Here is a 56,979-nt window from a genome sequence, read left to right as displayed (position 1 = left end):
GAAGGACAGCACCATTGGGGCAAGGCAGATGGCAGGGCCCATCAGGGTGATGAAAAAGTCCTCGCCCTGACTGTCGGGGGCGCGATCCGAAATCGCAACGCCACCCATCAGCGGGATCAGGCGGAACCGTGCATCGTGATGCCCGCAAATGCGAAACGCAGCGACGTGCCCGAATTCGTGAAGCATGATGGATAGAACCAAGGCCAGCCCGTACATCGGGCCCCAGAAAAAGGCTGCGGCAGCGAAGGCAAGGCCGCCAAGGGCGAAGCCCTGAAAATCAAATCCGGCAACAGCCATTTGCCCCGATGGGGTCAGGCCGCCGCGCAGCGAATAAAGGGTCAGTGCACAAAGGGCGATTGAAAATAATAAAACCATGGATAATCGGCTAAGCGACCAATGTGTCGCGAAAGTGGCTTGTGGGCCAAACGCTCAGATGGGTCTCTTTTGTTGCGAGGGCGTCACAGGGTTAGTCGTCTGGCGCTGCGGGGGCCGCGTCAAAATCCATCCACATCGGTTCAAACACGTTGCCATCAGGGTCGGTGAACGTGCGGCTATACATGAACCCCATGTCCTTGGGCTCTTTGGGCTCTGCCCCTCCGGCGTCCAGTGCGGCTTGTGTAATTGCGTCCACCGCGGCGCGGCTGTCACGCGACAGTGCGATCAGTACGCCGGTTTCCTTCTTCGGATTGCACACGGGCAAGGTCGCAAAACCGGCGAATTTTTCGCGGGTCATGATCATCAAGAAAATCGTTTCCGAGATAACGACGCAGGCGGTTTTTTCGTCGCAAAAGTGTTCGTCAAAGGCGAAGCCAATCGCGCTGTAGAACGCACGGGCCTTTTTCATGTCAGTGATAGGTAAATTGATGAAAACCGTCTGGTCCATCGGAAAACCCCTTTTACACACTTACAAAAGGGAGAATGGCCCGAACCGGACAAAAAGAACAAGAAATTTTGGCCGGAACGCGGATTTCAAGAATGGGGCCACCAAGGCGGCCCCGTTCGTATTACAGGTTTTCGGGCTGCGGCATGCCCAGAACGTGTACGCCACCGTCGACCATGATGATCTCTCCGGTGGTGCAAGCGCCTTGCTTAGAGGCCAGATAAACCGCAGTGCCGCCGATCGCCTCCAGCGTCGCATTCTCACGCAGGGGGGCGTTCGCTTCGGTATAGCGGAAAGTCTTGCGCGCGCCACCGATGGCTGCGCCAGCCAGCGTTTTCATTGGACCCGGTGAAATCGCGTTCACCCGGATGCCATCGCGGCCAAGGTCGTTGGCCAGATAGCGTACGGCGCTTTCCAATGCCGCCTTTGCCACGCCCATCACGTTATAGAACGGCGTTACCCGGTTCGAACCCGCATAGGTCAGCGTGATGATCGACCCGCCTTCGGGCATCAATTCGGACGCGCGCCGCGCCACATCGATTAGCGAAAAGCACGAGATGCTGAGAGAGTTTTTAAAGTTCTCGCGCGAGGTGTTGATGAAACGCCCCGTCAGTTCGTTCTTGTCGGAAAATGCGATGGCGTGGACGACGAAATCAATCGTCCCCCACTTTTCCTTTAGCGCGGCAAATGCCGCATCCATCGACGCGTCGTCCGTTACATCGACATCAACCAAGAAGTCGCTGCCAACGCTGGCGGCCAGCGGTTCAACCCGCTTACCGAACGCATCGCCCTGATAGGAAAACGCCAGCTCGGCGCCTTCTTCGGCCAGCGCCTTGGCAATGCCCCAAGCGATTGAGCGTTCGTTCGCGACGCCCATCACAAGGCCGCGCTTTCCCTTCATCAATTCAGGCATGAAAGATCATCCGTTATATTTGCTCATCAAAAGCGTGGCGTTGGTGCCGCCAAAGCCGAAGCTGTTGGAAAGAACGCTGTCCAGTTCCACGCCTTCGCGCAGTTCGGTCACGATTTCCTCGGGCTTCAGTTCGGGGTCAAGTTCGGTGACGTTGGCCGAAGCCGCGATGAAATTGCCGTTCATCATCAGCAGCGAATAGATGGCTTCGTGCACACCTGTCGCGCCCAAAGAGTGGCCTGTCAGCGATTTGGTCGAAGCAACGGGTGGTGTGCTGCCTTCGCCAAAGACGCGGCGCACGGCCTTCATTTCGGTCACGTCACCCGCAGGTGTCGATGTGCCGTGGGCGTTGATGTAATCAACCTTGCGGCCTTCGGGCAGGGTGGACATGGCCAGTTTCATCGACCGTTCGCCGCCTTCACCGGATGGGGCAACCATATCGTGCCCGTCGGACGTTGCGCCGTAACCGGTGACTTCGCCGTAAATCTTGGCACCACGTGCCAGCGCGTGGCTTAGTTCTTCCAACACGACAACACCGCCGCCGCCAGCAATCACAAACCCGTCGCGCGTGGCGTCAAACGGGCGCGAGGCAAGCTCGGGCGTGTCGTTGTATTTGGAAGACATCGCGTTCATCGCATCAAACAGGCAGGACAGGGTCCAATCCACCTCTTCGCCACCACCGGCAAAGACGATGTCTTGTTTGCCCATCTGGATCTGCTCTACACCGTTGCCGATGCAATGCGCAGAGGTCGAACAGGCCGACGTGATGGAATAGTTAACGCCCTTGATCTTGAACGGAGTCGCCAGACAGGCAGACGTGGTGGACGACATGCAGCGCGTCACCATGAACGGGCCCATGCGTTTTGGGCTGCCTTTTTGGATGACCGTGTCGAACGCCGTAAAGAAGTTCGATGTGGACGGCCCACCGGACCCCATGATCAGGCCAGTGCGTTCGTTTGAAACATCGCTGTCTTCCAGGCCGGAGTCGTTGATCGCCTGTTCCATCGCGATGTAGTTATACGCCGCACCGGGGCCCATGAACCGCAGCTGCCGCTTGTCGATGTTTTCGGCAAGGTCGATCTGGGGCACACCCGCGACCTGACTGCGGAAGCCGTGTTCTTTGTACTGCTCTTCGGCGGTGATGCCAGAGCGGCCAGCACGCAGGCTGGCTTCGACTTCTTCGGCGTTGTTTCCGATCGGCGATACGATCCCGATCCCGGTAATGACGACGCGGCGCATGGGGACGCTCCTTATATTGTATGTCCGAATGAAGCCTTAGCTTTCGGAAAGTGCGACTTTCATGTCTTTCACTTGATAGATCACTTCACCATCGGCTTCGACCCAGCCATTGGCGACGCCCATGGTCAGGCGGCGCGTTTGAATGGCTTTGGTGAAGTCCACGTGATATCTAAGCATCTTGCGATCTGGGCGCACCATGCCGGTCAGTTTGACTTCGCCAACACCCAGCGCGTATCCGCGCCCTTGCCAGCCGCGCCAGCCAAGGTTGAAGCCAGTCAACTGCCACAGGCCATCAAGGCCAAGGCAGCCGGGCATGATTGGGTTGCCGGGAAAGTGACATTCGAAGAACCATAGGTCCGGTGTGATATCGAATTCAGCGACGATATGGCCTTTTCCGAACTCACCGCCATCTGCGCTGACGTCGGTGATCCGATCCATCATAAGCATGGGGGGCGCAGGCAATTGCGGATTGCCGGGGCCGAAAAGCTCCCCGCGCGCGCATTTCAAAAGGTCGTCTTTGTCAAAGCTACTCGGAAAATCGGCCATTCAGCCTTGCCCCTTTTTCGTTCGTGATCGTTGTCCCAACCCCTCTACCATCGCCCATAACGGGCATGCAATAGCTGCGAAAGGGGGGCGGGTTATCTGCCTGCGACCGAAATTCAATTGAAACATAGGCACAACAGGGCTTATATACAGCCCATACAGATGATTGGATGCAGGCTGATGACGCCACAGGCGATTGAGCGCGGAACAGATTGGTTGGCAAGTGCCGGGCTGCGCCCGACACGGCAACGCGTTGCGCTGGCATCGCTTCTGGTGGGCGATGGGCGCCACCGCCATGTCACAGCCGAAAGCCTGTTTGCCGACACATCCGCATGTTCCGAGAAGGTGTCGCTTGCGACCGTCTATAACACCTTGCGCGCGTTCTGCGATGCGGGGTTGATGCAAGAAGTCATGGTGGATGGTTCGAAAAGCTATTTCGACACCAACACCCACGACCACCCGCATTTCTTCTGGGAAGATGACGGCGAACTGACCGACGCGCCAGCGGACAAGCTGCAAATCACCGGCCTGCCCGACGCGCCCGAAGGGGCTGAGATCGCCAAGGTTGACGTGGTGATCCGACTGCGCCGGACCTAAAGTCCGTTCCTTTAATCGAGATTGTCTAACAGCGTCGGCCCACAGCCGAGTCTGACGATGGGCCGCGCCAATTGGTGCAGGTTTATTCCTCGGCGAGCAATAGCCCTGTAATGCGCTGTCCCGGCGGGATTTGACAGAACACGTTGTAGGTAAAGAAGCCGCCCGAGCTTGTGGCCTTGGGCACGCTGAGATTTGTTCTGCCGCCACCGATGCCGGCGCGGGCGACAAGACTATTGCCGTTGTTTGCTTCGTCAATTCGTTTCAACGTAAAGCCGTGAGGAGAGCCAGAAACCGGATCACCGAACCTGTTGGAAATGCTGATGTTACATGTGATCGCTGGCGAGCATGTTTCGTTTTCTTGTGCTTCAGCACACTCCGGATCCATGCCCTGGACAAAGACCCTTGAGATATCGTCGTCGTGATGTTCGCGGATCAGCGGGCAAACGACCCTAAGGCTTCCCGAGGTTCCCTTGTTGCTGACCCAGCCAAACTGCGAGATGCCCATATTAGAGCGGCTCGTGTTTTCAGAGGCGCTCCAGTACTGACATATGGTTCCGGGGTAATATTTGCCGTCTTCAGCATGTGCTGTATGGGCTGTGGACAACAAAGTTAGTGCAGCTGTTAAAATAAAGTACCGCATATTTTTCACCAAAAATTACTACTACAATAAGTGAAACTATAGCTGAAAAACGCTTGGATTTGCAGGCCAGCGTGGCGGGACGTAGCGTCCAACTGTCTATCCTGCAGAAACATCAGCCTTTTTTGACCGATGGTTTTTGCGCCCTCGTCAGGATGTCGGGGGCAAAAGGTTAGTCCCAGATAGAAAAAGGGGCGCATAAAAGCGCCCCGGATTTCTGTCTTATAGCGCGCCGTGTAATGCGCGGGCTTGGCGGAACGAGAGCAGCCGACGCTCTTTTTCACACCATAGCTGCAACTTCACACAGGCGAAGCTTTCCATGATCGTAAGGCGCTGTGCCTCGGCCAGTGTGGCGTGGTCGCGCAGAACCTCTGTCAGGCGATAGAACGGGATGCGGCTGTAAAGGTGGTGTACGTGATGAACGCCGATATTCGCGGTAAGCCACTGCAGCACTTTAGGCATCACATAATGCGAACTGCCGTGGAGGGCGGCGTCATGCAGCTGCCAGTCTTGGTCTTGGTCCCAGTGGGTTTCTTCGAACTGGTGCTGTACGTAGAACAGCCAAACGCCAATGGATGCTGCGATAAGTGTGGTCGGCAGGAAGATCAGCAGAACCGGCATCAGGCCACCGAAATAGATGATACCGGCGATGATTGCGGCAAGGGCAATGTTGGTGCCCATTGCGCTGACCCAATATTGCCAACCGGCGCGCATGAAACCAAGCGGCAGGCGGTTTTGAATGACAAAGATATACGCAGGGCCGATCACAAAAAGCACGATCGGGTTGCGATACAGCCGGTAACCAACGCGCCCCCAGAACGAAAGGGCCCTGTATTCGTTTACGGTCAGGGTGTGGATGTCGCCCATGCCGCGCTTATCAAGGTTCCCAGCCGCCGAATGGTGAATCGAATGCGACCGCCGCCAAACGTCATAGGGGGTGAGGGTCAGCACACCAAGGGCGCGGCCAACCCAGTCGCTGACATGGCGATTGCGGAAAAACGCGCTGTGGCCACAGTCATGCTGGATCGCAAACAGGCGCACCAAGAACCAGGCGTTCATCGATGCGATGGCAAAGGCCAGCAGGTAACTGACCGACAATGCCCACCATGCAATCGCCCAAAGGGCAAAGAATGGAACCATCGTCACTGCGATTTCGAAAACACTGCGAAAGTGGTTGGGTTCGCGGTATTTGGCGAGGACTTGAACCCACGCGCGCGCAGAGGCTGCGGTTGGGTTGAAGGTTTTGGGGTCGTTGATAAGTGTCATACGGCCTTCGTTTTTCTTAGTTTTCAAGTCGGATAAACTAACACCGCTTGTTTGCAAGTATTTTGGCGTGGGAATGGCCGAATAGTGTTAAAAATCCTACTCGGTTGCCCTGCTGGCTTAGCTCGAAGATGGGTTTACACATTCACATTACAATATCAATTGGAACGATGGTGGCAGGGGAAATTACCAAAACGCTTGTCAAAACCATTGCCCCGGCTCCATCAGGCCAAGGTCAAGAAGTTGCTGCGACCCCCACTCAAACTCGACCGAGTTATGCCACTTGAAGGTCGAGATGTCGAACGAAGATCCCGCGTTGGTTTTCAGGGCCTTAGCCGTTCTGAACGAACAGATGGCCGCCGTCAGGTTGTGGTGCCACGGGCAGGCGTAGGTGTTGTATTCTTCATCGTTGAATGTGTGGTCGTCTTTCAGTTCCAGCCCCGGTTTTGCGACAAAAAGTGCGATCCGGTCGATTTTGCGCCGGGCGAAGGGAACATGTTCTTCAAACCGCCATCTGAGACCACCGTAGAAATCAAGCTGGCGTTCTTTTTGCTCATCGGTATCGGGGTCTTTGCGGCCCAAGGCGTAATATCCCGACCGATCGATCAGCGCTGTTTCCAACGAAACCGCGTTGGGGTGCTGCTCTAGGTCGGCGGCGTAAAGGTCGATGACATAGGTCACCATCGCCGCGCGCCGTTCTTCGGTATGAAAGGCAAGCATTTCGCCGATCGTGCGGGTTTCGCAAAACGGGAAGAACAGGAACTCTGTGTTGTAGCAGTAATAAAGCCACTTATCAGGTGCCGCCGGAATGATCTTGTTCATGGCATAGAGGAAACTGCCGTCACGATGCACATCCATGGTGACGCAATGTACCCGTTCTGCAAGATCCAGAGGCAGCTCCAGCTCTGACGGAGCGAGGAGAACGACCGAAGCAAAGCCAAGGTTAAGGTGATGCCGTATGGTTGCCTCGACCTCGACCAGATCTTCGATGCAGATAATCGCGATTGGGCCCTTGGCCAGCGCCGCCGCGCCGTTTGCCAGAAAATCGCTTATCCCGCTGTAGTTCATCCTAGGCCCTTGTTGTTCCCGCGCTAAATGGCGCCATCGGAAAATCCAGTATATCGGATGGTATTGCAAGCGTTGCGGGCAGGCGCGCGTTTGTGTAGGACGCGAGGCTTAAGAAAAGGGCGCGAGTATCATGTCTGATCCGAAGAAATTGTTCATCAAGACCTATGGCTGCCAGATGAATGTCTATGACAGCGAACGCATGGCCGAGGCGCTGGGCGGGTCGGGCTATGTGCAAACTGAAACCGCAGACGATGCGGACATGATCCTTTTGAACACCTGCCACATCCGCGAAAAGGCGGCTGAAAAGATTTATTCGGAACTTGGCCGGTTGAAGGGGCTAAAAACGTCGAACCCTGATCTTAAAATCGGCGTTGCAGGATGTGTTGCGCAAGCCGAAGGGCAAGAGATTATGCGCCGCCAGCCGGCGGTTGATTTGGTCGTTGGTCCGCAAAGCTATCACCGCTTGCCCGAGATGGAGGCGAAGACGCGTGAGGGGGCCAAAGCTCTCGACACTGACTTCCCCGAGGAAGACAAATTCGAACACCTTGCCAAGCGACCCAAAGCCAGCCGCGGCCCAACCGCGTTTCTGACGGTTCAGGAAGGGTGCGATAAATTCTGCGCCTTTTGCGTTGTGCCCTATACCCGCGGGGCCGAGGTAAGCCGCCCCGCCGAACGCGTGCTGACGGAAGCGCGCGATCTGGTTGAACGTGGTGTTCGTGAAATTACGCTGCTTGGTCAGAACGTTAACGCCTATCACGGGGCAGGGGCCGACGGCGATTGGACGCTGTCCAAACTGATCCGCGAGCTTGCTAAGATCGAAGAGTTGAAGCGCATTCGTTTCACCACTTCGCACCCGAACGACATGGATGACGACCTGATCGCGGCGCATGGCGATTGTGAAAAGCTGATGCCCTATCTGCATCTTCCGGTGCAATCTGGCAGCGATAAGGTGCTTAAGGCGATGAACCGCAAGCACACCGCCGAGGAATACATCCGCCTTATCGAACGCTTCCGCGAAGCGCGCCCAGACATCCTGTTGTCGGGCGATTTTATCGTGGGTTTCCCCGGTGAAACGGATCAGGATTTTGAGGATACATTGGCTTTGGTCGAAGAGGTTCGTTACGGCCAATGCTATTCCTTCAAATACTCCACCCGTCCGGGTACCCCCGCGGCAGAGCGTGAACAGGTGGACGAAGATGTTAAGGGCGAACGGCTGCAGCGTCTTCAGGCGCTGCTGACGCGCCAGCAGGTGGAAATTCAGAACAGCATGGTCGGCCGCGAGGTTGGCGTATTGTTTGAAAAGCAGGGCCGCCTTGATGGGCAGTTGATCGGCAAGTCGGACTATTTGCATGCGGTGCATGTTCAGGCGCCGACCGCGCTGTTGGGCACTGTCGCACGGGTGCGAATCAGCGCGTCGTCAACGAACTCTTTGGCTGGTGACCTGATCACCGATTAAGGCGGGATCGCTTCGCGCGGTGGTCAGACGTGGCTGATTTGGGAAACGGGGCAGGGCGTTCACTGATCTGTGCGCTGGTCTTATCTTGCGAAATTTACTGCTGAAAAACCCTGCAAATCGGCGTTCACGTCGCCTTTTTTGTTTCAATTGCGTGAAACCTTGCTGCTATCGCTTGCGTATTCGCGCATTGATTGCCACCATATCTATGTAGGCTTTAACAAACGGAGTCTTTTTTGGGCATCAACGCTCTGACCCCCCCGCCGAACAGCGAAGCAGTTCATGAAACTCTTTTGGAGTTCCCTGATAACCGCCTTCTTATTGATCTTTGCGGCGAATTTGACCGCAACCTCGCACAGGTCGAACATAAGCTTAGTGTGAACATCATTCGCAGGGGCAACCAGCTTGCCGTTGTGGGCGATGGCGATGCGCGCGGGCAGGCCGCGGCGGTTTTGCAGCAACTCTATGCGCGTCTGGAATCCGGTAAAACGGTCGATGCAGGCGATATCGACAGCGCCATTCGGTTGGGCGACTCTGGCGATGGGACCGGCACACGTGACGGTGACCAGCTAGAGATGTTTAAAGGCGGTCAGGTCGAGATTAAGACTCGCAAAAAGCTGATCGAACCCCGCACCGAAGCGCAGAAAGAATACGTTCGTTCATTGTTTACCAACGAATTGGCGTTTGGCATTGGGCCTGCGGGTACGGGTAAAACCTATCTGGCGGTTGCTGTTGCGGTGAACATGTTCATCGGCGGCCACGTGGATAAGATCATCCTGTCGCGCCCGGCTGTCGAAGCGGGCGAACGGTTGGGCTTCCTTCCCGGTGACATGAAGGAAAAGGTCGATCCCTACATGCAGCCGCTTTACGACGCGCTGGGGGATTTTCTGCCGGGCAAACAGGTTGCCAAGCTGATCGAAGAAAAGCGGATCGAGATTGCGCCGCTGGCCTTCATGCGCGGGCGGACCTTGGCGAATGCCTTCGTTGTGCTGGACGAGGCGCAGAACGCCACCACTATGCAGATGAAAATGTTCCTGACGCGCCTTGGCGAAGGGTCACGGATGGTCATCACCGGGGACCGCACACAGGTTGACCTGCCGCGCGGGGTGAATTCTGGCTTGGCCGATGCGGAAAACCTGTTGAAAGGGATCGACAAGATTTCATTCAATTACTTCACCGCGAAAGATGTGGTGCGTCATCCGCTTGTCGCCGCCATCATCGAGGCGTACGACAAGGCCGATGCCTGACCTCGTAGAAACGTTAATAGAAGATGATCGTTGGTCCGACGCGGGGTTGCCCGCGTTGGCCGAACAGGCGTGCCGCGCCACGCTTGCGCGGCTGGACCTGACGCCGGATCAGTTCGAAATCAGCCTTCTGGCCTGTGACGATGCGCGTATTTCCATTCTGAACGCGGATTTTCGCGGAAAGCCCTCTGCGACAAATGTGCTTTCTTGGCCCGCTGATGATTTGGCCGCCGAAGACGACGGCGGCACGCCCGAACACCCTGAAACAGGGTTCGAAGGAATGCCCGAAGAGCTGGGCGACATCGCGATTGCCTTTGAAACATGCACCCGCGAAGCACAGGAGCAGGGTAAAGCGTTTTCAGCGCATGTGACCCATCTTTTGGTCCACGGGTGCCTGCATCTGTTGGGTTATGACCACATTCGCGAGCAGGATGCCGCTTTGATGGAAGGTTTAGAGGTAGAAATACTTGCAACCTTGGGGCTTGCAGACCCATATGGATAGGTACGGGCGATCAAGCCCGGTTTTTTGGTAAGGAACGATGGGCGAAGAGACCGACGGCTCGTCTATGGCAGCGCAAAGCGCGCCAGTGGACGAAGAAATGAAACAGAGCGGCTTGTTCGGTCGCCTGATCAAGGCGTTTAACGCCACAGAAACTCAAGACGACAGCGAAGAGCAGGTCAGCGATCCGATCTCTGGTGTTGCAAGTGCGTCGGTGCCTTTGGGCATGGGCAACTTGCGCCGGATGCGGGTCGAAGATGTGGCGATCCCGAAGGTCGAGATCGTGGCAGTGCCTGCCGATATTTCAAAGGATGATCTTGTTAAGGTCTTCCGCGAAAGCGGTATGACGCGCCTGCCTGTGTTTGACGGTACGCTGGATACGCCGATTGGGCTTATCCACCTGAAAGACGTGGCGCTGAAGCACGGGTTTAACGGGGCCAGCGGCAAATTTGCGCTGAAACCGATGGTGCGCCCATTGCTGTTCGCGCCCCCGTCGATGCCGATTGGGGTTTTGTTGCAGAAGATGCAAAGCGAACGCATGCACATGGCGCTTGTGATCGACGAATACGGCGGCGTTGACGGGCTGCTGACCATCGAAGACCTGATTGAACAGGTCATCGGTGAAATCGAAGATGAACATGATGTCGCCGAAGGCAATCCTTGGTTTGAGGAAAAGCCGGGCTGCTATCTGGTGCAAGCCCGCGCGCCCTTGGACGAGTTTGAGGCCGCTGTCGGCCAGAAGCTTGTGGATGCCGAAGACGAGGAAGAGATCGACACCCTTGGCGGTTTGGTCTTCATGTTGACCGGTCGCGTTCCTACGCGTGGCGAAGTCGTGCCGCACGAAAGCGGTGCCGAGTTCGAAGTCGTCGATGCCGACCCACGGCGCGTTAAGCGCCTTCGCGTGCGTTTCCCCGAGGCGCAGGAAAGCTAACGTCATGCATCCGCGCCTGACTTCGCTGCTTGACGGGCAGGCGCGGGGGCCGACCTTGGCGGTCGCGTTTGCTGCCGGAGTATTGGCGGCATCAGGCCAAGCCCCCTTTAACATCTGGCCGCTGGCGTTATCCGCGCTGGCGGCCTTGATCGCACTGGTGCTACCTGCGCAATCACCGGGCAAGGCGGCGCGGATCGCTTGGCTGGGCGGGGCCGGATATTTCGCGGCCGCGCTGATTTGGATCGTACAGCCGTTTCTGGTGGATATACCCCGCCATGGTTGGATGGCCCCATTCGCACTTGCACTGATGGGGTTCGGAATGGCGCTGTTTTGGGCCGGTGCGTCTTATGCAGCGACTTGGCTGGCAACAGGGCGGATGGCCCGCGCGTTCGCTTTGGTCGTTACGCTGACCTTCGCGGAAATGCTTCGCAGCTATGTTTTTACGGGGTTTCCCTGGGCTTTGATCGGGCACCTTTGGATTAGCACGCCGGTGATGCAGCTTGCATCGTGGATTGGCCCGCATGGATTAAGTCTTGTGGCGCTGCTGACGGTTGCGTTGCCGCTGGTATTGGGCTGGCGCGGTGCCGTTGCCGCGCTGTGTGTTGTGGCCGGATCATGGGGATTAGGCGCTGCGCAATTGGCAAAAACGATGCCAGAGCGCCCTGATGCACCGATCGTGCGCCTGTTGCAGCCTAACGCGCCGCAGCATCTGAAATGGCGCGATGACATGATCCGCGTGTTCTTTGAACGGCAGTTGGAATTCACAGCCCAGCCCAGCGCGAAGAAACCCGATCTGATCGTGTGGCCTGAAACGGCCGTGCCATATCTGCTGAACAATGCGGAACCGGTATTAAAGATGATGTCAGAGGCAGCAGGCGGAACGCCGGTTGTTTCTGGTATTTTGCGGCGCGACCGCGGCGCGTTGCTGAATTCACTGGTGGTTATTGGCCCGGACGGAGGCATCGACGACCTTTATGACAAACACCACCTTGTGCCCTTCGGTGAGTTCATCCCGCTAGGGGATTTGTTCGCCCGAATGGGCATATACGGCCTTGCCGCTAATAGTTCCGGTTTTGGCGCGGGTACTGGGGCGGCGGTGTTGGACCTTGGCAAACTGGGTATCGTGCTGCCGCTTATTTGCTACGAGGCGATCTTTCCTCATGATGTGAACGCGCCACCAGAGCGTCCGGATTGGGTTTTGCAGATCACCAACGACGCGTGGTTCGGTACCTTTTCGGGCCCGTATCAGCATCTTGCTCAGGCGCGGCTGCGTGCGGTTGAACAGGGCCTGCCTGTTCTGCGTTCTGCCAATACGGGTGTCTCGGCGGTGATTAACGCGCGGGGTCGTGTGCTGAGTGAACTGCCGCTGAATACGGCGGGGCAGCTGACGGTGGCCGTGCCCGCAGCCCTTGCGCCAACGGTCTATTCGCGCACAGGCGACTGGCCGGCGCTGATCATCCTGATTGTTGCACTTGCAGCACTTGTGACGCAGCGGCGCAAGAATTCCCGTTGACCGCTGTGCATACGGCGCGTAAGCGGCGTGGACCCAACTGTCACAACGGCTTCCTGACGTGACAGTTTTGCACATAATGGAGCACTTCCCATGTCTCGGCAGAACTACATCTTCACCTCTGAGTCCGTATCAGAGGGGCACCCCGATAAAGTATGCGACCGTATTTCGGACGCGGTTCTTGATGCCTTTTTGGCAGAAGACCCAGTTTCGCGCGTTGCGTGTGAAACATTCGCTACCACCAACCGCGTTGTTATCGGTGGAGAGGTTCGTGGCCCCCAGTCGGTGATTGACCGGGTCGAAGATATTGCGCGCGAGTGTGTGCGGGACATCGGTTATGAACAAGACGGTTTCCACTGGCAGAACATGACCGTGGATAACTATCTACACGAACAATCCGCCCACATTGCGCAGGGCGTTGATGCCTCTTCCGACAAGGAAGAAGGCGCGGGCGATCAGGGGATCATGTTCGGTTATGCCGTGGATGAGACAGAGCATTTGATGCCAGCCCCCATCCATTACGCCCACGCAATGTTGCGCCGTCTGGCAGAGGTTCGCAAATCCGGTGCTGAACCAGAGCTGGAACCAGATGCAAAATCGCAGCTGACCGTCCGTTACGAAAACGGCAAACCGGTTGGTGTTTCGTCCATCGTTCTGTCCACGCAGCACCGTTCCGAAGATCTGACACAAGATCAGGTGCGCGAGATTGTTGCCCCCTACATCACCGAAGTTCTGCCAGAAGGCTGGATCACCAACGAAACCGAATGGTGGGTGAACCCAACCGGTACCTTCGTTATCGGTGGCCCTGATGGCGACGCGGGCCTGACCGGGCGCAAGATCATCGTTGATACATACGGCGGCGCGGCCCCACACGGCGGCGGCGCGTTCTCGGGCAAAGATCCGACCAAGGTTGACCGTTCTGCGGCTTACGCTGCCCGCTATCTGGCGAAGAACGTTGTTGCCGCTGGTTTGGCGAAACGCTGCACAATTCAGCTGTCTTATGCGATTGGCGTTGCCAAGCCGTTGTCGATCTATGCTGACACGCACGGCACCGGTGAAGTGCACGAAACCCAGATCGAAAAGGCCGTCGCGCAGGCGATGGACCTGACCCCGCGCGGCATTCGTGAGCATCTACAAATGAATAAGCCGATCTTCCAGCGCACAGCCGCATATGGCCACTTTGGCCGCGCGCCCGAAGCCGATGGTGGCTTTAGCTGGGAAAAGACCGATCTGGTCGAGGTGCTGAAGAAATCCGTGTAACCCTTGGGGTGCGTTTGCACCTTTCACAGTGAAACGTTAGGGATGGCGGGCAAATTGCTCGCCATTTCACGTCTAGATACAACCATGACCGATACCAAACACCCCTCTGGCGCCCCGTGGCGCAACTTTTATGGCCGCTTCAAGGGTAAGACCCTGCGCGACAGTCAGATGGATTATCTGACTGAAGACCTTGCCGGGTGGATGCCGAAAAATATCAGCTGGGAAGACAACCCCGACCGCAACCCGATCAACACGGCCGATATTTTCGGCGACGATCGCGAGACGTGGTTAGAGGTTGGTTTCGGCGGCGGTGAACATCTGGTGCATCAGGCGGCTGAAAACCCCAATGTCGGGATCATCGGGTGCGAGCCGTTTATCAACGGCGTTGCCATGTTGCTGGGCAAAGTCCGCAATGCAGATGTTAAGAACATCTCGATCCACCCAGGTGATGCGCGCGATATGCTGGATGTGCTGCCAGATGCGTCCATCGCGCGGGCGTTTCTGTTGTACCCTGACCCGTGGCCGAAGAAACGGCACCATCGCCGCCGCTTCGTAACGCCCGAACATCTGGAACCTTTGGCGCGTGTGATGAAACCCGGCGCGATTTTCCGCGTGGCGACAGACATCCCAGACTATGTGCGTCAAACGTTGGAGCAGGTCCCGCGCTGTGGGTTTGAATGGCTGGCCGAAGGGCCAACCGATTGGCGTGAGCCGTGGGGCGATTGGATTTCAACGCGCTATGAACAAAAGGCCCTGCGCGAAGGGCGGACGCCACATTACCTGACGTTCCGCCGGTTGGGCTGATTATTCCCAGTCGCCGCTGAACCCTTTCGGCACCAGCAATACATCGCGGTCCAGGTCGCGCACGTCCTTGCGGCCGCATAGGGCCATCGTGATATCCAGTTCGCGGTGCAGGATTTCCAACGATTTGGTCACGCCTTCTTCGCCCATCGCGCCAAGGCCATAGACAAACGCGCGCCCGATGTAGGTGCCCTTGGCCCCCAGCGCCAACGCCTTCAGCACGTCTTGTCCAGACCGGATGCCGCTGTCCAGATGCACCTCGATTTTGTCACCAACGGCGTCCATGATCGCGGGCAGGGCGCGGATGGCCGATAGAGCACCGTCAAGCTGCCGCCCGCCGTGGTTGGACACGATAATCGCATCGGCCCCAACCTGAAGGGCCATCTTGGCGTCCTCGGCATCCAAGATGCCTTTCAGGATCATCTTGCCGCCCCATTGGCGTTTGTATTCCTTGACCTTTTCCCAATCCAGTTGGGGGTCGAACTGTTTCGCGGTCCAGTCCATCAACGACGACATATCGGCCACGTCATTGGCGTGGCCCACGATATTGCCGAACTGGCGGCGCTTGGTGCCCAGCATGCCCATGCCCCAGCGCCATTTGGTCGAAAGGTTCAACAGGGTCTTTGGCGTCGGCTTTGGTGGGGTGCTAAGGCCGTTCTTCAAATCCTTATGCCGCTGTCCCAAGATCTGCAGATCAAGCGTCAGCACCATGGCCGAACATTTCGCGTCCTTGGCCCGCTGGATCAGCCGCGCGACGTAGTCTTCATCGCGCATCACGTACAGCTGAAACCAGAAGGGCGCGGTGGTGTGTTCGGCCACATCCTCGATCGAACAGATGGACATGGTGGACAGCGTGAAGGGCACGCCGAATTTTTCGGCCGCGCGGGCGGCTTTGATTTCCCCGTCGGCGCATTGCATTCCGGTCATGCCAACGGGGGCTAGCGCGACGGGCATGGCCACATCTTGGCCAACCATCTGGGACGCGGTCGAACGCCCCTCCATATCGACGGCCACGCGTTGGCGCAGGTACAGCTTTTCAAAATCCGAGGTATTTTCGCGAAAGGTTTGTTCCGTCCAGCTGCCGGATTCAGCGTAGTCATAGAACATCTTGGGCGCGCGGCGTTTATAGATGCGGCGCAGGTCTTCGATGTTGGTGATCACGGGCATGGCGCTTACCTTTCGCATTGGTAAGAAACCATTACCAATGCGCGGGCTAGGTGACAATGCCGCAGTCGCATAAAAGCACTTGGTCCACCGCCTTTGCTGGCGCAAGCTGCGCGTATGAGCATTGTGATGATGGGCCTTCTTGCAAGTCTTGCGGCCGGGTTGATGACCGGGGTCGGTGCCATACCTGTGCTGTTAGAACGCAAGGTGTCCCGCCGGGCGAACGATACGATGCTTGGGTTCGCGGCGGGGGTCATGCTTTCCGCGTCGTTCTTTTCGCTGATCCTGCCGGGTATTGATGCGGCTGTTTCGATCTATGGCAATATCAATATCGCCGCGCTGATCGCCGGGGCGGGCATCGCGTTGGGTGCGCTGGCGGTTGCCGGTTTGAACGAGGCTTTGCCGCACGAACATTTCATTGCGGGGCCTGAAGGGGCCGACCCCGGCGCATTGGCGAAAATCTGGCTGTTCGTGATCGCGATCACCATCCACAACTTTCCCGAAGGCATGGCCGTTGGCGTTGGGTTTGGCGGGGGCGATGTGACCAATGGGATGTCGCTGGCCACGGGCATCGGCCTGCAAAACGCACCCGAAGGGCTTGCCGTTGCGGTTGCGTTGCGCGGGCAGGGGTACGGCAAGCTGCGCGCGTTCGTGGTGGCGTTGGCGACCGGGCTGATCGAACCCGTCGGCGGGCTGCTGGGCGCGGCCATGGTCAGCGTCTCAGAGGTGATCCTGCCATGGGGGCTGTCGTTCGCCGCAGGGGCGATGATCTATATTATCAGCCACGAGATTATCCCAGAAACCCATCGCCATGGGCATCAGAATGCGGCAACCGCCGGGCTGACGATTGGCCTGATCCTGATGATGATCTTGGACGTAACGCTGGGCTGATCAGGCGCGGTGGGTGCCGTCCGCCAGAGATTTCACGTACGCCAAGATTTCGTCCACCGGACGCTTTTCTTCGATCAGCTTTACGATGGCAGACCCGACAACCGCGCCGTCGGCAACGCTTGCGATGCTTTCGGCTGCATCGGGTGTTTTGATGCCAAAACCCACGATGACGGGCAGATCGGTTTGGGATTTGATCCGTGCAACCTCGGGCGCGACATCGGCGGCCTGTGCTTCGGCCGCGCCGGTGATGCCGGTGATCGAGACATAGTAAACAAAGCCGCTGGTATTTTGCAGAACCTTCGGCAGGCGCTTGTCATCTGTGGTGGGCGTGGCAAGGCGGATGAAGTTCATGCCCGCTTCGTTCGCGGGGATGCACAGTTCGCTGTCTTCCTCGGGGGGAAGGTCCACCACGATCAGCCCGTCGATGCCTGCCGCTTTCGCGTCTTCCAGAAACTTTGGTACGCCGCGGCTGTAGATCGGGTTGTAATAGCCCATCATCACGATCGGGGTGGTATCGTCGGTCTTGCGAAACTCTGTCGCCATATCCAGCGTCTTTTGCAGGGTCTGGCCTGCGTCCAGCGCGCGCTGACCTGCCAACTGAATGGTTGGGCCATCGGCCATTGGATCTGTAAAAGGGATGCCCATTTCGATGATATCGACGCCCGCACCGGGCAGGCCCTTAATCACCTCTAACGAGGTGTCATAGTCTGGATCACCCGCCATCACGTAAGCCACGAAAGCCTTCTTGCCCTCTTCTTTTAGGGCGGCGAATTTGCGGTCGATGCGGGTCATCCGGGGTCCTTCCACTGCGGTCGCCCCGGAATGCCGCAAAATGGCAGGCGAAATCAATCCTTCCCGCGCAGAAAGCGAAGTTTTCATTCGTTACTGCGGCGTTTGGTCGACAATACGGGGAACAATTCGCCGGAATCCTGCATTCACTTGCGAAGCCGCAAAACACTGCTTAGAAGCGGCCCGTGTAACATTCGGAGGTCAGGAAAACATGGGCTTTAAGACCGGTATCGTGGGGCTACCCAACGTGGGGAAATCGACCCTTTTCAACGCCCTGACCAAAACGGCGGCGGCGCAGGCGGCAAACTTTCCATTCTGCACGATTGAGCCGAACGTCGGCGAAGTTGCCGTGCCAGACGCGCGGTTGGACAAATTGGCCGCCATTGCGGGTTCCAAACAGATCATTCCGGCGCGGATGACGTTTGTTGATATCGCAGGCCTTGTTAAGGGCGCGTCCAAGGGCGAAGGCCTGGGTAACCAGTTTCTGGCCAACATCCGTGAATGCGATGCGATAGCTCACGTGCTGCGCTGTTTCGAAGATGGCGATGTGACTCACGTCGAGGGCCGCGTTGATCCGGTTGAAGACGCGCAGGTTATCGAAACCGAACTGATGCTGGCCGACCTGGAAAGCATCGAAAAGCGCCTTCAGAACATCGTTCGCAAGGTGCGCGGTGGCGACAAAGAAGCCGTTCAGCAAGAACGCTTGTTGAAAGAGGCGTTGGCTGTGCTGGAAGACGGTAAGCCCGCCCGCACCGTCGAAATCGCCGACGACGACCAAAAAGCGTGGGACATGCTGCAACTGCTGACCACCAAGCCGATCCTCTATGTCTGCAACGTGGCCGAAGACGAAGCCGCCGAGGGCAACGCACATTCCGAAGCCGTTAGAAAAATGGCAGAAGAGCAGGGTGCCGCATCCGTCGTGATCTCTGCCAAGATCGAAGAGGAAATCAGCCAGCTGGAAGCCGACGAAGCTGATATGTTCCTAGAAGAGCTTGGCCTGAAAGAGGCCGGCTTGGACCGCATGATCCGTGCCGGTTACGAGCTGCTGGACCTGCAAACCTATTTCACCGTCGGCCCGAAAGAGGCCCGCGCCTGGACGATCGCAAAGGGGACGCTGGCCCCACAAGCCGCCGGCGTTATCCACGGCGACTTCGAGCGCGGCTTTATTCGCGCCGAAACGATTGGCTATGACGATTACATCGCGGCCAATGGCGAACAGGGTGCCAAGGAAACAGGCAAGATGCGCGCCGAAGGCAAGGGGTATGAGGTTAAGGACGGCGACGTTCTGCACTTCCTCTTCAATTCGTAACAGGCGGAAATCTTTGCGCGTCTGACGCAATTTTGAAAGGGCGGCCTAGGGGGCTGCCCTTTTTTGTATGGTTAGCGGTTTGGAGCGGGCGCAAGCCGCCCTTGGGGTGCGAAGCCATTTCCCATGCATTTGAATCGCCACGCGCCCGTTGGGCATTAGACTAGCCGATTACAGTTGAGATGAGTCTCCGCTTGAGGGCTTGGGCTGGGTCGGGTTGAAGCAAGAGTTGATGCTGGGATGCTGCAAACAAGCTCTTGTGTGAAAAGCCTGAACATTTGCGCTCAATTCCTCTTGAACCCACCCGGCCACACCGCTAAACGGGTCGACGGAGACGTGGCCGAGTGGTCGAAGGCGCTCCCCTGCTAAGGGAGTAGGCGGGAAACCGTCTCGAGGGTTCGAATCCCTTCGTCTCCGCCACCTACCATTTTGATTTAATTGTTCTAGCATTCATTCAACCCCTTATGGGGTTGTTTTTGTTGGTTTATATGCATTTCTTTTTTGCTTTTGAATTCTCTTCGATTAGACTCGCTTTTATTCGTTGCGTAGTAGAAATCGTGGTGTTTTTGAGGATCAAATGGCTGAAGATTTGAAGGCTGCAAACGGAAAGTCGACCAGAAACAGGGAAGAAGTTCTCGCTAGCAAGACGTGCGGCTGCTTCTACTGTCAGGCGGTGTTTACTCCTGACGAGATAGAAGATTGGTGCGATGATCAATGGCATCCGGAGGGCGCAACAGCTCTTTGCCCACACTGCGGCATAGACTCTGTGATCGGAGATGCAGCTGGATATGAGCTCACTCCGGATTTCTTGGCTGCTATGCTCAAGCACTGGTTTTGAAGATGGCTACTCTTGGTCTCCGCCATCATGGTATGTGGTCGTTGTGATAAGGCCGTCTTGGGCGGCCTTTTCTGTTTGTTTTCATAGCGCAACGCTTGCGTCAGAGGTGTCTGATCGTGACGTGATGACCTGAGCGCTTAGAGCTTCTCCAGCTTTGTCCAAGGTTGGCCCTACCGAAAGGCAGACGCATGCGGGAATGACCCTAGGGCCAAGGTCGGTTGGCTCGCTTGCCGGGTTTGTTAGCGGGTCATCAGCTCGGGTAGGAAAAGCGTGATTTGGGGGAAGAATAGCAAGACCAACAGCACGATGACCTCCATCCCGAGGAAGGGTAGGATCCCGCGAAATATGGTTCCCAACGGCACCCGGGTTTGGGCCGACGCCACATATGCGTTCAGACCAAGAGGTGGGGTCAGCAGGCCGATTTCGACCGTCTTTGTGACCACGATCCCGAACCAGACAGCATCGTAGCCCAGTGCCATCGCGGTGGGAAAAGCCAGCGGCATCGCAAGCGACAAGATCGCAAGCTGATCCATGAACATGCCCATTATCAGCAAAACGAGGATGATGATTGCCATGATCGTCTCGCGCGACATGTCGGTGGTTGCGACGAATTCCAACATGCGGTGGGTAATGCGGGTGAAGGCAAGGTAGTTTGAGAAGATCGCAGAGCACCCGACGATGGCGACGATCATGACTGTGGCGCGGATTGCTCCGCTGACCGATTTGTTGAACTGAACGAAGCTGAGCGTGCCTTGAAGCAATACGATCAGCAACGATCCCATGACGCCAAGCGCCGCAGCCTCGGAAGGGGAGGCGATGCCGCCGTAAATCGCGCCGATCACAGCAAGCATAAGCAGGACCATTGGGATGACATGACGGCTGTCTTTGACGGCTTTTTTCAGGACGAAAGGGTCCCCCTTTGGGGCCTGATCGGTGGTGTGCGCGATGATCTTGATTACCAAGGCAAGGCCGGATGCGGTGAGTAGGCCGGGGATGATACCGGCGATGAACAGCTTGCCAATCGAGGTTTCGGTCAACACTCCATAGACCACCAGCACGATGGAGGGCGGGACAACAACAGCAAGCGTGCCGCCGACACTGACCACCGCAGTAGAGAGCCGGTCTGAATATTTGTGCGCGCGCATTTCGGGAAAGGCCGAGGCGGCCATTGCGGCGGTAGAGGCTGTAGAGCTTCCGACCAGCGCCGCCAGAATGACAGAGGCCGCAACAGTGGCGATTGCAAGCCCGCCCTTGATATGGCCGATCCACGACTGGCAGGCGACGATTGCCCGCCGCGTAACATCCCCGGCTGTCAGAAGTTCAGCCATCAGGATGAACAAGGGAATGGCAACAAGGATGAAGGACGCAGAGGTGTCAAAGAACGTTCGCTCAAGAACCGCCAGCGCGGGGCGGACCCCCAATTGCGCCGCAAGGCCCAGTGTTCCCGCAATGCCCATGGCAAAGGCGATTGGGACCCGAAAGGCCATCAGCAAAGCCAAAACGATCAGTATTGTGAAAAAGGTCAGCATTCGTGGCCCGCATAGATTTTGAATGGAAGGCGGCCGCGACAATCGGCGGCCGCCCCAGGGTATGGATTTGTCGGTGGATTAGTTGCTGGTCAGCGTCTGATAGGTATCCAGAACAGCCTGCGCCTTTTCGTTGGCGATCCGTTCTACCCAATCGGCACTGACGGCACCAAGTGATCCAGTCACTGCGGCAAGCTCTTCGTCCGAGAACATGTAGGTGTCGATGCCTGCTGCTTTCCATTCGGCGATCAGCGTGGAAACAGATGCGTCTTGTGCCTGCGCCACATGCATCGCGGACTCATCGCCAAGGCGAATGAGGTCTGCTTGGGTTTCAGCGGACAGACCGTCAAATAGGTCGCTGCGGATGACCATAACGAAGCTGTAACCGCCGAAGGACCCGTTGGTTGAGATATGGCTGACCACCTCGTTCAGCTTGTAGCCGGGCACCGAGGCAAGCGGGAACAGAACCGCATCCAGCCGGCCACGTTCCACAGCGGTGTAGACTTCGGGCCCAGGGATTGAAATGCCAACCCCACCAAGTGCCCGCGCGGTCATGGCCTGTGTTGAGCCTGAGGTGCGGATGTCTTGCGCGTCCCAATCGGCGGGCATGCCCAGCCGCGCCTTGGCAAGCACCTGATAAGGCGGCAGCACAAAGCCGAAGATTGGCGTGACGCCCGTTTCAAGGATTTCCTCGCGAAGTGGGCCGTCTTTCAGCATCGCCTGAAGCGCCTTGGTACCCTGTTCGGCAGAGCCGTAGAAGCCCGGCAATGCCACGACCGAGTTCAGCGGCAGAACATCCGCGTGATAGGGTGTTCCCAACAGCGCGGCATCAAGGATGCCATTGTTCACGGCGTCCAGCTGCGCTTTGGACTTGGCGGCCTGCTGTGAAGGGAAATGTTCAAACGTGATTTCGCCGCCGGTCGCCTCTTCCACGGCGGCCATCCATTTGGTCGTGCCTTCGACAGACACGATGTGGCTGATCGATTGGAAATCTCCAAGGCGCAGGGTTTCCGCCTGAGCGGCCGTTGATCCAAGTGTCAAAGCAACGGCAATCGCCGCGCGGAAAGTTGTTGTGGTTTTCATAGTTTTCTCCTCCCAATTGATTTTTATTTTTCAGGTCTCTGCCAAGTCGCTTTTCAACAACGCGTCGTGCAGCAGCCGCAGAACCAGAACGCCGCACCCCAAGGGGATCACGGCATAGGCCCATCCAAGGGGCCAATCGATCACCCCGTATTCGACATCCCCATGAGAAATGGCGTCGTAGGCGAATTTTCCGGACATGACTGTGACAGCGGCAAAGAAGGCCGCCGGAAGTAGAAGGCGCAGCTTGGAAATCAGGCCTCCGATCAATCCGGGAAGTCGCTCTGGGGTGAATTCCAGCGCTAGGTGGCCGCCATCGCGGAAGACCCGCGACAGCGACAGCGTTGCAAGCGCTGGCATTAGATACAGTTCGGTTAGTTCGAACTGTATCTGTACCGGGCGGTTTGCGAGCATCCGCAAGAGGATGTCAGCGTTGATTAAGCCCGCCACGGCGACAAGGCTTAGACACCCGGCTAGATGCAGGGCGTCCTCCACTTTTGTCAGAACCTTTTCAAGCATCGGCCTTGCCTCCCTTGCCGTTGCGATTGCCGGGTTCAGCGCTTGGGCAGTTCCACGATGGCCGAACCCATGGCGGACATTTCGCCGTCCTGCTGTTCCGCGCGTTGTTGGATTTCCAACAAGGCACGCCCGTCTTCTTCGAACTTCCTGATGACAGAGCCGTGGATCAAAATGATGTCGCCTTCGGGGTTGTGCCGACGAACCTGACATTTCGCTTGGCGAAGGAAGCCATCGTCGCCCATCCAGTTGGTGATCTGATGGGTCAGCCAAGATGTCCGTTCCGGGCCGTAGTCATAGGCACCGGGTGCACCTACCTCCAGGGCGAACTCTTCTTCCCAATGCACCCGCTCGGGGCAATCGGGAATGCCGTAGCGGTTTTTAGGTCCGGCGCTTGGGTGCTTTTGCTGAAGCTGCCAAGCCAATTTGTTCGTGCGGATGTAAAGCCCGCCCCAGCCTTGCGCATAAGCGATAAAGCCGGTGGCCGTCATTGGACCCTTAACCATGGTGGGCAGTTCATCCCCGACGGCCACGTCATCCCAGTAACGGGTTTCGGCGCCGCGGATTTCTTCTTGTTCGTAGTATTTGTAATATTCGTCCAGTTCTTCCTGGGTCCAAACACGGCGGCCCTTGGCCTTGGCTTCGGTGTATTTGGTACCGTTTTCACGGGCCTGATCGCGGTCTGTTCGGAAACACCAGCTGTCTGCGTCCGCCACCAGATCGCCAGTGTCGGCGTCATAGAAATCGACGTGATAGATTTGCTGGACAGCACGACCGGCGAAGCGCGTATCGTGTTCGATCAGATCCTTCAGGTGTGCCTCGGTGCGGAACACCATGTTGCGTGTGATCGTCTTGTGCCAGTTCCAGTTGGCCCCGGACCACATCGCATGCACGCCCGGCAAACCACCGACATAACCCGAAATGATCCGGTTGGTCGCGAAAAGGAAGCTGGGCAGCGCGATCACGTCACCGTATTTCGTGGTCTTGGCATAGTCTGGGTCGCACCACAGCGGGTTATCGTCGCCGATACCGTGGGCGTAGTGGCGGATGTTGTCACGGGTCGCCTCATAGCACCAAGGTTCAACCGTTTTTTCGATCTTCACGCCGATGCGCTGTCGAAGGTCGTCCAGCCCCTCCTGCGTGATCTTGGGGAATTTTTTATGTGTCATTTCGTTCATGTTCGGCTCTCCTTGAGGTGTCTGTCGGGGCTGCGGATTATTCCGCGGCTTCAAATTTCGCGGCTTCCTGATCGCGCAGGATCTTTCGGTTGACCTTGCCAGCTGGGGTTTTCGGCAATTCGGTGACAAACGCGATCTGGCGCGGGTATTCGTGCCGGGCGAGGCGGGCGCGGACGTGGTTTTGAATGTCTTCGGTCAGGCCTTCGGTTTCTTGGCCCTTCAGAATGATGAAGGCTTTGACCACCAGCCCCCGCACAGGATCGGGCGCGCCGACCACGCCGCATTCTGAAACAGCCGGGTGGCTGAGAATGGCGTCTTCAACTTCGATCGCACCGATGGTCCAACCGGCCGAGATGATCACGTCATCAGCGCGGCCGCCGTGATAGAAATAGCCATCCTCATCAACGCGGCCCAAATCCTTGGTTGGGAACCATTCGCCCCTTTTCTTGACCATCAGCTCACCAGTTTCGCCGGGGGCGGCGGGGCTGCCATCTGCGCGCTGGACCTCAACTTCGACGCCCAGCACAGCCTTGCCCATGGCGCCATCGCGCACTTCAAGATCCTCGGCTCCGGGATAGTTGGCGATGATCACGCCGATTTCGGTCGTGCCGTACATGGACCGAACCTTGGTCCCGAACACATGCTCAACGTAGGTCGCGGTTTCCGAGTCGATGGGTTCGCCGGTGAAAGACAGCTTGTCGAAGCAATAGGTGAAGTTCTCTGCTTCGCCAGAGTTGCGCATCATCCGGTAATGGGTCGCGGCGGCGGTCAGATTGGTGACCTTGAAATCCTGCAATGCCTTAAGCAGGCGGACGGGGTCGAACTTTCCGCTGAACGTGCCGGTCGTTACGCCCATCGCCAACGGCGCAAGCGTTCCATGCCACAAGCCGTGACCCCAAGCGGGCGAGGACGGGCAGAAGAACCTGTCGCCCGGACGGATGCCTGTGGCGTAAAGCGCGGCGACCATCAGGGTCACGATGGATTGGTGGTTGTGCTGAACGGCGGCCGGTAAAGCGCGGGTCGTGCCCGAGGTATATTGCAGAACCGCCAGATCGCGGCCCGTCGTGTCCCAGTCAAAGGTCGTGGGCAAATCAACCAGTCCGTCAAGAAAGGCCTGGTCGACGACGATAACGTTCTTTGCTCCGCCCTCGATTGCTTCGGGGGCCTTTTCGTCATTCGTGAAAAAGACCGCTGGCTCGCAGTCGCCGACGCGCAGGCGAATGCCGTCCGGCCCAAAGAGGGAAAACATCGGCACCGCGACTGCCCCGGCTTTGATCACACCGAAAAGCGCGCAGTAGAACGCCAATGAAGGTTCGATCATCACGGCGACGCGTTCGCCTTTGCCGATCCCTTTGTCAGTCAGGAAATGAGCGATCTGGGACGACCGGCGCGAGATTTCGTCGAATGTGACAACCTCGTCTGTGCCGTCTGAATGGGCAATCCGCAGCGCGACCCGATCATCGCCGACATGACGGTCAATGCATTCGTGGGCGATATTGAACCGCTCACGGTTGCCATCGAACAGTTCCCACAGGCCCTCCTTCGAATAGTGCTTTTGCGCGTCTGCATAAGACGTGAATTCCGTCAGGCGGGTCATTCCTGTCTGCCTCCCAAAGTTTCGTACTCGGATCACCACGGGGGGTGCTTCCTGTTCGTTGACAACGGTAGGGATTGCAGCCAATTATTGTCAATACGCTAATATTGTTGTATATAGACAATGAAAATTGGCTTTACCGAGGGCAAAAATGACGAAAGATCAGACATCAACATCGGCGAAACGGCAGGTCCCGGCGGTCACCAGAGCGCTTGCTATATTGAGGTTTCTTGCGCGTTCGCCCGAACCTGTCGGGGTCAACCCGATGGCGCGCGAGCTTGATCTTGTACCCAGCACCTGCCTGCACATTTTGCGCGTTTTGCAGGACGAGGGGATGGTGGACTTCGATTCGAAAACCAAACGCTATTCGATAGGAATCGGTATTCTGCCGCTGGCCAGATCGGCATTACAGCGCAACACATTCTCCACGATGATCCAGCCAAAGCTTTCCGAGCTTTCGCAGAAATTCGGCGTGACCAGCATTGCGACGCAACTGTCTGAGCCGGGTCAGATGATCGTCGTCGCCTTGTCGCAATCAAGCATGCCGTTCCGTTTGCAGGTCGACATGGGAAGCCGGTTTCCAGCCTTGATCAGCGCCACAGGGCGTCTATTCGCGGCCTTCAATGTGCAGGACGAAACCGCGCTTGAAGGTGAATTCGAAAAACTTGTCTGGGATCACCCCCCGACGTTTGGGGCATGGTCCGAAGAGGTTCGCGAAGCCCGCGAGCGGGGGTATGCGGTTGACCGGGGCACTTACATTTCTGGCGTGACGGTCGTGGCGGTTCCGGTCTTCGGCACCAATGGAAGAATGACCCGTTCCATCGTCGCCATCGGGATTTCCGAGCGGCTTGAGGAAAAGCAACTTCCTAAATTGACTAAGGCCATGATGGCCATTCGTGACCACATTCAAGAACTGCAGATTGACACAGGGAGCTAAGATTTGACGACACAGGATTGCGTGCCAGAGGGTTGGAAAGCCGTCAAAATTGAGGGTTTCATGGCGTTGATCGGGCCTTTGCTACGCTCAACCAAAATGGAAGAACGAAACACCTATGGGCTTCAGACCACAGAGCAGCACAAGAACCATATTGGGTTGGTCCATGGCGGTGTCCTGACCAGTCTGATGGATCAGGTGTTGGCGATCGTCGCATGGAACGCGGCCGACAGGCAGCCCACCGTGACGGTTCAAATGGACACGCGGTTTTTGGGCGCGGCCAAGGCCGGGGACTTTTTAGAAGCCCGCGCCTCCATCCGGCATGCGACGCGGTCGCTTATCTTCATTGATGCCGCGATCAGCAGTGTCAAAGGCCCGGTCGCCAGCGCGTCCGCTATTATGAAAATCTCTTTGCAGGCAGAACAAAAGAAATGAACAATTCCACGACCTCCACACGCAGCGGCCCTTTGGCGGGGATTAAGGTTCTTGATTTTTCGCGCATTCTTTCAGGTCCCTATGCCAGCATGGTTTTGGCCGATCTTGGCGCCGAGGTCATCAAGGTAGAGCCTGTCGAGAGGGGGGATGAGACGCGCAACTTTCCGCCCTTTCAGGGCAAGCTAAGCCATTATTACGTCGCACTTAATCGCAGCAAGAAAAGTATCGCGCTGAACCTAAAGTCCGATGAAGGGGTGCAGATCGCAAAGGATTTGGCCCGGCAAAGCGATATCGTTCTAGAGAATTTTCGGCCCGGCGTCATGGACCGGCTTGGGCTGGGCTATGACGCGCTTCAGAAAGACAATGAACGCCTTATCTATTGTTCGATCACCGGCTTTGGGCAGGATAGCCCGCTGGGGGACAAACCCGCGTTCGATATTGTTGCTCAGGCCTTGTCCGGGGTGATGAGTGTTAATCGCGAACCCGGACAGGCCCCCAACAAGCTGGGCATTCCTTTGGGGGACATGGGCGGCAGCATCTTTTCGCTGTTTGGCCTTCTGGCCGCTTTGCATCAGCGTAACGCCACCGGGAAGGGCCAGCATGTTGAGGTTGCGATGTTGGACAGTCTGATCGCGCTGCAAGGTTATCTGTCGCAGATCTATTTTGTGACGGGCGACACGCCTCAGCCGGTTGGCACCCAGCATCCCAGCATTGTGCCCTATGGGTCTTTTCCGACGTCGGACGGGCACGTCATCGTGGCCTGTTTGACAGAGCGGTTCTGGCATAACTTTGCGCGGTGTCTGGGCCATGAAGAATTGATCGAAGACCCACGGTTCGCACTTTACGATCAGCGCCTGCAAAACCGTGATGCGCTGCACGACATTCTCCATAGTCGCATGAAGCAGGACACAACGGCCTATTGGTTGGAACGCTTAAGCGACTTTGACGTGCCAAGCGCGCCTATTCTGTCGATCGGAGAGTCGTTGGAGCAGCCGCATGTTCAAGACCGGATGCTGGTTGAGACTGTCGAACACCCGACCGAGGGCAGCTTGAAGATGGTAAGGGGGCCGATCCGTTTTAACGGTGATGGCCCATCGACAAGCCAGCCACCAAGCCTTCTGGGGGAAAACACTATCGAGGTGTTGGGGGGCGCACTTGGTTTTCGTGAAGACGAAATAGACGACCTTGTGGCGCGGGGCATTGTCAGGAAATCGGACTGACGGGCGGCGTACTTTTAGGGCATCGTAATCACAACGATCCCCGTCTTCTGCCCGGTTTCGACATAGCGGAACGCCTCTTTGATATCCGAAAACGGGTAGCTGCGGTCAAACACACCGCGAAATTGCCCGGCTGCCACCAATTCCGCCAACTGTTGGATAAAACCGGGCGCGTCTTCGGGAAAGGGTACGCCAACACGCTGGCTGCCGGTCAGCCCGAACCATGCGCCCAGAATAAGGTTCGAAGAGAACGGGCCAAGATCGGTTGCGGCAAATATACCGCCCTTTTTCAAAAGAGGACGGCACGCAAACCACGACGTTTTGCCGACCGCATCAAAGACCAAATCAAAGGTTTCACCGATAGCGGTGAAGTCTTGGGTTTCGTAGTTCAGGACCCTGTCCGCACCAAGGGCCTTGGCAAGTTCCATATGCCTTTGGCCGACGACGGCTGTCACTTCGGTGCCGCGCGTTTTGGCCAGTTGAACGGCCGCAGTTCCTATTGCTCCGGACGCCCCATAGATCAAACAGCGCTGACCTTGGCGAAGCCGTTTGGTGGTTGAATTGGCATACCACGCGCCTTCGCCGATGACGGCCTGATCGAACCGAAGCGCGCCCGGAATTTTCGCAACCGCCCCGTCGGCGGGCAGGCAGATATATTCGGCATGTGCGCCAAAGAGGTCGGGCGAGATGCCGAACACACGGTCGCCCGGCTGGAATGCGGATACGCCATCGCCCGCGTCATCGACTACCCCGGCGAAATCCATGCCCAAAATCTGCATCTTTGGGCGCAGAAGCCCCGTCATCGCCCGTGCGAAAAACGGGTGCCCGCGAAGTGTGGCCGTATCGGTGCGGTTGACGGTCGTGGCGTGAACGCGCACCCGAATTTCACCCACGCCAGGTTGAGGAGGCGGTAGCTCGCCCAGCGAAATGGTCTCTGGCGGACCATATCGGTGAACGGTCGCTGCTTTCATCGACAATGCTTGTCTCATGCAGGCAGCTTACCATTTCAAAGCCTCTGTGCGTGATATTTCGCCGGTTGGTGGTCGCCAAGGGCCCGTAATAGCTGCATGTGATGGCGCATGCCGCGCAATGCGTTATCTTTGCACCAACGAATGACCGCTGGGTCGCATCAAAAGTTAATGCCATGGACAAGGTTAGCGGCAATGGGCAAAGCGAAGGGAGGAAAGGCATCGCAACAATGACGGCAATGGACAACAGGATCGGCTGCCCGATCTGCGACGCGATTTACACCCTTTCGCCAGAACAGGCGCGAGGCGCGACCCGCTGTCGCCAGTGTGGCTATCGTCTGACCCTTGGGCGCGGAGCCGCAATCGCGCGGGTGGTCGGGGTGTCGATCACGAACCTCGCGTTGATGTCGCTTGTGATCTTCATGCCGTTTCTTGATCTGCGGGCCGGGACATTTCACAACCGAGCGTCGGTCTTTGATGCGATCCTTGGCTTCAGCGAAGGCATCATGGTGCCGCTATCGATCGCGGTTTTGGGATTCATTCTGGTATTGCCGCTATCGCGTTTCTTGTTGCTGATCTACGCGCTGGGCCCCGTGCTGATGGGCTGGCGCAACTTCCCGCAGGCGCAGTTGGCGCTGCGATGGTCATTTCTGCTGAAGCCTTGGGCCATGGCAGAGATTTTCATGGTTGGCGTTGCAGTCGCCCTTGTCAAACTGGCGGGGATGGCCACGATATCCGTCGGACCCGCGTTTTGGGCTTTTGCCGCCGTCGTGGCGTTAAACGTCTATAAAGACACTTTTATGTGCAGGAACACGCTTTGGACGGCGATCGACACGAACACATAGTCACGGCCCGCGCGATGGGGCAGGTGGTCTGTCGCAGTTGCGGCCAGATTTCACCGATGAACCAACAGCGCTGCGCGCGCTGCGGGGAACGGCTTGTCAGCCGTGACACTCATAGCTTGCAGAAAGCGTGGGCTTGGTGGCTTGCCGGGTTGATCGCGTATATTCCTGCGAACCTTTACCCGATGCTGCGCACCACGCAGATGTTTCATACCAAGGAGAGCACGATCGTGGGCGGGGTCATCGAATTGATGCACCATCACGCATACGGCATCGCCGGTATTGTCTTCTTTGCAAGCGTGGTGATTCCGGTGGGTAAGTTCCTTGCCATCGCGTATCTGGCCATCCTGACGGCGCGTGCGCACAGGATGGACCCACATCGCCTTCTTTGGCTGTACGAGATTGTCGAATTCATCGGTCGCTGGTCGATGATAGATGTTTTCGTTGTTGCTATCCTTACTGCGCTTGTGCAATTCGACGTGCTGGCCACCATCAATCCAGGCATCGCGGCAGTCTGTTTCGCGCTGTCAGTAATTTTCACGATGCTTGCGGCGCAAAGTTTCGATTCCCGGCGTATTTGGGATCAGTTGAGGGGACCCTCTGTCCATGACTGACAATGACCTTCCCGAACCCCTGACCGATGACGGTCATCGTATCAGCCTATCGTGGGTTTGGCTTATGCCCTTGGCCGCGATCCTGATCTCGGCTGGGGTTGTCTGGCAAACTTGGCGCGATCAAGGGCCGCTGATCGTGATCGCCTTTCCCACTGCCGAGGGGATAGAGGCAGGGCAAACGCCGCTGCGTTACCGCGAAGTGCAGGTTGGCATGGTCGAGGATCTGCGCTTTGCGCCCGGTCTTGGCGCCGTAGAGGCTCATGTGCGGCTGGACAAAGACATCGCGCCCTATGTCGATGGCGATGCGCAATTCTGGTTGGTTGCCCCGCAGGTTTCGGCGCGCGGGGTCACCGGCCTGAATACCGTTCTTTCAGGCGTCTATATCGAAGGCGTCTGGGATGAGGCGGCATCGGGTGTAGGGCACCATTTTGTTGCGAACGAAGCTGCGCCTCTTGCCCGACCGGGCGAACGGGGTACGCGGGTCGTTTTGCGGCCCCGGACAGGTGGCCAGCTTTCAGCGGGCGCGCCGGTGTTGTTCAACGGGATCGAAGTCGGCCAGCTTGGCGAACCCGTGCTTTCCGAAAACGGCAACGCCGTAACGATCGAGGCGTTTATCGCCGCGCCGCATGACACAAGGCTAACCACCAACACCCATTTCTGGGATTCTTCGGGTATTTCGCTGAACCTTGGTGCGGGGGGCTTGTCGGTGAATGTGGAAAGCCTTGCGTCGTTGATCGAAGGTGGCGTCAGTTTTGGCACGCTGGTGACAGGCGGGGCGGCCGTGAACGACGGTCATGTCTTTGATGTTTTCGGCAGCGAGAGTCAGGCCCGGTCTGACGTCTTCGAAGCGCCCAGCGAAGGAAGCCTGAGTGTTGCCGTTCTTTTGCCCGCCAACGACATCCGTTTGGGCGTTGGCGCGACCGTGCGATATCAGGGGATCAAGCTGGGCGAGGTGACCGACATCTCGGGCTATGTCGATCCGGCTGGACCGCGCGATGCGATCCAGATGTTGGTTCAATTCACGATTGCGCCCGGCCGGTTGGGGCTGGATGCCGATGCGGATGAGGAAGCCATTCTGGAGGGGTTGCGGCTTCGTGTTGTAGACGGGCTTAGGGTTCGCATCTCTTCCGAGGGTATTCTGGGGCAGACAATGGTTCTGGAACTGGCCGACCTGCCTGTGGTGGAACCCTTGGCGCTTGATCTGGAAACTTTCGGGATGCCGCTTCTTCCGGATGCGCCGGCTAACCTGACGGACGCGACCGAAAACCTTGATGGTTTGATGGACCGGGTGAACAACCTTCCGATTGAAAAGTTGATGACCTCTGCCATCGACACGCTGGACGCTGTGACCCGCTTTGTTGAAAACCCTGAATTGCAGCAGGTGCCAGCCAACGCCAACGCGCTGATCGGTGATACACGGACCCTTATTTCGGCGGATGAGCTGCCCGAAATACTTGCCAACTTGCAAAACGCCAGCGCGGATTTCGAGGCACTGGCCGCGCAGATCACCGCAAGCGAAGGCGTGAAAACTGTGCTTGCTGCGCTAGAGCAAACAGACGCCATTGCCGAAGGCACCAGCGCCTTTGTCGAAGGGCTGCCCGACCTGTCAAAGAACCTGTCGGATTTTGTGGGACGACTGGAAAGTTTCCCGTTGGAGCAACTGGCAACCGATACCACCGCCGCCACTGGGCGTCTGAACGAAGTCTTGGCGGACCCGTCCGTGGCAGAAATCGCACCTGCGTTGGCGACGTCGCTTACCAATCTTGATGCGATCCTTGCCGATATCGAACAGACGGGGCTGGTGGATGATATGGATGCTGCTGTTGCGGGCATCACGACCACCGTCGCCGATATTCAAGTTGCGACAGAAAACCTGCCGCAGATCATGGCCAGTATCGATGGGGTTGTCGCTGAAATCGACGCGGTACCCTTCGCTGAAATCACGACGTCGCTTGATAGGGTCGTGAAACGGACCGAGGAGATTCTAAGGGCCGAAGGGATCGAAGACCTGCCCGGGTCGCTTGACAGCACACTAACAGAACTGTCCGCAGCGCTTGGCGAATTGCGGGCGGGTGGGGCCGTTGAAAACCTGAACGGCACCTTGGCGTCTGCGGAAGAAGCATTTGCCGCATTCGAAGCGGTGAGTGGCCAGTTGCCCGCGCTTGTTGGGCGGCTTGATCGGCTTGCCGCTGGCCTGGGCGCTGTTGCACAGGGCTATGCTTCGGACTCGCGGTTCTATAATGAAATGCGGGGCGCAATCCGCGATGTGTCGGGCGCGGCAGAGGCTTTCCGGTCGCTTGCGCGCACGATCGAACGTAACCCCAATTCCTTGCTGAGGGGACGATGATATGACGATTTCCACACGCCTTTCCTGTGTTGTGTTTGCGGCCATTCTGGCCGGCTGTTCGGGGGAACCGGCGCGGCTGGCCATTGCGCCCGAAACATCGGCATTGAAAGTACGAAGCGCTGCGCGATCTGTATCTGTCGCCGAGGTGTCTTTGCCCGCATATGCCGAAGCCGTCGAAGTGGCCGTTCAAGGGGAAAACGGGCTTGTGGGGCTGGTGCCCGGCGTGATCTGGGCGGACACTCCGCCGCGGGCGCTGACAAGCGGGCTGGTGCGCAATCTGACAGCCATCACCGGGGCCGAAGTTGCCGCCGCGCCATGGCCGCTTGACGGAAACCCAGATGCTGAACTGACGGTGCGCGTGGAACAGATGCTTGTCACCGCCGACGGGATGTTGCGCCTGACCGGGCAGTACGCAGTGCGCCGCGATTCTTTCACGACTGACCGAAGTGGCAGCATCAGCAGCTTTGAAATCGCGGTTCCGACGGGTTCGCCTGAACTGGCTGACATCGCCCGCGCGCATGACGCAGCATGGCGCCAACTGGCCGAGGATATCGCCCGCAGCCTTTGACGCGCGAGAAACCCGCATTGCGAGCGTTCAGCCGGTTGCGCCAGTAGGGCGCATACCGGCTGTTCCAAACCTGACTTCCCCGCGTAGCAACAAAACCAGTTTCATAAATCTGCAACAAAAGGTTCATTTTTTCGTTTTTTGCCGCGCGTAGGACGGCCTCGACATCAAACAGGGGTCGATCATGAAAACGAAATTTGCTGCTTCCTTGGTTTTTGCGCTTAGTGCGACAACGGCTATTGCTCAGGACCTGCCACAGGCAGGCAACACCTGGTTCACCGACGGCCAAGCCGCGATCAAAGCTGCGCTGGCCAAGCAGCCAAACACCAGCACAGCCAAGAACATCATTATCATGATTTCGGACGGCAACGGCGTTGGCACGAACTACGCCACACGCCTGTTTCATGGTCAACAGAACGGCAACTATGGCGACGAAAACGTGCTGCCTGCGGAAACGTTCCCGAACCTTGCTTTGGTCAAGACCTACAATGTGAACGCGCAGACGCCAGACTCGGCTGGTACAGGGACCGCGATGATGTCTGGCGTGAAAACCAAAGCTGGCGTTGTTGGCGTGAACGAGAACGCAAACCGGGGCGATTGCGCGTCGATCGAAGGCAACCAAGTTCTTTCGATGAACGACATTATGTCCGCCGCTGGCAAAGCAACCGGCGTTGTTTCGACGGCGCGTATCACCCATGCGACACCGGCGTCTGCTTACGCAAACTCGGTTGACCGCAACTTTGAAGACAGCGTTCCAGAAGGGTGCACACAGCAGGCCGACATCGCGACACAGCTGATCGAAAACCTGAAAGATGGCACCATTCAGGTTGCGATGGGGGGTGGCCGCCGTCACTTCATCGGGAAAGACATCACCGACGAAGAAGGCAAAACCGGTAAGCGCGCCGAGGGTGAAAACCTGATCGATATGGCAAAAGAAATGGGTGCCTATTACGCTTGGGATCAGGCCACGTTTGATGCCGCCCCAATGGACGGCAGCGCGCCAATCCTTGGCCTGTTTGAATCAAGCCATATGAAATACGAAGCCGACCGTTCGGGCGAACCTTCGTTGGCCGAAATGACCGGCGCTGCGATCAAAGCGCTGTCGAACAACGAAAACGGTTTCTTCCTTCAGGTCGAAGCCGGCCGCGTTGACCACGCCAACCACGACGGCAACTTGGCCCGCGTTGTGCGCGACGGCGTTGCCTTTGCCCAAGCCGTCGCTTTGGCGGACGAGCTGACGAATGACGAAGACACGCTGATCATTGTTACGGCTGACCACGAACACGCGATTGCGTTCAACGGCTATTGTGGTCGGGGCTCTGACATCCTTGGTCTTTGCATGGGCATCGATGGCGCAGGGATCAAACACTCTAACGAGGCCCTGCTGGCCAAAGACGGTAAACCATACACGGTTGCTGGCTATCTGAATGGCGGTGGTTCGGTTCTGCGCGAAGACGTGAACTGGGTTGGTGCGCGTCCTGATCTGACACAGGAAGAAGCCACCGATGTTGACTATCTTCAGCAGGCGCTGGTTCCAACGTCGTCCGAAACGCATTCGGGTGAAGACGTCGCGGTTTATGCCAAAGGGCCCTTTGCCCATCTGTTCGACGGCACGGTTGAGCAGAATTACATCTTTCACGTGATGCACCACGCAGCCACCGCTGAATGATTTTTGGCAACGTGAACTGGTCCTTCCGGCTCCCGCTTCTGCGGGGGCCGTTCACCTTTAAAGACTGCGAACAAAGCGATGATGAACCGACGCCACTTCCTTTTGGCTGCAACTTCGACCGGCTTGATATCGCCAGTGGGCGTGTCCGCCCAGGCTGCGCCAATCGCGGTGCGCGACCTCTACAACAAAGACCTAAGTTTTTCTGATCTGGCGCTATCGCTAGAGGGGAAAGAAATTACCGTGACAGGCTTTATGGCGCCGCCGCTGAAAGCGGATGGTCAGTTCTTTGTGCTGACGAAAAAGCCGATGTCTGTCTGCCCTTTCTGTGAAACAGAGGCCGAGTGGCCCGATGACATCATGGCGATTTACACAAAGCGCCAGTTCCGGGTGATCCCCTTTAACGTGCGTATCGAAGCATCCGGCGTGTTGGAGCTTGGCCCGCTGAAGGACCCCGAAACCGGGTTCCTAAGCCGCGTTCGTCTGACGGCTGCGCGGTATTCATAGAACATGACGCTGTCGCTTAACCTTTCGGATTTGATGGTAACCGCGCCGGGCGGGCGTGTTCTGTTGAACGTGCCGTCCCTGCAACTGGCCGCTGGGCAAACGCTGGGCATCGCCGGGCCGTCCGGGGCAGGGAAGTCAACGCTGTTGTTTGCGCTGGCGGGGTTGGTCGATAACCAGCGCGGCCGGGTCCGCTGGGGCGGTGACGATCTTGGCGCGATGCGCCCCGCGCAACGTGCGGCGTTTCGGCAGGATCATATCGGAATGATTTTTCAGGACTTCATGCTGTTCGATGAACTTGGCGGGGCAGCCAACGCAGGTATTGCGGCCCTGTTTCAGCCACGCGCGGCGCGCGCGCATTTCCGTAAACGCGCGGCTGAGCGGTTGACCCGGCTTGGCGTTGCCGACGGCGCGCGCCCTGTCGCCACCTATTCAGGCGGGGAAAGGCAGCGGGTCGCCGTGGCGCGGGCGATGGCGGCGGGGGCGGGCGTTTTGCTGGCGGATGAACCCACGGCCAGCCTGCACCGCGATGCCGCCGATGCATTGACCGACGATCTGCTGCGGGACGTGCGCGAAAGCGGGACAACAATGATCGTTGTAAGCCACGATGCCGGAATGCTTGGACGGATGGATCGGGTTGTTTACCTAAGAGACGGGGGGCTGGCCGATGCTTGAGCTTTGGCACGGGTTTTCGGCGACCGCGCAAGACGTGGTGACCCTATGCGCCTTGGCCTTGCCAATTGCGGCGCTTGGCGTGGTTCTGCCGCGGGGCTTTGCGCCCATCCCGCTGATCCGCGCCATCCTTTGGCGGTTTCGGTGGGCGAATGCGCTGTTCGTTCTTTTGATCGCAGTTTCGGTCGGTTTGGGGGTGGCGCTTTTGGCGCAAGAACGCGGCTTGCGCGCTGGTACGGCTGCCGCTGCTGACAAGTTCGACCTGATCATTGCCGCACCGGGCAGCGAAGTAACGATGATGCTTGCAAGCGTCTATCTTCAGCCTGCGGATGCCGGATTGCTGGATGGTGTGACCTATGCCTCTATCGCGACGGACGCGCGTGTTGCGATGGCCGCGCCCTTGGCCTTTGGTGACAGCTATCAGGGTGCGCCAATCGTGGGCACCACGGCCGAGTTCGTGACCCATCTGGCCGGGCCAATCGCGCAAGGCCGCATCTGGGGCGATCACGCGGACGCCGTTATCGGTGCTGATGTTCCTTTGGCCGTTGGCGATGGTTTTGAGCCTGCGCATGGTGTCGGCGACGTGGCCGAGCATGACGCGCATGGGGAAGAGTTTCACGTCGTCGGACGCTTGGCCCCAACCGGAAGCCCATGGGACCGCGCGATTATCGTTCCGGTTGAAACCGTCTGGGAAACCCATGGGCTTGCCAACGGGCACCGCCCAGAGGTCGCAGAACAGCTGGGCCCACCCTTTGATCCGGAATATTTTCCCGGAACACCGGCTGTCGTTGTGCGGGCCACATCAATCGGCGCCACATATGGCCTGAAGTCCAGCTTTGCCCGCGCAGGCGAAACTATGGCGTTCTTTCCCGGCTCCGTCCTTGCCAGCCTTTACGCGGTCATGGGGGACGTGCGCCAAGCGATGTCGTTGATGGCGGTGGTAACGCAAATTCTGGTCGCTGCGAGTGTCTTGCTGGGCCTTTTCATCTTGTCGCAACTGTTCCAGCGGCAGATGGCGTTGTTGCAAGCGCTGGGGGCTCCGCGGCGGTTTGTGCTGTCGGTGGTGTGGGGCTATGCGAACACGTTGGTGGTGGCTGGGGCGATGCTTGGGCTGATCATTGGTTTCGCATCCGTCGCCATATTGTCGGACATCGTCAGTGAACGGACAGGTGTTCGCGTCGTCGCTGAAATCGGGTGGAGCGAGTTCCATTTGGTTGCGGGATTCGTCAGCTGTGTGTCGTTACTGTCCGTCGTGCCGGGATTCGCGGTTTTAAGTCGTTCGATTGTCAGCGGGCTTCGCGCATAGCTGCCCGCGTCGGCCCCTAAATGCTTATAAATAAGGCGAAGTGTGAAAAGTCTGCTGAGATTTCGGCTGGCTTCTTCGAACAGTCCTTGTGCTGCTGGTCGGATTGCTGCGCAGGGCGGGACAATGGCGGAAAAAGCCAATGAAAAACTGCATGTGTCGCCTATCTGACATGGGTTGCCGTCGGGTAAGGTTAAGAAAGGGTGTGAGTGGAAAATTAGAAGTAAAGACTATCGTTAAAAGGTGACCATGTGTACCTCTGCAACTAGGAGTATCATATGAGCACCAAGCTAAAACATTTTCAGACAGCAATTTTAAGTCGGAGGCGGTTTCTTGAAACTGCCTCCGGCGCTGTTGCGTTAACGGTCCTTTCACCTTCGGGGATGGGGCAGGCGCAAACGGCCGATGGCACGGTTCCATTCACGACCGAAACCCCGGGTGTCGCGACGCAACGCATTGATGGGTTGAAGAAGGTCACAGGCCAAAAAGTCTTTGCCCGCGACCACACGTTCAAGGACATGAAGGATTGGAAGGGCAAGCCGCATTACGCGATGTATCTGCGCGCCCTGACCACCGAGAAAGTCTTTAAAGGCATTGATCGCCGCTATCTGCCACCGGCGGCGAAAAAGGCGCGGATCATTCTGGGGAATGAACTTAACGCCTCGCAGCGGTCACCCCAGATTGCCATCCGGCGCGATCTTTTGGTCGATGAACGGATTGAAGAAGAAGCCAAGGATCAGCCTAAAACCCGCGGTTTTGATCGCCCCTATGCAGTTGTGTTTGATCTGATCGTGCAGCCGGGCAATGTTCCTGATTTTCTGGGGCAGGCGGTCGCGCTTTTGATCTTTGATGATCTGGCCGAATATCGGGAAGCCAGCCGCGCGATGGCGTTTCAGGATGACGATTTCCAGAAATATGGCGATGCTGCCCCGCCCAAAGATCCCGTGGTGTTCAATCCCAAGACGACTTACGTGAAATACGACCACGGGGGCGTCAGTTTCGATTATGCGAATGCAAACCCGTATTCCTATCCGCTGGAAGCGGACAGTTACAAAGCCCTGATCGCCGATGCATTGGATGCGCGCCCTGACCTTTTGCGCCACGATTTCGCCTGCGACATGCGGGCGATGGACCCAATGTTCATGGAGCCGGAATCTGGGCTTGCATGGCACGACGTCGAAAACAAAACGCTGAACTTGGTGCTGGGGACGCAATCGCCTGATGGCGATTTTTCCGACATTGTTTCGATGTACCGTTCGTCCGATGCGCCGTTCAAATTGGACGCTGTCGTTCTGACGACTTGCTATCCCGGCGGTGGGTTTGGCGGGCGCGATGGGTCGCCGTTTTCGCTGATGCTGGCGTTGGCGTCGGCGTTCACGGACGGTAACCCGGTGCAGTTGATGTATGATCGGTACGAACAGTTCCGCGTGGGCCTGAAACGGCACGCGACCGATCTAACCGGGCAGGTTGCCATTGCCCCGGATATGAAGCTTCAGAACATCGAAATGAATATGCGCTTTGATGGGGGCGGGCGTAAGAACCTAAGCCCCTATGTGGCCTCTTTGGCGGCGCTGTGTGCGGGCGGATCGTATAAAACGCCGATGGCGAATATCTACGCCGAGGCTGTGCACAGCGAAAACATCTCTGGCGGGTCGCAGCGCGGGTTTGGCGGCCCTCAGGCGTTTTTTGCGATTGAAACGGCCTTGGACGACGTCGCCGCAGGGCAGGGGTGGGACCCGGTCGCGCTGCGCCGTGCCAACCTGATTGGCGAAGGCGACACGACCGTAACCGGCGGCCCGGTTCAGCAAGAGCTGCGCCTGCGCGAAATGCTTGACCGCGCCGAGGCGCACCCGATGTGGGCCGACCGCGAAGCGCTGCGCGATGAATACGCCGCGCGCGGGCTGACCTATGGCACCGGGCTAGCGATGTCGCTTCAGGCTTATGGCACGTCTGGCGACGGGATGGTGGCCGCCATCACGATGGATGAAACCGGCAAGCTGACGGTGAAATCTGACGCGGTGGATATGGGCAACGGGTCCGCCACCACGTTGGGTGTTGTGATTGGCCCGATCCTTGGCGCCAATGCCGTTGACGTTGAAATGGGCGATTACACCCTGTTCGCCGATACGGAACTGACCACGCGGGACAAGCTTGGCACACGCTGGGATAACCCGGATTGGACTTCAAAGGGCGTCGGCTCTTCGTCGGCCTGTCTAACGGGGCTGCATCAGGTGCATGTGGTCCAGCAAACCGCACTCGCGTTGCTAGAAGGCAGCATCATGCCCGCCGCGCGTATCCTGTGGGGTATGCCCGATTTGCAATCAAGTGCCACCGCTTGGGTTGATGGTGCGCTGGTGCTCCGTGATGGCGGGGCCGATCCGTTGCCACAGGACGTTCTGGCCGGTGCGGTTTTCGAAAATGGCTTGCCACGTGGCACGCTTGGCCATGCATATTTCCAAGCGATCTGGGCCGAGGCGGACTATGACACGCCTGGGGGGCAGATCCACCTCGCGCTGGACGGTTTGTCGTTCTACATGCCGGGCGCGGATAAACCCACGCGGGTGGTACGCCAAAACGCATTTGGCCCGGCCGCATGGACGCGCAGGTTCGCGCGTTATGTGTGGGCACCTTGCGTGAATGTCGTCGGTCTGACCGTTGATCGTGGGACGGGGGCGGTTCAAGTTGAAAACGTTCTAAGCGTGCTGAACGCGGGGCGGGTTCACGTGCCAGCCTTGGTTTCGGGGCAAAGTCAGGGCGGGGTGGCGATGGCCATCAGTTATGCCTTGCACGAAGATTTGCCCCCCGGCATGGCGGGGCCCGCCAACGGGACGTGGAACCTTGATCGTTACCATGTGGCCCGTGCAGCCGATGTTCCGTTGAATACGGGGTTCCGGCCTGATGCGCGCTCGCAAGAGCTTATCATTCTGGACGAAACGCCCGCCGACAAAGGGGCCGGGCGCGGCATTGCCGAGGCTGTGATGTGTTCGGTCGCACCAGCCATTTCCAACGCGCTGCACGATGCGGTTGGGGTGCGGTACAGCTCGCTTCCGATAACGCCAGAGAAAATCTTGAAAGGGCTGCGGGCATGACGATATCTTTCAGGGTCAATGGCCACCCGCACGAGGTGGACGCAAAGCGCGGCGGCGACAAGCTGATCGACTTTTTGCACGAAGATCTGAACCTAACCGGCACGAAATTCTGTTGTGGCATTGGTATTTGCCGCGCGTGTACGGTTTCCGTCAAAAAGGGGCGCAACGAGGCGGAGGAGCCTGTGATCAGTTGTTCCACCGCATTGGCGACGTTGGATGGCACCTCCATCACGACTGTCGAAGGTGTTTCAAACGGTGATCAAGACCTGCACCCGATCCAAACCGAATTCCTTAAAAACTTCGCGTTTCAGTGCGGGTATTGCACGCCGGGTTTCGTGATGGCCGCAAAGATCCTGTTGGATCAGTTGGAAACGTCGAAAGTTAGCAAAGATCAGCTTGATGGCATGATCGAAGAGGCGATCGGCACCCACATCTGCCGCTGCACCGGGTATGTCCGCTATTTCGAGGCCGTGCGCAAAACGGCGTTAGACGTTCTTGCCGCCAAAGAAGGGGGGCAGGGGTAATGCGTGCTTTATTGGTCCTGACCCTGTTCCTGATTGCCGGCGCGGCGTCTGCGGAAAATAGCATCACGGAATACGCTAAGGCGTGTGAAGCAGAGGTTGGCCCGCTGCCCGCCTTTTCGTGCAAAACCGGTGTGCCGGTGCCGATTACCGTAAACGGCAACCCGGTCACCGAATTCAAATCGCACATGGAATGTGACCGCCCCGCGCTGCTGCCGAATGGCGATGAGTCCGATGGGCAGTGCGTGCCGCATTCGCGTATCTTGGATTTGTCGACTGAAAAGCTTCAAATCTCGGCGATGTGTCGTCAGAAAATGATCCGCGCGCCGGAAAGCACTTCTTATGACGAAATTGACGTAATCGCCCACAACCCGGCCACCGGCGCGACCTGTTGGTTTCAGGCCAAGGCCGAAGTGGGCGCTGTGATTGATGGTGAAAACGTCGCCTCGCCGACGGAAGCGCGTGATACGAAATTTTGGAAATCTCCCGAAGATGTCGCGGACGATGGCTGTGGCAATTGCCACGACAACGATCCGTTCATGTTTTCACCTTTCGTCGGACAGGTCTGGGGCGCGGTGCCTGTGAACCCGATGGGGGCTTACTTCCACGTCGGCCACAAATTTGGGTTTGGCGAATGGCCCACCAAAACGATGAACCTGCGGGACAACACCTGTCTTGGCTGTCACCGGATCGGCATTCGCGAAACCTGCGGAAACTTGACGGATTGGATGACCGGCCACAAAATTCCAGAAGGGGCTGATGCATGGGCGCGGAACTTTCCCGCGACCAACGCGATGCCGCCTGAACATGGGCTGACGATGCCAGCTTGGATTACGGTTCAAAAGCGATCGGTGGATCAGATTCGGTCATGCTGTGCTGACCCTGATCAGCCGCAATGTCAGTTGACAGAGCTGCCGCGTTATTAGGTTAGGCGCTTATTTTAGGCCAAGAAACGCCGGTGGGCGTTCCTAGTTTGCGGTGTCACACGGGTGTGGCATCGCGAATTAATTTCGCCTGAATTTCAGAAAGTTAGTTCTGCAGGACGCGCGGCCAAGCGCGAAAACGAAAGGCTGCGACCGGCGCAGATTTCGGCGAAACGCGTGATTAATCTACAAATTGGAAACAGTTTGTGATAAATATATCGGATTAATCGTCTATTTTGAAACTTTATTACCAAAATTTGTTCCCGGTTTGGCCCGTTCGATCTGCGGTCAAACGTTTAGCCAACCCTACGGCACATGTATTTAACGAGGAGATTGACCATGCTTTATCAAATGGGTCACGGCGCGAAGGTTACTTATGGCGCAAAAACACGCGGTGCGAGCGGTCTGAAGGCGGATGACACCGTTCCGATCGGCCAAGTGTGCAGCATTAGCAAAACACGTGAAATGAAACCGGGCTACAAATACCCGGTCCCGACTCCGAACCCTGACCCAACCACGCCGGGCCTTGAGCCGCGCGAGGTGTTTCGGTTCTATTTCAAAACAGCCCCCGAAGTTGCGCCAAGCGCTGACGCGGCAGCCAAGTTAGACGCGCTGGCGACGGCAATGGCCGAAGCAAACTTCGATCAGAAGGATGAAGAGGGCGAATCTTCGATGCCGCCGATCTTTACCTATCTGGGGCAGTTCATCGACCATGATATGACGGCCAACACCGACCGCGAAGAAGGGGACCCACTGTTAAGCGGGTTCAACATCGACAAAGCAACGCTGAATCCGCAGCCGCGGGATGATGTTGAAAAGTCGAAGATGAACTTGCGCAAAGGGCTGCTGGAATTGGACAGCGTCTATGGTGACGGGCCCGGCCAATCTGCAGAAGCAGAAAAGCTTGAGGCTGCGCTGCGCGACCCCACCGACCTTGCCAAGATGCGCATCGGCGCAGTCACGCCACTTCCGCCCGGTCTGTTCGAGGTTTCGGATTTCCCGGCCGATTCTGGGGCCGATCTGCCGCGTGTTGGGCAGGCGATTGATGATGGCTCTCTTACGATGGCCGATGTTCGCACGCTGTTTGACAACCCGTCAGAGCCGAAATCTGATGAAGAGCTGCGCCGCGTTGCCTTGATTGGCGATGGTCGGAACGAAGAAAACCTGATCGTCGCACAGACCCATCTTTCGATGCTTCGGTTCCACAATGCCGTTGTCGACGCTATTCGCGCTGCGGGAAATGCACCGGGCGATGATGACGCGCTTTTCGCCGAGGCGCGCCAGAACGTGACATGGATTTATCAGTGGCTGGTGGTGAACCATTTCCTGAAAACCATCTGCGACGGTTCCGTGGTCGATACGGTGGTTGCCGACAAGGCGCCTGTCTATAGCGGCTTTTTTGACAAGCATAAGGGTTCCGTGCCCGAAGGTGCCCGCCCGATGCCGCTGGAATTTTCGGTGGCGGCGTATCGTTACGGCCATTCCATGGTGCGGGGCGATTACGACTATAACAGTAATTTCGGCCGCAAGGCTGATGGGTCGGGGACTGGCCGCGCAAGTTTCGGCCAGATTTTCGAGTTCACCGCAGGTGGCGGTATGATGGGGCTCCCTACGCTGCCAGATAACTGGATCATTGATTGGAACCGCTTCATCGATGACAGCGGGACGTTCACCAACCGCGTGGCGCGTAAAATCGACACCCGGCTTGCGCTTCCATTGCGTGACATGCGCAACGAAAAAGCCGGGATGAGCGGTATCATGGCCCACCTTGCCGCACGAAACCTGCGCCGTGGCTATGTGTTCAACTTGCCCGACGCGCAGTCGATCATGGACAGCATGGCATCTGACGGGATCACGGTTGACGCCCTGACGGCCGCAGAACTGTCAGAAGGCACAACGGGCGACGCCGTTCTTTCCGGGCAGTTTGAGGTGTCCACCCCGCTGTGGTTCTATCTTCTGAAAGAGGCCGAGGTGAAAGCCAATGGCGAACATTTGGGCCCCTTGGGCAGCCGTATTGTTGCGGAAACCATCGCGGGTCTGATCATCACGGACCCGAACAGTTATATCAATCAGGGGGCGTTCAATTCATGGACACCCGCGGATGCTGTTCAGCCAAATGGCGAACCTGTGGAGAGCCTTGCGGCGCTGCTGCGCGCGGGTGGTTTGTTGCCCAGCGTAGGCGTTTGATCGAGGCAGGGCGCGGCCCCTTTTGCGGGGTGCGCGCCCACCGGCAGAGTTCAAAATATGGATAAACGACTAAGGCAAAAGGTCCGGCGCGACCCGTCGGATTTGCGTGACCAGTATTACACCCCGACGCTTCAGCCGCTTGGCCACCGGTTCTATGGCGCGTCCTATTTGCAGGGGCCAGACAACGGCCAAGATACGCCTTGGTGCTATCTTGTGCGTGATCAACATCAGGATGGGTCCTGTGCGGGGCATGCCTTGGCACATCTGATCGATATTCAGCGTTTCAAATCATGGGATAACACCACGCACGACCAGACCGGCGTATCGGCAGACATGCTTTATACGATGGCGCAACGCCAAGAGGGCGGACAAGAGGATGCTGTGCGCGAAACCCGTGATCGCCGCACGCCCGAAGGCCTCTCTTCGCTGCGGTCGGTGGTTAAGGCGTTCTATCATTTCGGGGTCTGCCCAGAGGCAAGCTGGCCACAGGGTTCGCAGGACTGCACGTTGAACGTTGAACGCGCCAAACACGCCAAAAGCACGACCCTTGGTGCCTATTACCGGGTGCGCCCCTATCTGAACGATTATCACGCCGCCCTAAGCGAGGCAGACGGCATTCTGGTATCTGCCGAATTGCACGCGGGTTGGGTGGATGATGCGGTGGATCCGCGCAAATACCTTGGGCATGCGCCCGACCAGCAGGGCGTCATTCCGCGCGGGCGGCCCATTGTGAATTCGGGCCATGCGTTCATCATTGTGGGTTACACCGACCGGGGCTTTTTGGTTCTGAATTCCTGGGGGTTGAATTGGGGCGGGTATGATGGCCGCCCGGGTATTGCGCTGTGGCCTTACGAAGATTGGGCGGAACATGTGATGGATGCATGGGTGCTGCGCCTTGGCGTTTCGGCACCGAACGCGTTTCAGCATTCGATCGGGCAGCAAGGTATTCTGTTCGATGATCGCACGATCAAATCATCCTCTAGCGCGTGCCACCAACTGCTGGGGCATTACGCGCATTTGGATGATGGCAAACATGTTGATCACGGAAGTTATGAATCCAGCATCACCTCGGTGAACATGACGGTCGATCAACTTGCGAAATCCGCCGTGCGGCGTCCGGTTGTGATGTCTGTCACCGGGTCGCTGCTTGGGATGAAACAGGCCTTTCAGGTCGAGGTGAAGCGAAGTCAGGCCATCAAGACGATGGGCATGTATCCCTATGCGGTTTTCTGGTGCAATGACTTCATGGAAAGCTCCATTTCGGTGCTGAGCCATCTGTTTCAAGAGGCCGTCGAAAAAGTTGGCCCCCACAGTAAAAACCTGGACCGGGTGATCGAACGTACAACGTCAGGCATTGGTCGTGCTTTTTGGCGGGATTTGAAGCGGTCGGCCCAGATCGCATCTGCCCACAGCGGCGGTGCTGCGTTGCGTGGGGCTGTGGGGCTTTCCACCGGAAAAGATGGGCACGCCGCGCATATGTTTGACAGCTTCGCCGCCGTTGAAAACGTCGATCTGCACTTGGTGGTCGATGGGGCGGGGGCGTTGCTTTTGGGGAATTACCTGTTGTCACTGGAAGACGCGGCGACCACCTCCACCGAAAAGAAACGCCGCGCCCAACTGAAGCAAAACTTCTTTGACAGGGTGGTGTCGCTTAACCTGATCGCGCCCTCAATCGACTTTGCTGATTTCCACAAGGCCTATGGCCCGCTGATCCGCGCCTTGGCGAAAAAGGGCAACGACCGCGCTCTGCTTTGGGTTCCGTCCGAAGCGTTAGAGGCAAAGCTGCATGTCGGTTACTACTCGCACTCGATCCTTGATTTGGTGCTTTATAGCTTTGAGGGCGCGCCGCGTGATCACTCCTATGTGGGGATGTCGCGGGCGCGATCTAAAATCGCCGAAAAAATCGCGATGGTGGGGCGCAGTCCCATTACCAGCCTTCCGGGCCTGCAGGTGCGCACCATCGAACAGCCCGATGCTGACCGGCAATATTACTTGCAAACCGACGTTAATCTGAATGCCGAATGCCAAGCCCGCATTTTGGGAATTTTGGCCGACATTCAAAAGAAAATTTGAAGAGGAGCCGACCATGCCCGCCCAGAAAATTACCCTTGAAGAACTCTCTGACAAAATTGCCGATCCCGACACGACAGGCGAAGATCTGGCCCCCTATTTCCGGGTCGATCCCGACTCATCCGAGGCATTCGCCCCTGTGGTTGAGATCAACCCCGATACCGTGATGATCCCTGACACAAGCGACGCCGCCACCCGGTCCGCGCTTCTGTTGAACGGGGCAAACTGGCTGGAACGGATGAACCGGCAATCCCGCTTTCACAAGCTGTTGTCAAAGGGCGATTACACAGGCCCCGTGATCGTCGAAGAAGGGGACAGCTGGTTTCAGTTTCCGGTGCTGCTGAAAGACACGATCGATTACCTAATGGATGAATACGCCGTGTTTTCCCTAAGTGCTGGGGGCGACACCTTAGACAATATGGCCCAAAAGGCGGAATACCGGCGCGCGCTGAAAGATACCGGCGCAACAGTGCTGTTGTTGTCAGGGGGCGGGAATGACCTTGTGGCGGGCGGCAACCTTGCCAGCCATCTGCGCACATTCGACCCGGCGCTGTCGGCTGCCGATTACCTGTTGCCCAGCTTTGATCAGCTGATTTCGCAGGCGATGATGTACTATGATCGCATCTTTGCCGATGTCACGACCCGCTTTCCCAAGGTGGATATCCTGTGCCACGGCTATGACTATGCCATCCCCACCGATGGCAAATGGCTGGGCAAGCCGATGGCCAAGCGCAAAATCAAAGATGCCGGTCTGCAACGAGCGATTTCGACCATTATGGTGGATCGGTTGAACACGGAACTGTCACGCCTCGTCGCGCGGTACCCTAGGGCGCATTATCTGGATATGCGCAACAAGGTTGGCGAAAACCGCTGGCACGACGAGTTGCACCCCAAAAATCCGGGATATCGCGACGTGGCCAACATATTCAGCACCAAGATCAAAGAGGTTTCCAAACCAAGGACGCGCAGCGCAACGCGTGGCCCATCTGCCGTGTCCCTTCATATCGGGTTGAACACGGTCGATCAGGGGCATTACGGCGGCAACCTGCAAGACCTTGATTTCTGCATCGCCGATGCCGAAGCGATGGAGGCGTTGGCAGCCGACAAACGCTATACAACCACCTCGCTGATTGACGCGGCCGCGACCCGCGAAGCCATTTCCGAGGCCATGCTGGACGCTGCGAAGAACCTGAAAGACGGCGACATTTTTATGCTGACCTATGCCGGGCATGGCGGTCAGATCAAAGATTTCAACGCGGATGAGGCCGGCGGCCCAGATCACGACAATCTGGATGAAACCCTGTGCCTTTATAACGGCCAGTTGATTGATGATGAGCTGTTCAAGCTGTGGTCGGAATTTGCCAGCGGCGTGCGCGTCGTTTCGGTCTTTGATTGCTGCCATTCGGGTTCGGTTGTCCGTGCCAGCGGGTCGCGGGTTAGTCTTGCAGAAGCCGCAGCAGCGCCGGCCCATAAGGTGCGGGCGATGTCCCTTGGCGCAAGCGCGCGCGTGTTCAACGCGAACAAAGACTTCTATCGCAGCCTTCCCAGTTCGACCCTTGCGGCAGACGGTGCGATCATCACACGCGAACTGAACTATCCGGTTTCGGCCAGCATCTTTCAGCTGTCGGCGTGCCAATCCAACCAAGTTGCAAGCGAGGCGTTCGGGAATGGTCTGTTCACCGAAAAGCTGTTGCTGACCATGGGTGAAACCAGCGATGGCAGCGGCTACACCACGTTCATGGATCGCATCGCGCAGAAAATGCCCGCGACGCAGACGCCAAAGTTCTGGGCGATCGGGAAAGACAACCCGACCTTTCAACGCCAACTTCCTTTCGCGGTCTAACGCCATGATCACAGTTCGCATGGTGCAGGAACGGTTGGCTGAACTGGGCTATGACCCTGGCCCAATTGATGGGCTGCGGGGGCGGCGCACCATCGTGGCGGTGCAGCAGTTCCAGCGCGACAGCGGCTTGGTCGAAGATGGCTTGGTCGGTCCCGCAACCGCATCCGCGCTGTTTAATCGCCCTATGGACCTGTGGTCTGTCCCCGACGGTGAACCATGGATCGACGTGGCCGAAAGGATGCGCGGCCTTCACGAAGACCTCGATCGCGCCGAGCTGTCAGAGTTTCTGAAAAGCGATGGCGGCAGCGCGGGCGACCCCAGTCAGGTTCCATGGTGCGCTGATTTCGTGCAGACCTGCATCGCCCTGTCTATGCCGGCAGAGCCGTTGCCGAATAACCCCTATGTTTCGGCCAACTGGGTGAGGTTCGGCAAGCCTGTGATCCCGTGCCAAGGCGCGATCCTGTGCTTTTGGCGCGAAAACCCAGAAAGCTGGAAAGGCCATGTCGGGTTCATGCTGGGCGAGGACGAAGAACATTTCCTTGTCCTTGGCGGCAATCAAGCGAACCGCGTTTCGGAAATGCCGATCAGCAAGGCATTGTTGCGCGAAAACGGCTGCCGCTGGCCCGCGACGGCGTTGGCCTCATCCGAACTGACCAGCCTGATCCGTTCGCGCAGTGCCGATTTCACCTTGCCGCTGGACATGGGGGGAAAGAAGTGAGCGGGCTTTTTATCGGAACACTTGGTCAAGTTCCGTCAGGGGGCATCAGCCTTATCGGGATCGTTTAGAAAAATCTCCTCGATCGCCAAATCAAAAAGTCGGGCAATTTTGAACGCAAGCGGTAGGCTTGGGTCATAGCGGCCGCGCTCTAACGCGTTGACGGTTTGTCGGGAAACCCCAAGTTTGTCGGCCAGGTTGGCCTGCGACCACTTACGTTCTTGGCGCAGTGTTTGAATATGGTTCTTCATCCGTACCGCACACGTCCAACCAATACCCCAGCCACCCAAAGCGTTGCCATAATGGGCCATACGACAAACATGGACAGTTTCGGAAAACCGCTTCCTTCTAAGAAGCCGTAGCTGAAGGTGATCAGCGCAGTTCCGGCAAAGGCCAGTGCCAGTGCTTCGAACTGTAATTTACGTTGCAATTCGTCCAAACCGCGGATGCTTTTTACGATTGCGCCGCAGATAAACAACGCCGGAAGCATGGGCGCCAAGGATATCAATGTGCGTGTCAGGCCGCCTTCGATGTTTCCCGAAAGCAGCTTGTTTGAAATGAACAGCGCCGCGACATAGGCCGCAAGCCCGATCAACAGTAAAAGAAAGCCTCGTTTCATAATGCACCTTTTGTAAAGCGTGCTTTACATATCCGCTGCGGGCGAAAGATGTCAAGTACGCTTTACATTCGGTTGCCTTGGTGCGGCGGCTTATTCTGCCGCCATCCCTTCGATCACGCCTTCCACACGCACGGCTGCGAATTTGAACTCGGGGATTTTTCCATAAGGGTCCAGCGCCGGGTTGGTCAGAACGTTTGCCGCTGCTTCGACATATGCGAAGGGGACGAACACCATGTTTTCGGCCACCGCGCGGTCGGCGCGGGCCATGATGGTGATTTCGCCGCGCCGTGTAACCAGCCGCACCTTACCGCCCGGTTCAACGCCCAACCGGCGCAACGTGGCCGGGTGCAGCGATGCGTTCGCCTCTGGCTCTACCGCGTCCAGAACGGCGGAACGGCGGGTCATCGAACCGGTGTGCCAATGTTCCAACTGGCGGCCCGTGGTCATGACCATCGGGAAATCGGTGTCTGGCACTTCGTCCGGGGCGATGACATTGGCCGGAGTGAATTTCGCGCGCCCTTCGGCACGGGGGAAACCATCGCCAAAGACAATCGGCTGACCGGGGTCCGTAGGCGACAGGCTGGGGTAGGTAACGGCCCCTTCGTTCGCCAACCGGTCCCACGTGATGTTATCAAGCGAAGGCATGTTTTGCTTCATCTCGGCGAACACCTCGGCGGGGTGGGTATAGGTCCAGCCAAGCCCCATGCGGTTCGCCAGATCGGTGGTGATCTGCCAATCCTCGCGCGCTTCGCCGGGGGGCGGGGCAGCGGGGCGGCCCATTTGAACCTGACGGTTGGTGTTGGTGACCGTGCCGGTCTTTTCGTAAAACGCGGCGGCGGGCAGGATCACATCGGCAAAGTTCGCGGTTTCGGTCAGGAAGATGTCCTGAACGACAAGGTGTTCCAGCGACGCCAGTGCATCGCGCGCGTGGGTCACATCGGGGTCGGACATGGCGGGGTTTTCGCCCAGCACATACATGCCCTTAATGTTTCCCGCGTGCACCGCATCCAGAATTTCGGTCACCGTCAGGCCCTTCTGCGAAGACCAGTCGCCCGTGCCCCAAACTTCGGAAAACGCGCTGCGCACGCCGTCGTCGGTGACGTCCTGATAATCGGGTAGGAACATCGGGATAAGCCCCGCGTCCGACGCGCCCTGAACGTTGTTTTGGCCCCGCAGCGGGTGCAGGCCCGTTCCCGGCCGCCCCACATGCCCGCACATTAGCGCAAGCGAGATCAGGCAGCGCGAATTGTCCGTGCCGTGGATATGCTGCGAAACACCCATACCCCAGAAAATCATGCCCGCCTTGGCGGTGGCAAAATCGCGGGCCACGGCGCGCAGGGTCTCGGCGGGGATGCCGCAATGCTCTTCCATCTTTTCGGGGGCGAAGTTGGCAAGGTGGGCCTTCTCGGCCTCCCAGTTCTCGGTGAAGGCTTCGATGTATTGGCGATCGTACAGGCCTTCTTCGACGATGGCAGACATGATCGCGTTCAGCATCGACACGTCAGCGCCGGGTTTGAACTGCAACATATGTTCGGCGTAGCGTTTCAGCGCGGTGCCACGCGGGTCCATCACGATCAGCTTGCCGCCACGTTTGGTGAACTGCTTAAAGAAGGTCGCCGCGACCGGGTGGTTTTCGGTTGGGTTGGCACCGATGACGATGGCGACATCGGCGTTTTCAATCTCGTTAAACGTGGCCGTCACCGCGCCTGATCCGACGTTTTCCATCAACGCCGCAACGGATGACGCATGGCACAGCCGCGTGCAGTGATCGACGTTGTTATGGCCGAACCCTTGGCGAATGAATTTCTGGAACAGATAGGCCTCTTCGTTCGAACACTTGGCCGAACCGAAACCAGCCACAGACGCGCCGCCATGTGCTGATTTCAGGCCGCCCAGCCCGTTTGCGGCAGCATCCAGCGCCTCTTCCCACGTGGCTTCGCGAAAATGGGTCAGCGGGTTCGCCGGGTCAACGTTCAGGCCCTTGGCGGGCGCATCCTCGCGCCGGATCAGCGGTTTCGTCAGACGGTGAGGGTGGTGGATATAGTCGAACCCAAACCGCCCTTTTACGCACAGCCGACCTTCGTTCGCAGGGCCGTTGATGCCGTCGACATACTTCACCTTGCCGTCTTTGACCTTAAGCGAGACTTGGCAACCCACGCCGCAGAAGGGGCAGATGCTTTTGACCTGTTCATCGAAATCCTTGCTGTCGCCAACTTGCGCTGTGTCCAACACGGTGGCGGGCATCAAAGCGCCGGTTGGGCAGGCCTGAACGCATTCGCCGCAGGCCACACAGGTGCTGTCGCCCATCGGGTCGTCAAAGTCGAACGTGGGGAAGGCGTCGTGCCCGCGACCGGCCATGCCGATCACATCGTTCACCTGAACCTCGCGGCAGGCGCGGACGCACAGGTTACACTGAATACAGGCATCAAGGTTCACGCGCATCGCGACATGGCTGTCATCCAACAGCGGGATGTGATCCGCCGCCATCGTGGGGAACCGGCTTTCGGTGACGCCCTGTGCTTCGGCCATGTCCCATAGGTGCGAGGACTTGTCATGCGCGGCGTCGCGTTCGGGCTGATCGGCGACCAGCATTTCCATCACCATCTTGCGGGATTTGACGGCGCGTTCGCTGTTGGTGTGAACGACCATCCCTTCGGACGGGGCGCGGATGCACGAGGCGGCCAGCGTCCGCTCGCCCTCAATCTCTACGACACAGGCGCGGCAGTTGCCGTCGGGGCGATAACCCGGTGCCGGCTTGTGGCACAGGTGCGGGATGATCAGGCCGCGGCCATTGGCGACCTCCCATATCGTTTCGCCTTCGCGGGCCTCAACGTCCTTGCCGTCTAGCTGGAACTTGATTGTCATAACTTACACCTCATCCGGGAAGTGTTTCATGGTCAGGCGAATGGGGTTGGGCGCAGCTTGCCCCAGCCCGCAGATAGAGGCATCGCCCATCGCATCGCACAGGTCTGTCAGCAGTTCGCGATCCCACTTGTCGGCCTGCATCAGCTTTACGGCCTTTTCGCAACCTACCCGGCAGGGGGTGCATTGGCCGCAGGACTCATCCTCGAAAAAGCGCAGCATGTTCAGGGCGGCGTCGCGGGCTTTGTCCTTGTCCGATAAGATCACGATGGCGGCGGACCCAATGAAGGTTCCGTGTTCCTGAAGCGTGTCAAAATCCATCGGCACGTCGTTGATTGAGGCAGGCAACAGGCCAGCAGACGGGCCACCCGGTTGATATGCGGTGAAGGTGTGCCCATCCAGCATGCCACCGGCCGCTTCGATCAGGTCCATGATGGTGGACCCTGCGGGCAACAGATGCACACCGGGCGCCTTAACCCGGCCAGAGATGGAATAAGACCGCAGGCCCTTGCGCCCATTCTTTTCAACGCTGTTCAGAACCTCTGGCCCTTCGCGGCAAACGCGTGTCACCCAATGCAGGGTTTCAATGTTGTGAACCAAGGTCGGGCGGTTAAAGATCCCCACCTGCGCAACATAGGGCGGCCGGTGGCGGGGCAGGCCGCGCTTACCTTCGATGCTTTCGATCATCGCGCTTTCTTCGCCGCAGATATACGCACCCGCGCCACGGCGCAGGTCGATATACCCTTCGGCCACCAGCCCGGCTTGTTCCAATGCCGTGATCTCATCACGCAGCAGGTGCAGCACCGCCGGATATTCATCGCGCATATAGATAAAGCATTTCGCCGCATCGACCGCCCAGGCGGCGATCAGCATCCCTTCGAGGAACAGATGCGGAGCGCGTTCAAGGTAATACCGGTCTTTAAACGTGCCGGGTTCGCCTTCATCCCCGTTCACGGCCAAATAACGCGGTCCTTCGGCGGCCCGCACGAAAGACCATTTGCGCCCCGATGGGAAACCCGCACCGCCAAGCCCGCGCAGGCCGGATTCAAGAACCTTGTCCTGAACCGCTTCGGGGTCGCCGGTTTCCCTCAGGGCTTTCAGCGTTTCGTAACCGCCATCGGCGACATAGGCATCGAACGACTGGTGGTCGGGCATGTGGGGGTGAAAATGTTCAGCCTTGATTGCGGCCTCGACCTTTTCGGGGGTGGCGTGATCAATGTGATGGTGGCCGATTTCCAGAACCGGCGCAGTATCGCAATGCCCCATGCACGGCGCGCGCAGCACACGCACTTTCGCCGGGTCGTGCCCAGCGGTCAGCGCATCAAACAGCGCCTCGGACCCGGCCAGTTCACACGAAAGGCTGTCGCATACGCGGATCGTCAGGTCGGGCGGCGGGGCCTCGCCTTCTTTCACAGGGTCGAAATGGGCGTAAAAGGTCGCGACCTCCCACACCTCGGCCATGCTAAGGCGCATTTCTTCGGCCAAGGCGCGCAGGTGGGCGGCCGACATGTGGCCGTATTCATCTTGGATCAGATGCAGAAATTCTATCAACAGGTCGCGGCGGCGGGGTTGGTCCCCCAACAGGGTTTTAACCTGATCCCATGCCAGATCGTCCAGCTGGCGGCCCTTGGGCGTTTTGCGCCCGCGCCCCTTGCCTGATTTCCAGATGCCGGGTCGTTCGTCCAATGCCATATCTGCGATCCATTCACGGGGTTGGGTGGTGCGCTTGCGCGCGCGGCCTGATCCATCTGTGCAGAACGGGTAACTGTTTGGTCAATCTTGGAATTTCGTTGATTGATAGGAGATTTCTATCAAAATCGGATTTTTGTCGTGTTTTGAGCATGGCGTGCCGCAAACGCGCGATGGACAAGGTGTAAGCCGCTTCCTATATCTTCGCTATGACTTGGGATGACGAAGTTGATGCGTCGGGCCTTTTGTGCCCGCTGCCGGTGCTAAAAGCTCGCAAACGCCTTGGCGCTTTGGCGTCAGGTGGTGTGTTGCGTTTGGTTACAACGGATCCGGCGGCGTTGGTCGATGTGCCCCATTTCTGCGCCGAGGCTGGCCACACGGTTCTAAGCCACGATGACGGGGGCGAAGCGCAGGTTTACTTGATCCGAAAGGGTTAAACCCCGAACCCGGCATAGGGCAGGAACGTGACGGGCGTACCCGGCTTAACCGATACGGCCTCGTCGGGCAATTCGACTAACCCGGTGGCCCAAGATAGTCCGCTGATCCGGCCCGAACCTTCTGACTGAAACACCTCTGCCCGGCCATCACTGGTTAGCCGCGCACGCAGATATTCGCGCCGCCCCGGTTTCTTGTTCTTGGAAAACGCGGCTGGAACGGAGAGGGCCATCGGCGCTGCCCATCCGCCACCGGCCATCAACGACAACGCAGGGCGGGCGAAGATCAGTGTGCAGACGAAGGCCGCAACCGGATTGCCCGGCAGGCCGAAAACGGGCGTACCGTTCCACATGGCCAGCGCAAGCGGGCGACCGGGCTTTACCGCGATGCGCCAACTGGAAAGCTGCCCGCGTTCGCGCAGCAGTTTTGATACATGATCCTCATCTCCAGCCGAGGCCCCGCCCGAGGTCAGGATAACATCCGCCTGTGCCGCGCCATCATTCAAGTGGTTCGCGATTGCGTCTGGGTCGTCTTTTGCGTGGCCCAAATCGACAGCGTCATAGCCCCACTTTTCCGCAAGGCTAAGCAGCATCGGGCGGTTGGCGTCGTAAATCTGATGGGGCAGTGCATCTTCGGCAGGGTCGCCCAACAATTCGTCCCCGGTGGACAGCACACCAACGCGCAGACGGCGATGGGTGGTGATTTGGCCAATGCCAAGCGCGCTGAGCAGGGCGACATCGGGCGGGCGGATCAGATGGCCCGCGCGAAGGGCGATATCGCCTTGGCCCATATCCTCGCCTGCTTTTCGGGTGTTGGCGTTTGGCTTGATCGGGCCGTCAAACACGACCGCGCCATTATCCAGCGCGGTGTCTTCCTCTAGCACGACGGTATCGACGCCGGGCGGCAGGATTGCCCCGGTCAGGATGCGCACGGCGGAGCCACGGGGCACTGCACCGTCGAACGGTTGGCCAGCGGCGGCGCGCCCTTCGACCAGCGGCAAGCTTTGCCGCCCTGTGCCAGTGGCAGCATGGGCAAAGCCGTATCCATCCACCGCCGAATTCGGGGCGGGCGGGTTCGCGCGGCGGGCGATGCAATCCGCGGCCAGTATCCGCCCAGCCGCACGCGCGGGTGTCAGCGTTTCGTGTTCGGTTAACGGATGAAGGATGTCGCGCAGGCGGTCCAGTGCTTGATCGACCGGCACCCAATCGACGCCCTGTGGCATGGCAAAGCAGTCGTTGCGCAGCTTTGGCGGCGTAACGCTTGAGGCTGCCGTGGGCGTGACCAAGCCAACTTCGGCCAGAATGAAATCTGCGATGGCGGCGGTGTCGTTCAGGTCAAGTACGGGCAGGTCTGTCGTGACCGTGCTGTCTGTCGCGACGGCGCGGATGGTTTCATTCTGCCCGGCCAGCATGGGTTTGCCGGTTTCGGCCCTAAAGGCTTCGACCTTGGGGTGGGGCGCGCGTTTGTATCCTTCGATCAGAACCAGATCGACCGGGGTCATCCGGGCCAGCAGTTCGTCAAGCGAGGGTTCGGTTGCCCCGCGCAATTCATGCATAACGGCCCAGCGGGCGGGCGAGGATACGGAAACCTCTATCGCGCCTGCCTCGCGGTGGCGGAAACTGTCGCGGCCGGGGTGGTCGATTTCGGTGTTGTGATGGGCGTGCTTAATGGTGGAAACGCTGTGGCCGCGCGATGTGATTTCGCTGATCAGCCGTTCCATCAGCCCGGTTTTTCCGGCGTTCTTCCAGCCGGTCACGCCATAGATTTTCATGCGCCAGCCTCGGCCAACAGGGCCTCTGCTTGGGCGATGTCTTCGGGTGTGTTGACGTTAAAGAACGGGTCAAACGGGGTGGCGGGAAATTCGGCCAAACCGGCGTTGTGCTGATCCGTCCACATCACGATCTTGCGCAGCCCGTTTTCCAAAGCGCCGCGCAGATCATCGCGCAGGGCGACGGGCCACAGGCCGAATGTCGGTTGCCGCCACAGCTTGCCATCCGCGTCGCGCGATGCGGCAAGGGCAAAGCCACCGGCCTGTTCCGAAAGCCGGGCGACCAGATCGGCCGGGAAAAACGGGGTGTCGGCGGCGGCGCTGACAACATGGGTTGCACCGATGCCCGCCGCCCAATCAAGACCGGCCAGGACACCCGCCAAGGGGCCGGGGTGGTCGGCGATGCTGTCGGGTAAGACGGGCAGGGCGAATTCGGCAAATCGCGCCGGGTCGCCATTGGCGTTCAACGCGATC

At 58.1% G+C, this 56,979-nt stretch carries 52 protein-coding genes, 1 tRNA gene and 1 riboswitch (2 of these 54 running past the window's edge); of the genes, 31 read left to right on the top strand and 22 right to left on the bottom strand.

All coding sequences use genetic code 11. From position 1 onward, the window contains the following. From COL8621_RS12790 to fabA, 5 genes are all read right to left on the bottom strand, one after another. Positions 1–375, bottom strand: the 5' portion of a protein-coding gene (locus tag COL8621_RS12790) for a metalloprotease (protein WP_093967724.1). It extends 405 nt beyond the left edge of the window; 375 of the gene's 780 nt are visible here — the first part of the coding sequence; it begins with the start codon at positions 373–375; the stop codon falls past the left edge of the window. A gap of 91 nt (positions 376–466) precedes the next feature. Further along, positions 467–883: a VOC family protein gene (locus tag COL8621_RS12785; RefSeq protein ID WP_093967723.1), complete on the bottom strand. Its 417-nt coding sequence runs from the start codon at positions 881–883 to the stop codon at positions 467–469. Between the two features lie 121 nt (positions 884–1,004). Beyond that, entirely contained in the window at positions 1,005–1,793 is a 789-nt protein-coding gene (locus COL8621_RS12780) for an enoyl-ACP reductase FabI (protein ID WP_093967722.1), read from the bottom strand. Positions 1,794–1,799: 6 nt separating this feature from the next. Further along, the gene (gene fabB / locus COL8621_RS12775) at positions 1,800–3,029 is read right to left on the bottom strand and encodes a beta-ketoacyl-ACP synthase I (protein ID WP_093967721.1); all 1,230 of its coding nucleotides are present in this window, start codon (positions 3,027–3,029) and stop codon (positions 1,800–1,802) included. 36 nt (positions 3,030–3,065) lie between these two features. Beyond that, positions 3,066–3,575: a bifunctional 3-hydroxydecanoyl-ACP dehydratase/trans-2-decenoyl-ACP isomerase gene (gene fabA / locus COL8621_RS12770; protein WP_093967720.1), complete on the bottom strand. Its 510-nt coding sequence runs from the start codon at positions 3,573–3,575 to the stop codon at positions 3,066–3,068. Positions 3,576–3,752: 177 nt separating this feature from the next. On the opposite strand from fabA, the gene irrA reads away from it, so the two are divergent. After that, positions 3,753–4,169 (top strand): iron response transcriptional regulator IrrA, encoded by a 417-nt coding sequence (irrA, locus tag COL8621_RS12765; RefSeq protein ID WP_093967719.1) that lies wholly within the window; start codon positions 3,753–3,755, stop codon positions 4,167–4,169. A gap of 82 nt (positions 4,170–4,251) precedes the next feature. Here the strand turns inward: irrA and COL8621_RS12760 are convergent, their stop codons facing one another. The 3 genes from COL8621_RS12760 to COL8621_RS12750 all read right to left on the bottom strand — a co-directional run bounded on the left by COL8621_RS12760 (position 4,252) and on the right by COL8621_RS12750 (position 7,137). Further along, positions 4,252–4,809 (bottom strand): hypothetical protein, encoded by a 558-nt coding sequence (locus COL8621_RS12760; RefSeq protein ID WP_093967718.1) that lies wholly within the window; start codon positions 4,807–4,809, stop codon positions 4,252–4,254. A gap of 219 nt (positions 4,810–5,028) precedes the next feature. Further along, a complete protein-coding gene (locus COL8621_RS12755; protein WP_093968570.1) occupies positions 5,029–6,072 on the bottom strand; it encodes a fatty acid desaturase in 1,044 nt (347 codons plus the stop codon). A 198-nt stretch (positions 6,073–6,270) separates the two neighbouring features. Continuing rightward, a complete protein-coding gene (locus tag COL8621_RS12750; RefSeq protein ID WP_093967717.1) occupies positions 6,271–7,137 on the bottom strand; it encodes a glycosyltransferase family protein in 867 nt (288 codons plus the stop codon). Between the two features lie 130 nt (positions 7,138–7,267). Between COL8621_RS12750 and miaB the strand changes: the two genes are divergently transcribed. The 7 genes from miaB to trmB all read left to right on the top strand — a co-directional run bounded on the left by miaB (position 7,268) and on the right by trmB (position 14,838). Then, complete coding sequence (gene miaB / locus COL8621_RS12745; RefSeq protein ID WP_093967716.1) at positions 7,268–8,593, top strand: tRNA (N6-isopentenyl adenosine(37)-C2)-methylthiotransferase MiaB; 1,326 nt, start codon at positions 7,268–7,270, stop codon at positions 8,591–8,593. Between the two features lie 233 nt (positions 8,594–8,826). After that, positions 8,827–9,837 carry a PhoH family protein gene (locus tag COL8621_RS12735; protein WP_093967714.1) on the top strand — a complete coding sequence of 337 codons (1,011 nt, stop codon included), beginning with the start codon at positions 8,827–8,829 and terminating at the stop codon, positions 9,835–9,837. After that, on the top strand, positions 9,830–10,336 hold the full coding sequence (ybeY, locus tag COL8621_RS12730) for an rRNA maturation RNase YbeY (protein WP_093967713.1): 507 nt from the start codon (positions 9,830–9,832) through the stop codon (positions 10,334–10,336). Before COL8621_RS12735 ends, ybeY begins: the two co-directional genes overlap by 8 nt. 37 nt (positions 10,337–10,373) lie before the next feature. After that, complete coding sequence (locus COL8621_RS12725; protein ID WP_093967712.1) at positions 10,374–11,264, top strand: hemolysin family protein; 891 nt, start codon at positions 10,374–10,376, stop codon at positions 11,262–11,264. 4 nt (positions 11,265–11,268) lie between these two features. Further along, positions 11,269–12,777: an apolipoprotein N-acyltransferase gene (gene lnt, locus COL8621_RS12720; protein WP_093967711.1), complete on the top strand. Its 1,509-nt coding sequence runs from the start codon at positions 11,269–11,271 to the stop codon at positions 12,775–12,777. Between the two features lie 34 nt (positions 12,778–12,811). Beyond that, a riboswitch (SAM-SAH riboswitch) is annotated at positions 12,812–12,861 on the top strand. Positions 12,862–12,867: 6 nt separating this feature from the next. Continuing rightward, positions 12,868–14,034 (top strand): methionine adenosyltransferase, encoded by a 1,167-nt coding sequence (gene metK / locus COL8621_RS12715; RefSeq protein ID WP_093967710.1) that lies wholly within the window; start codon positions 12,868–12,870, stop codon positions 14,032–14,034. Between the two features lie 84 nt (positions 14,035–14,118). After that, positions 14,119–14,838, top strand: coding sequence for a tRNA (guanosine(46)-N7)-methyltransferase TrmB (trmB, locus tag COL8621_RS12710; protein ID WP_093968569.1), 720 nt, complete (start codon positions 14,119–14,121; stop codon positions 14,836–14,838). Here the strand turns inward: trmB and COL8621_RS12705 are convergent, their stop codons facing one another. Continuing rightward, positions 14,839–16,002: an alpha-hydroxy acid oxidase gene (locus COL8621_RS12705; RefSeq protein WP_093968568.1), complete on the bottom strand. Its 1,164-nt coding sequence runs from the start codon at positions 16,000–16,002 to the stop codon at positions 14,839–14,841. 126 nt (positions 16,003–16,128) lie between these two features. Here COL8621_RS12705 and COL8621_RS12700 point away from each other — a divergent pair, with 126 nt between their 5' ends. Beyond that, positions 16,129–16,890, top strand: coding sequence for a ZIP family metal transporter (locus COL8621_RS12700; protein WP_093968567.1), 762 nt, complete (start codon positions 16,129–16,131; stop codon positions 16,888–16,890). Here the strand turns inward: COL8621_RS12700 and trpA are convergent, their stop codons facing one another. Continuing rightward, a complete protein-coding gene (gene trpA, locus COL8621_RS12695; protein ID WP_093968566.1) occupies positions 16,891–17,682 on the bottom strand; it encodes a tryptophan synthase subunit alpha in 792 nt (263 codons plus the stop codon). A 208-nt stretch (positions 17,683–17,890) separates the two neighbouring features. Here trpA and ychF point away from each other — a divergent pair, with 208 nt between their 5' ends. From ychF to COL8621_RS12680, 3 genes are all read left to right on the top strand, one after another. Then, complete coding sequence (gene ychF / locus COL8621_RS12690; RefSeq protein WP_093967709.1) at positions 17,891–18,988, top strand: redox-regulated ATPase YchF; 1,098 nt, start codon at positions 17,891–17,893, stop codon at positions 18,986–18,988. Between the two features lie 327 nt (positions 18,989–19,315). Continuing rightward, positions 19,316–19,405, top strand: a tRNA-Ser gene (locus tag COL8621_RS12685). 157 nt (positions 19,406–19,562) lie between these two features. Beyond that, positions 19,563–19,823, top strand: coding sequence for a cytoplasmic protein (locus COL8621_RS12680; protein WP_093967708.1), 261 nt, complete (start codon positions 19,563–19,565; stop codon positions 19,821–19,823). 239 nt (positions 19,824–20,062) lie between these two features. On the opposite strand, the gene COL8621_RS12675 is transcribed toward COL8621_RS12680, so the two are convergent. The 5 genes from COL8621_RS12675 to COL8621_RS12655 all read right to left on the bottom strand — a co-directional run bounded on the left by COL8621_RS12675 (position 20,063) and on the right by COL8621_RS12655 (position 25,720). Beyond that, the gene (locus COL8621_RS12675) at positions 20,063–21,352 is read right to left on the bottom strand and encodes a TRAP transporter large permease (RefSeq protein ID WP_093967707.1); all 1,290 of its coding nucleotides are present in this window, start codon (positions 21,350–21,352) and stop codon (positions 20,063–20,065) included. Positions 21,353–21,430: 78 nt separating this feature from the next. Further along, positions 21,431–22,432, bottom strand: coding sequence for a TRAP transporter substrate-binding protein (locus COL8621_RS12670; protein WP_093967706.1), 1,002 nt, complete (start codon positions 22,430–22,432; stop codon positions 21,431–21,433). Positions 22,433–22,462: 30 nt separating this feature from the next. Continuing rightward, on the bottom strand, positions 22,463–22,948 hold the full coding sequence (locus COL8621_RS12665; RefSeq protein WP_093967705.1) for a TRAP transporter small permease: 486 nt from the start codon (positions 22,946–22,948) through the stop codon (positions 22,463–22,465). 35 nt (positions 22,949–22,983) lie between these two features. Next, positions 22,984–24,123, bottom strand: a complete 1,140-nt coding sequence (locus COL8621_RS12660; RefSeq protein WP_093967704.1) for an FAS1-like dehydratase domain-containing protein — start codon at positions 24,121–24,123, stop codon at positions 22,984–22,986. A 37-nt stretch (positions 24,124–24,160) separates the two neighbouring features. Continuing rightward, entirely contained in the window at positions 24,161–25,720 is a 1,560-nt protein-coding gene (locus tag COL8621_RS12655) for an acetate--CoA ligase (RefSeq protein WP_093967703.1), read from the bottom strand. A 148-nt stretch (positions 25,721–25,868) separates the two neighbouring features. On the opposite strand from COL8621_RS12655, the gene COL8621_RS12650 reads away from it, so the two are divergent. Genes COL8621_RS12650 through COL8621_RS12640 form a run of 3 tightly spaced genes read left to right on the top strand, consistent with a single transcriptional unit; the run spans position 25,869 to position 28,306 of the window. Then, positions 25,869–26,654 (top strand): IclR family transcriptional regulator, encoded by a 786-nt coding sequence (locus COL8621_RS12650; protein ID WP_093967702.1) that lies wholly within the window; start codon positions 25,869–25,871, stop codon positions 26,652–26,654. Positions 26,655–26,657: 3 nt separating this feature from the next. After that, entirely contained in the window at positions 26,658–27,086 is a 429-nt protein-coding gene (locus tag COL8621_RS12645) for a PaaI family thioesterase (protein WP_235823865.1), read from the top strand. Continuing rightward, positions 27,083–28,306, top strand: coding sequence for a CaiB/BaiF CoA transferase family protein (locus tag COL8621_RS12640; RefSeq protein WP_093967701.1), 1,224 nt, complete (start codon positions 27,083–27,085; stop codon positions 28,304–28,306). Before COL8621_RS12645 ends, COL8621_RS12640 begins: the two co-directional genes overlap by 4 nt. Positions 28,307–28,320: 14 nt before the next feature. Here COL8621_RS12640 and COL8621_RS12635 read toward each other — a convergent pair whose 3' ends face one another. After that, positions 28,321–29,292 carry an NAD(P)-dependent alcohol dehydrogenase gene (locus COL8621_RS12635; protein WP_235823863.1) on the bottom strand — a complete coding sequence of 324 codons (972 nt, stop codon included), beginning with the start codon at positions 29,290–29,292 and terminating at the stop codon, positions 28,321–28,323. Positions 29,293–29,447: 155 nt separating this feature from the next. Between COL8621_RS12635 and COL8621_RS12630 the strand changes: the two genes are divergently transcribed. From COL8621_RS12630 to COL8621_RS12560, 15 genes are all read left to right on the top strand, one after another. Beyond that, the gene (locus tag COL8621_RS12630) at positions 29,448–30,116 is read left to right on the top strand and encodes a paraquat-inducible protein A (protein WP_235823861.1); all 669 of its coding nucleotides are present in this window, start codon (positions 29,448–29,450) and stop codon (positions 30,114–30,116) included. Positions 30,117–30,130: 14 nt separating this feature from the next. Then, positions 30,131–30,727: a paraquat-inducible protein A gene (locus COL8621_RS12625; protein ID WP_093967699.1), complete on the top strand. Its 597-nt coding sequence runs from the start codon at positions 30,131–30,133 to the stop codon at positions 30,725–30,727. Next, positions 30,720–33,074 (top strand): MlaD family protein, encoded by a 2,355-nt coding sequence (locus COL8621_RS12620; RefSeq protein ID WP_093967698.1) that lies wholly within the window; start codon positions 30,720–30,722, stop codon positions 33,072–33,074. The genes COL8621_RS12625 and COL8621_RS12620 overlap by 8 nt, the downstream gene beginning before the upstream one ends. Before the next feature lies 1 nt (position 33,075). Continuing rightward, positions 33,076–33,642 (top strand): PqiC family protein, encoded by a 567-nt coding sequence (locus COL8621_RS12615; protein ID WP_093967697.1) that lies wholly within the window; start codon positions 33,076–33,078, stop codon positions 33,640–33,642. Positions 33,643–33,823: 181 nt separating this feature from the next. Next, positions 33,824–35,308: an alkaline phosphatase gene (locus COL8621_RS12610; protein WP_093967696.1), complete on the top strand. Its 1,485-nt coding sequence runs from the start codon at positions 33,824–33,826 to the stop codon at positions 35,306–35,308. A gap of 78 nt (positions 35,309–35,386) precedes the next feature. Beyond that, positions 35,387–35,812: a hypothetical protein gene (locus COL8621_RS12605; RefSeq protein WP_093967695.1), complete on the top strand. Its 426-nt coding sequence runs from the start codon at positions 35,387–35,389 to the stop codon at positions 35,810–35,812. 3 nt (positions 35,813–35,815) lie between these two features. After that, positions 35,816–36,484, top strand: coding sequence for an ATP-binding cassette domain-containing protein (locus COL8621_RS12600; RefSeq protein ID WP_093967694.1), 669 nt, complete (start codon positions 35,816–35,818; stop codon positions 36,482–36,484). Beyond that, positions 36,477–37,787 (top strand): ABC transporter permease family protein, encoded by a 1,311-nt coding sequence (locus tag COL8621_RS12595; RefSeq protein ID WP_093967693.1) that lies wholly within the window; start codon positions 36,477–36,479, stop codon positions 37,785–37,787. Before COL8621_RS12600 ends, COL8621_RS12595 begins: the two co-directional genes overlap by 8 nt. A 275-nt stretch (positions 37,788–38,062) precedes the next feature. Beyond that, entirely contained in the window at positions 38,063–40,873 is a 2,811-nt protein-coding gene (locus COL8621_RS12590; protein WP_093967692.1) for a xanthine dehydrogenase family protein molybdopterin-binding subunit, read from the top strand. Continuing rightward, on the top strand, positions 40,870–41,397 hold the full coding sequence (locus COL8621_RS12585; RefSeq protein WP_093967691.1) for a (2Fe-2S)-binding protein: 528 nt from the start codon (positions 40,870–40,872) through the stop codon (positions 41,395–41,397). Before COL8621_RS12590 ends, COL8621_RS12585 begins: the two co-directional genes overlap by 4 nt. Next, positions 41,397–42,320, top strand: coding sequence for a hypothetical protein (locus COL8621_RS12580; RefSeq protein WP_093967690.1), 924 nt, complete (start codon positions 41,397–41,399; stop codon positions 42,318–42,320). Before COL8621_RS12585 ends, COL8621_RS12580 begins: the two co-directional genes overlap by 1 nt. A gap of 336 nt (positions 42,321–42,656) precedes the next feature. After that, positions 42,657–44,504: a peroxidase family protein gene (locus COL8621_RS12575; RefSeq protein WP_176438494.1), complete on the top strand. Its 1,848-nt coding sequence runs from the start codon at positions 42,657–42,659 to the stop codon at positions 44,502–44,504. 57 nt (positions 44,505–44,561) lie between these two features. Then, complete coding sequence (locus COL8621_RS12570) at positions 44,562–46,577, top strand: C1 family peptidase (protein WP_093967689.1); 2,016 nt, start codon at positions 44,562–44,564, stop codon at positions 46,575–46,577. 13 nt (positions 46,578–46,590) lie between these two features. After that, on the top strand, positions 46,591–48,417 hold the full coding sequence (locus COL8621_RS12565) for a caspase family protein (RefSeq protein WP_093967688.1): 1,827 nt from the start codon (positions 46,591–46,593) through the stop codon (positions 48,415–48,417). Between the two features lie 4 nt (positions 48,418–48,421). Next, positions 48,422–49,135, top strand: a complete 714-nt coding sequence (locus COL8621_RS12560) for an NlpC/P60 family protein (protein ID WP_093967687.1) — start codon at positions 48,422–48,424, stop codon at positions 49,133–49,135. Between the two features lie 35 nt (positions 49,136–49,170). Here the strand turns inward: COL8621_RS12560 and COL8621_RS12555 are convergent, their stop codons facing one another. The 4 genes from COL8621_RS12555 to COL8621_RS12540 all read right to left on the bottom strand — a co-directional run bounded on the left by COL8621_RS12555 (position 49,171) and on the right by COL8621_RS12540 (position 54,305). After that, complete coding sequence (locus COL8621_RS12555; protein ID WP_093967686.1) at positions 49,171–49,383, bottom strand: helix-turn-helix transcriptional regulator; 213 nt, start codon at positions 49,381–49,383, stop codon at positions 49,171–49,173. Then, positions 49,380–49,751, bottom strand: a complete 372-nt coding sequence (locus tag COL8621_RS12550) for a hypothetical protein (protein ID WP_093967685.1) — start codon at positions 49,749–49,751, stop codon at positions 49,380–49,382. Before COL8621_RS12550 ends, COL8621_RS12555 begins: the two co-directional genes overlap by 4 nt. Before the next feature lie 90 nt (positions 49,752–49,841). Beyond that, complete coding sequence (gene fdhF / locus COL8621_RS12545) at positions 49,842–52,616, bottom strand: formate dehydrogenase subunit alpha (protein WP_093967684.1); 2,775 nt, start codon at positions 52,614–52,616, stop codon at positions 49,842–49,844. Positions 52,617–52,619: 3 nt separating this feature from the next. Beyond that, on the bottom strand, positions 52,620–54,305 hold the full coding sequence (locus COL8621_RS12540; protein ID WP_093967683.1) for an NAD(P)H-dependent oxidoreductase subunit E: 1,686 nt from the start codon (positions 54,303–54,305) through the stop codon (positions 52,620–52,622). Between the two features lie 206 nt (positions 54,306–54,511). Here COL8621_RS12540 and COL8621_RS12535 point away from each other — a divergent pair, with 206 nt between their 5' ends. Continuing rightward, the gene (locus tag COL8621_RS12535; RefSeq protein ID WP_093967682.1) at positions 54,512–54,739 is read left to right on the top strand and encodes a sulfurtransferase TusA family protein; all 228 of its coding nucleotides are present in this window, start codon (positions 54,512–54,514) and stop codon (positions 54,737–54,739) included. Here the strand turns inward: COL8621_RS12535 and COL8621_RS12530 are convergent. Together COL8621_RS12530 and mobA are read right to left on the bottom strand one after the other, a co-directional pair. Beyond that, positions 54,736–56,508: a bifunctional molybdopterin-guanine dinucleotide biosynthesis adaptor protein MobB/molybdopterin molybdotransferase MoeA gene (locus tag COL8621_RS12530; protein WP_093967681.1), complete on the bottom strand. Its 1,773-nt coding sequence runs from the start codon at positions 56,506–56,508 to the stop codon at positions 54,736–54,738. The two genes, COL8621_RS12535 and COL8621_RS12530, sit on opposite strands and share 4 nt — an antisense overlap. Then, on the bottom strand, positions 56,505–56,979 hold the 3' portion of the coding sequence (gene mobA, locus COL8621_RS12525; protein WP_093967680.1) for a molybdenum cofactor guanylyltransferase MobA. The gene runs 134 nt beyond the window's last position; only the last 475 of its 609 coding nucleotides appear in the window; the start codon falls outside the window, past its right edge; it ends in the stop codon at positions 56,505–56,507. The genes COL8621_RS12530 and mobA overlap by 4 nt, the downstream gene beginning before the upstream one ends.

The organism is Actibacterium lipolyticum (genome assembly GCF_900184935.1).
GTDB classification, from domain to species: Bacteria; Pseudomonadota; Alphaproteobacteria; order Rhodobacterales; family Rhodobacteraceae; genus Actibacterium_A; species Actibacterium_A lipolyticum.
The sequence above is the reverse complement of the archived record's forward strand: the minus strand, read 5'-3'. Positions and strand labels throughout refer to the sequence as shown.

Coding starts and splice junctions, on each gene's coding strand:
- COL8621_RS12785 (WP_093967723.1), bottom strand. CDS start 883: ATGGACCAGACGGTTTTCATCAATTTACCTATCACTGACATGAAAAAG.
- COL8621_RS12780 (WP_093967722.1), bottom strand. CDS start 1,793: ATGCCTGAATTGATGAAGGGAAAGCGCGGCCTTGTGATGGGCGTCGCG.
- fabB (WP_093967721.1), bottom strand. CDS start 3,029: ATGCGCCGCGTCGTCATTACCGGGATCGGGATCGTATCGCCGATCGGA.
- fabA (WP_093967720.1), bottom strand. CDS start 3,575: ATGGCCGATTTTCCGAGTAGCTTTGACAAAGACGACCTTTTGAAATGC.
- irrA (WP_093967719.1), top strand. CDS start 3,753: ATGACGCCACAGGCGATTGAGCGCGGAACAGATTGGTTGGCAAGTGCC.
- COL8621_RS12760 (WP_093967718.1), bottom strand. CDS start 4,809: ATGCGGTACTTTATTTTAACAGCTGCACTAACTTTGTTGTCCACAGCC.
- COL8621_RS12755 (WP_093968570.1), bottom strand. CDS start 6,072: ATGACACTTATCAACGACCCCAAAACCTTCAACCCAACCGCAGCCTCT.
- COL8621_RS12750 (WP_093967717.1), bottom strand. CDS start 7,137: ATGAACTACAGCGGGATAAGCGATTTTCTGGCAAACGGCGCGGCGGCG.
- miaB (WP_093967716.1), top strand. CDS start 7,268: ATGTCTGATCCGAAGAAATTGTTCATCAAGACCTATGGCTGCCAGATG.
- ybeY (WP_093967713.1), top strand. CDS start 9,830: ATGCCTGACCTCGTAGAAACGTTAATAGAAGATGATCGTTGGTCCGAC.
- COL8621_RS12725 (WP_093967712.1), top strand. CDS start 10,374: ATGGGCGAAGAGACCGACGGCTCGTCTATGGCAGCGCAAAGCGCGCCA.
- lnt (WP_093967711.1), top strand. CDS start 11,269: ATGCATCCGCGCCTGACTTCGCTGCTTGACGGGCAGGCGCGGGGGCCG.
- metK (WP_093967710.1), top strand. CDS start 12,868: ATGTCTCGGCAGAACTACATCTTCACCTCTGAGTCCGTATCAGAGGGG.
- trmB (WP_093968569.1), top strand. CDS start 14,119: ATGACCGATACCAAACACCCCTCTGGCGCCCCGTGGCGCAACTTTTAT.
- COL8621_RS12705 (WP_093968568.1), bottom strand. CDS start 16,002: ATGCCCGTGATCACCAACATCGAAGACCTGCGCCGCATCTATAAACGC.
- COL8621_RS12700 (WP_093968567.1), top strand. CDS start 16,129: ATGATGGGCCTTCTTGCAAGTCTTGCGGCCGGGTTGATGACCGGGGTC.
- trpA (WP_093968566.1), bottom strand. CDS start 17,682: ATGACCCGCATCGACCGCAAATTCGCCGCCCTAAAAGAAGAGGGCAAG.
- ychF (WP_093967709.1), top strand. CDS start 17,891: ATGGGCTTTAAGACCGGTATCGTGGGGCTACCCAACGTGGGGAAATCG.
- COL8621_RS12680 (WP_093967708.1), top strand. CDS start 19,563: ATGGCTGAAGATTTGAAGGCTGCAAACGGAAAGTCGACCAGAAACAGG.
- COL8621_RS12675 (WP_093967707.1), bottom strand. CDS start 21,352: ATGCTGACCTTTTTCACAATACTGATCGTTTTGGCTTTGCTGATGGCC.
- COL8621_RS12670 (WP_093967706.1), bottom strand. CDS start 22,432: ATGAAAACCACAACAACTTTCCGCGCGGCGATTGCCGTTGCTTTGACA.
- COL8621_RS12665 (WP_093967705.1), bottom strand. CDS start 22,948: ATGCTTGAAAAGGTTCTGACAAAAGTGGAGGACGCCCTGCATCTAGCC.
- COL8621_RS12660 (WP_093967704.1), bottom strand. CDS start 24,123: ATGAACGAAATGACACATAAAAAATTCCCCAAGATCACGCAGGAGGGG.
- COL8621_RS12655 (WP_093967703.1), bottom strand. CDS start 25,720: ATGACCCGCCTGACGGAATTCACGTCTTATGCAGACGCGCAAAAGCAC.
- COL8621_RS12650 (WP_093967702.1), top strand. CDS start 25,869: ATGACGAAAGATCAGACATCAACATCGGCGAAACGGCAGGTCCCGGCG.
- COL8621_RS12640 (WP_093967701.1), top strand. CDS start 27,083: ATGAACAATTCCACGACCTCCACACGCAGCGGCCCTTTGGCGGGGATT.
- COL8621_RS12635 (WP_235823863.1), bottom strand. CDS start 29,292: ATGAGACAAGCATTGTCGATGAAAGCAGCGACCGTTCACCGATATGGT.
- COL8621_RS12630 (WP_235823861.1), top strand. CDS start 29,448: ATGGACAAGGTTAGCGGCAATGGGCAAAGCGAAGGGAGGAAAGGCATC.
- COL8621_RS12625 (WP_093967699.1), top strand. CDS start 30,131: ATGGGGCAGGTGGTCTGTCGCAGTTGCGGCCAGATTTCACCGATGAAC.
- COL8621_RS12620 (WP_093967698.1), top strand. CDS start 30,720: ATGACTGACAATGACCTTCCCGAACCCCTGACCGATGACGGTCATCGT.
- COL8621_RS12615 (WP_093967697.1), top strand. CDS start 33,076: ATGACGATTTCCACACGCCTTTCCTGTGTTGTGTTTGCGGCCATTCTG.
- COL8621_RS12610 (WP_093967696.1), top strand. CDS start 33,824: ATGAAAACGAAATTTGCTGCTTCCTTGGTTTTTGCGCTTAGTGCGACA.
- COL8621_RS12605 (WP_093967695.1), top strand. CDS start 35,387: ATGATGAACCGACGCCACTTCCTTTTGGCTGCAACTTCGACCGGCTTG.
- COL8621_RS12600 (WP_093967694.1), top strand. CDS start 35,816: ATGACGCTGTCGCTTAACCTTTCGGATTTGATGGTAACCGCGCCGGGC.
- COL8621_RS12595 (WP_093967693.1), top strand. CDS start 36,477: ATGCTTGAGCTTTGGCACGGGTTTTCGGCGACCGCGCAAGACGTGGTG.
- COL8621_RS12590 (WP_093967692.1), top strand. CDS start 38,063: ATGAGCACCAAGCTAAAACATTTTCAGACAGCAATTTTAAGTCGGAGG.
- COL8621_RS12585 (WP_093967691.1), top strand. CDS start 40,870: ATGACGATATCTTTCAGGGTCAATGGCCACCCGCACGAGGTGGACGCA.
- COL8621_RS12580 (WP_093967690.1), top strand. CDS start 41,397: ATGCGTGCTTTATTGGTCCTGACCCTGTTCCTGATTGCCGGCGCGGCG.
- COL8621_RS12575 (WP_176438494.1), top strand. CDS start 42,657: ATGCTTTATCAAATGGGTCACGGCGCGAAGGTTACTTATGGCGCAAAA.
- COL8621_RS12570 (WP_093967689.1), top strand. CDS start 44,562: ATGGATAAACGACTAAGGCAAAAGGTCCGGCGCGACCCGTCGGATTTG.
- COL8621_RS12565 (WP_093967688.1), top strand. CDS start 46,591: ATGCCCGCCCAGAAAATTACCCTTGAAGAACTCTCTGACAAAATTGCC.
- COL8621_RS12560 (WP_093967687.1), top strand. CDS start 48,422: ATGATCACAGTTCGCATGGTGCAGGAACGGTTGGCTGAACTGGGCTAT.
- COL8621_RS12555 (WP_093967686.1), bottom strand. CDS start 49,383: ATGAAGAACCATATTCAAACACTGCGCCAAGAACGTAAGTGGTCGCAG.
- COL8621_RS12550 (WP_093967685.1), bottom strand. CDS start 49,751: ATGAAACGAGGCTTTCTTTTACTGTTGATCGGGCTTGCGGCCTATGTC.
- fdhF (WP_093967684.1), bottom strand. CDS start 52,616: ATGACAATCAAGTTCCAGCTAGACGGCAAGGACGTTGAGGCCCGCGAA.
- COL8621_RS12540 (WP_093967683.1), bottom strand. CDS start 54,305: ATGGCATTGGACGAACGACCCGGCATCTGGAAATCAGGCAAGGGGCGC.
- COL8621_RS12535 (WP_093967682.1), top strand. CDS start 54,512: ATGACTTGGGATGACGAAGTTGATGCGTCGGGCCTTTTGTGCCCGCTG.
- COL8621_RS12530 (WP_093967681.1), bottom strand. CDS start 56,508: ATGAAAATCTATGGCGTGACCGGCTGGAAGAACGCCGGAAAAACCGGG.